The 55,878-nt window shown below is 72.8% G+C and carries 51 protein-coding genes, 5 tRNA genes, 1 other RNA gene and 2 pseudogenes (2 of these 59 running past the window's edge); 37 read left to right on the forward strand and 22 right to left on the reverse strand.

Annotated elements, in window-relative coordinates:
• Positions 1-914: the 5' portion of an amidophosphoribosyltransferase gene (purF, locus tag ACIO92_RS09655; RefSeq protein ID WP_366444855.1), read on the reverse strand. Its footprint begins 613 nt before the window's first position; only the first 914 of its 1,527 coding nucleotides appear in the window; its start codon is at positions 912-914; the stop codon falls past the left edge of the window.
• 470 nt (positions 915-1,384) lie between these two features.
• Here purF and ACIO92_RS09660 point away from each other — a divergent pair, with 470 nt between their 5' ends.
• Positions 1,385-1,477, forward strand: a complete 93-nt coding sequence (locus ACIO92_RS09660) for a putative leader peptide (RefSeq protein WP_366444853.1) — start codon at positions 1,385-1,387, stop codon at positions 1,475-1,477.
• 116 nt (positions 1,478-1,593) lie between these two features.
• The gene (locus ACIO92_RS09665; protein ID WP_366444852.1) at positions 1,594-3,021 is read left to right on the forward strand and encodes a sulfatase-like hydrolase/transferase; all 1,428 of its coding nucleotides are present in this window, start codon (positions 1,594-1,596) and stop codon (positions 3,019-3,021) included.
• A 118-nt stretch (positions 3,022-3,139) separates the two neighbouring features.
• Here the strand turns inward: ACIO92_RS09665 and ACIO92_RS09670 are convergent, their stop codons facing one another.
• The 7 genes from ACIO92_RS09670 to purS all read right to left on the reverse strand — a co-directional run bounded on the left by ACIO92_RS09670 (position 3,140) and on the right by purS (position 10,084).
• Complete coding sequence (locus tag ACIO92_RS09670; RefSeq protein WP_366444851.1) at positions 3,140-4,030, reverse strand: META domain-containing protein; 891 nt, start codon at positions 4,028-4,030, stop codon at positions 3,140-3,142.
• An 86-nt stretch (positions 4,031-4,116) separates the two neighbouring features.
• The gene (locus ACIO92_RS09675) at positions 4,117-4,911 is read right to left on the reverse strand and encodes a sterol carrier family protein (protein WP_366444850.1); all 795 of its coding nucleotides are present in this window, start codon (positions 4,909-4,911) and stop codon (positions 4,117-4,119) included.
• Positions 4,912-5,102: 191 nt separating this feature from the next.
• Positions 5,103-6,116 (reverse strand): peptidoglycan DD-metalloendopeptidase family protein, encoded by a 1,014-nt coding sequence (locus tag ACIO92_RS09680; RefSeq protein WP_402280309.1) that lies wholly within the window; start codon positions 6,114-6,116, stop codon positions 5,103-5,105.
• A 150-nt stretch (positions 6,117-6,266) separates the two neighbouring features.
• Complete coding sequence (locus tag ACIO92_RS09685; RefSeq protein WP_366444848.1) at positions 6,267-6,773, reverse strand: winged helix-turn-helix domain-containing protein; 507 nt, start codon at positions 6,771-6,773, stop codon at positions 6,267-6,269.
• Between the two features lie 139 nt (positions 6,774-6,912).
• Positions 6,913-9,162 carry a phosphoribosylformylglycinamidine synthase subunit PurL gene (purL, locus tag ACIO92_RS09690; protein WP_401235411.1) on the reverse strand — a complete coding sequence of 750 codons (2,250 nt, stop codon included), beginning with the start codon at positions 9,160-9,162 and terminating at the stop codon, positions 6,913-6,915.
• On the reverse strand, positions 9,162-9,842 hold the full coding sequence (gene purQ, locus ACIO92_RS09695) for a phosphoribosylformylglycinamidine synthase subunit PurQ (protein ID WP_366444846.1): 681 nt from the start codon (positions 9,840-9,842) through the stop codon (positions 9,162-9,164). The genes purL and purQ overlap by 1 nt, the downstream gene beginning before the upstream one ends.
• A complete protein-coding gene (gene purS, locus ACIO92_RS09700; protein WP_015035032.1) occupies positions 9,839-10,084 on the reverse strand; it encodes a phosphoribosylformylglycinamidine synthase subunit PurS in 246 nt (81 codons plus the stop codon). The genes purQ and purS overlap by 4 nt, the downstream gene beginning before the upstream one ends.
• A 452-nt stretch (positions 10,085-10,536) precedes the next feature.
• Between purS and ACIO92_RS09705 the strand changes: the two genes are divergently transcribed.
• The 8 genes from ACIO92_RS09705 (at position 10,537) to ACIO92_RS09740 (ending at position 15,815) form a co-directional block, all read left to right on the forward strand.
• On the forward strand, positions 10,537-10,878 hold the full coding sequence (locus ACIO92_RS09705) for an Lsr2 family protein (RefSeq protein WP_384853245.1): 342 nt from the start codon (positions 10,537-10,539) through the stop codon (positions 10,876-10,878).
• 154 nt (positions 10,879-11,032) lie between these two features.
• Positions 11,033-11,104 (forward strand) — tRNA-Gly (locus ACIO92_RS09710).
• A gap of 81 nt (positions 11,105-11,185) precedes the next feature.
• Positions 11,186-11,261, forward strand: a tRNA-Gly gene (locus ACIO92_RS09715).
• Positions 11,262-11,700: 439 nt separating this feature from the next.
• Positions 11,701-12,621 (forward strand): ABC transporter ATP-binding protein, encoded by a 921-nt coding sequence (locus tag ACIO92_RS09720; RefSeq protein ID WP_366444844.1) that lies wholly within the window; start codon positions 11,701-11,703, stop codon positions 12,619-12,621.
• Positions 12,618-13,421, forward strand: a complete 804-nt coding sequence (locus ACIO92_RS09725; protein WP_366444843.1) for an ABC transporter permease — start codon at positions 12,618-12,620, stop codon at positions 13,419-13,421. Before ACIO92_RS09720 ends, ACIO92_RS09725 begins: the two co-directional genes overlap by 4 nt.
• A gap of 116 nt (positions 13,422-13,537) precedes the next feature.
• Complete coding sequence (locus tag ACIO92_RS09730) at positions 13,538-14,983, forward strand: sensor histidine kinase (protein WP_402280305.1); 1,446 nt, start codon at positions 13,538-13,540, stop codon at positions 14,981-14,983.
• Positions 14,980-15,717, forward strand: coding sequence for a response regulator transcription factor (locus ACIO92_RS09735; protein WP_366444841.1), 738 nt, complete (start codon positions 14,980-14,982; stop codon positions 15,715-15,717). Before ACIO92_RS09730 ends, ACIO92_RS09735 begins: the two co-directional genes overlap by 4 nt.
• Positions 15,718-15,739: 22 nt before the next feature.
• Positions 15,740-15,815, forward strand: a tRNA-Gly gene (locus ACIO92_RS09740).
• A gap of 84 nt (positions 15,816-15,899) precedes the next feature.
• Here ACIO92_RS09740 and ACIO92_RS09745 read toward each other — a convergent pair.
• From ACIO92_RS09745 to ffs, 6 genes are all read right to left on the reverse strand, one after another.
• Positions 15,900-16,808, reverse strand: coding sequence for a phosphoribosylaminoimidazolesuccinocarboxamide synthase (locus tag ACIO92_RS09745; RefSeq protein ID WP_366444840.1), 909 nt, complete (start codon positions 16,806-16,808; stop codon positions 15,900-15,902).
• A 127-nt stretch (positions 16,809-16,935) separates the two neighbouring features.
• Positions 16,936-18,396 (reverse strand): N,N-dimethylformamidase beta subunit family domain-containing protein, encoded by a 1,461-nt coding sequence (locus ACIO92_RS09750; RefSeq protein WP_351789771.1) that lies wholly within the window; start codon positions 18,394-18,396, stop codon positions 16,936-16,938.
• A gap of 337 nt (positions 18,397-18,733) precedes the next feature.
• Positions 18,734-20,929, reverse strand: a complete 2,196-nt coding sequence (locus tag ACIO92_RS09755) for a hypothetical protein (protein WP_402280302.1) — start codon at positions 20,927-20,929, stop codon at positions 18,734-18,736.
• Positions 20,930-21,190: 261 nt separating this feature from the next.
• A complete protein-coding gene (purD, locus tag ACIO92_RS09760; protein WP_366444837.1) occupies positions 21,191-22,441 on the reverse strand; it encodes a phosphoribosylamine--glycine ligase in 1,251 nt (416 codons plus the stop codon).
• Between the two features lie 61 nt (positions 22,442-22,502).
• Complete coding sequence (locus ACIO92_RS09765; protein ID WP_402280299.1) at positions 22,503-24,668, reverse strand: DNA polymerase III subunit gamma and tau; 2,166 nt, start codon at positions 24,666-24,668, stop codon at positions 22,503-22,505.
• A gap of 260 nt (positions 24,669-24,928) precedes the next feature.
• Positions 24,929-25,027, reverse strand: an RNA gene (gene ffs, locus ACIO92_RS09770) — signal recognition particle sRNA small type.
• A 117-nt stretch (positions 25,028-25,144) separates the two neighbouring features.
• Between ffs and ACIO92_RS09775 the strand changes: the two genes are divergently transcribed.
• Positions 25,145-25,232: transfer RNA gene (locus ACIO92_RS09775), tRNA-Ser, on the forward strand.
• 134 nt (positions 25,233-25,366) lie between these two features.
• Here ACIO92_RS09775 and ACIO92_RS09780 read toward each other — a convergent pair.
• Entirely contained in the window at positions 25,367-25,924 is a 558-nt protein-coding gene (locus tag ACIO92_RS09780; protein WP_402054999.1) for a hypothetical protein, read from the reverse strand.
• 214 nt (positions 25,925-26,138) lie between these two features.
• Here ACIO92_RS09780 and ACIO92_RS09785 point away from each other — a divergent pair, with 214 nt between their 5' ends.
• The 6 genes from ACIO92_RS09785 to ACIO92_RS09810 all read left to right on the forward strand — a co-directional run bounded on the left by ACIO92_RS09785 (position 26,139) and on the right by ACIO92_RS09810 (position 33,982).
• Positions 26,139-26,552 carry a hypothetical protein gene (locus ACIO92_RS09785; protein ID WP_402280297.1) on the forward strand — a complete coding sequence of 138 codons (414 nt, stop codon included), beginning with the start codon at positions 26,139-26,141 and terminating at the stop codon, positions 26,550-26,552.
• Between the two features lie 64 nt (positions 26,553-26,616).
• Positions 26,617-27,291 carry an ABC transporter ATP-binding protein gene (locus ACIO92_RS09790; protein ID WP_401235395.1) on the forward strand — a complete coding sequence of 225 codons (675 nt, stop codon included), beginning with the start codon at positions 26,617-26,619 and terminating at the stop codon, positions 27,289-27,291.
• A 68-nt stretch (positions 27,292-27,359) separates the two neighbouring features.
• Positions 27,360-29,540: an FtsX-like permease family protein gene (locus ACIO92_RS09795; protein ID WP_402280295.1), complete on the forward strand. Its 2,181-nt coding sequence runs from the start codon at positions 27,360-27,362 to the stop codon at positions 29,538-29,540.
• A gap of 509 nt (positions 29,541-30,049) precedes the next feature.
• Entirely contained in the window at positions 30,050-30,286 is a 237-nt protein-coding gene (locus ACIO92_RS09800) for a hypothetical protein (protein WP_366445404.1), read from the forward strand.
• A gap of 1,033 nt (positions 30,287-31,319) precedes the next feature.
• A complete protein-coding gene (locus ACIO92_RS09805; protein ID WP_366445403.1) occupies positions 31,320-32,156 on the forward strand; it encodes an alpha/beta hydrolase in 837 nt (278 codons plus the stop codon).
• A 578-nt stretch (positions 32,157-32,734) separates the two neighbouring features.
• Positions 32,735-33,982: a winged helix DNA-binding domain-containing protein gene (locus ACIO92_RS09810; protein ID WP_401235391.1), complete on the forward strand. Its 1,248-nt coding sequence runs from the start codon at positions 32,735-32,737 to the stop codon at positions 33,980-33,982.
• Positions 33,983-34,119: 137 nt separating this feature from the next.
• Here the strand turns inward: ACIO92_RS09810 and ACIO92_RS09815 are convergent, their stop codons facing one another.
• On the reverse strand, positions 34,120-34,749 hold the full coding sequence (locus ACIO92_RS09815; RefSeq protein WP_366445401.1) for a MarC family protein: 630 nt from the start codon (positions 34,747-34,749) through the stop codon (positions 34,120-34,122).
• Between the two features lie 144 nt (positions 34,750-34,893).
• Between ACIO92_RS09815 and ACIO92_RS09820 the strand changes: the two genes are divergently transcribed.
• The gene (locus ACIO92_RS09820; protein ID WP_366445400.1) at positions 34,894-35,310 is read left to right on the forward strand and encodes a YciI family protein; all 417 of its coding nucleotides are present in this window, start codon (positions 34,894-34,896) and stop codon (positions 35,308-35,310) included.
• Positions 35,311-35,463: 153 nt separating this feature from the next.
• Here ACIO92_RS09820 and ACIO92_RS09825 read toward each other — a convergent pair whose 3' ends face one another.
• A complete protein-coding gene (locus ACIO92_RS09825; protein ID WP_366445399.1) occupies positions 35,464-36,057 on the reverse strand; it encodes a rhodanese-like domain-containing protein in 594 nt (197 codons plus the stop codon).
• 82 nt (positions 36,058-36,139) lie between these two features.
• Here ACIO92_RS09825 and ACIO92_RS09830 point away from each other — a divergent pair, with 82 nt between their 5' ends.
• Positions 36,140-36,427 carry a metal-sensitive transcriptional regulator gene (locus ACIO92_RS09830; protein WP_317879144.1) on the forward strand — a complete coding sequence of 96 codons (288 nt, stop codon included), beginning with the start codon at positions 36,140-36,142 and terminating at the stop codon, positions 36,425-36,427.
• Positions 36,428-36,685: 258 nt separating this feature from the next.
• Here ACIO92_RS09830 and ACIO92_RS09835 read toward each other — a convergent pair whose 3' ends face one another.
• A complete protein-coding gene (locus ACIO92_RS09835) occupies positions 36,686-37,423 on the reverse strand; it encodes a sulfite exporter TauE/SafE family protein (RefSeq protein WP_366445398.1) in 738 nt (245 codons plus the stop codon).
• Between the two features lie 252 nt (positions 37,424-37,675).
• On the reverse strand, positions 37,676-38,284 hold the full coding sequence (gene wrbA, locus ACIO92_RS09840; RefSeq protein ID WP_366445397.1) for an NAD(P)H:quinone oxidoreductase: 609 nt from the start codon (positions 38,282-38,284) through the stop codon (positions 37,676-37,678).
• Positions 38,285-38,665: 381 nt separating this feature from the next.
• On the opposite strand from wrbA, the gene ACIO92_RS09845 reads away from it, so the two are divergent.
• The 4 genes and pseudogenes from ACIO92_RS09845 (at position 38,666) to ACIO92_RS09860 (ending at position 42,830) form a co-directional block, all read left to right on the forward strand.
• Positions 38,666-39,493 carry a TetR/AcrR family transcriptional regulator gene (locus ACIO92_RS09845; RefSeq protein ID WP_402280291.1) on the forward strand — a complete coding sequence of 276 codons (828 nt, stop codon included), beginning with the start codon at positions 38,666-38,668 and terminating at the stop codon, positions 39,491-39,493.
• Between the two features lie 82 nt (positions 39,494-39,575).
• Positions 39,576-40,148 carry an RBBP9/YdeN family alpha/beta hydrolase gene (locus tag ACIO92_RS09850; RefSeq protein WP_401235385.1) on the forward strand — a complete coding sequence of 191 codons (573 nt, stop codon included), beginning with the start codon at positions 39,576-39,578 and terminating at the stop codon, positions 40,146-40,148.
• A gap of 167 nt (positions 40,149-40,315) precedes the next feature.
• Positions 40,316-40,936 (forward strand): annotated as a pseudogene (locus ACIO92_RS09855) (HhH-GPD-type base excision DNA repair protein); the annotation flags it as partial.
• 343 nt (positions 40,937-41,279) lie between these two features.
• Positions 41,280-42,830: a M28 family metallopeptidase gene (locus tag ACIO92_RS09860; protein ID WP_366445394.1), complete on the forward strand. Its 1,551-nt coding sequence runs from the start codon at positions 41,280-41,282 to the stop codon at positions 42,828-42,830.
• A 30-nt stretch (positions 42,831-42,860) separates the two neighbouring features.
• Here the strand turns inward: ACIO92_RS09860 and ACIO92_RS09865 are convergent, their stop codons facing one another.
• Positions 42,861-44,456: a helicase HerA-like domain-containing protein gene (locus ACIO92_RS09865; protein ID WP_366445393.1), complete on the reverse strand. Its 1,596-nt coding sequence runs from the start codon at positions 44,454-44,456 to the stop codon at positions 42,861-42,863.
• Positions 44,457-44,552: 96 nt separating this feature from the next.
• On the opposite strand from ACIO92_RS09865, the gene ACIO92_RS09870 reads away from it, so the two are divergent.
• Together ACIO92_RS09870 and ACIO92_RS09875 are read left to right on the forward strand one after the other, a co-directional pair.
• The gene (locus ACIO92_RS09870; RefSeq protein ID WP_017240525.1) at positions 44,553-44,849 is read left to right on the forward strand and encodes a type II toxin-antitoxin system VapB family antitoxin; all 297 of its coding nucleotides are present in this window, start codon (positions 44,553-44,555) and stop codon (positions 44,847-44,849) included.
• A gap of 118 nt (positions 44,850-44,967) precedes the next feature.
• Positions 44,968-45,597, forward strand: coding sequence for a LytR C-terminal domain-containing protein (locus tag ACIO92_RS09875; protein ID WP_402280288.1), 630 nt, complete (start codon positions 44,968-44,970; stop codon positions 45,595-45,597).
• Positions 45,598-45,768: 171 nt separating this feature from the next.
• On the opposite strand, the gene upp is transcribed toward ACIO92_RS09875, so the two are convergent.
• Positions 45,769-46,404: a uracil phosphoribosyltransferase gene (gene upp, locus ACIO92_RS09880; RefSeq protein ID WP_351789715.1), complete on the reverse strand. Its 636-nt coding sequence runs from the start codon at positions 46,402-46,404 to the stop codon at positions 45,769-45,771.
• 92 nt (positions 46,405-46,496) lie between these two features.
• On the opposite strand from upp, the gene ACIO92_RS09885 reads away from it, so the two are divergent.
• The 10 genes and pseudogenes from ACIO92_RS09885 (at position 46,497) to ACIO92_RS09930 (ending at position 53,545) form a co-directional block, all read left to right on the forward strand.
• Positions 46,497-46,706, forward strand: a complete 210-nt coding sequence (locus tag ACIO92_RS09885) for a hypothetical protein (RefSeq protein WP_351789713.1) — start codon at positions 46,497-46,499, stop codon at positions 46,704-46,706.
• 228 nt (positions 46,707-46,934) lie between these two features.
• Positions 46,935-47,462, forward strand: coding sequence for a hypothetical protein (locus tag ACIO92_RS09890; RefSeq protein ID WP_366445415.1), 528 nt, complete (start codon positions 46,935-46,937; stop codon positions 47,460-47,462).
• Between the two features lie 107 nt (positions 47,463-47,569).
• Positions 47,570-47,998, forward strand: coding sequence for a tRNA adenosine(34) deaminase TadA (gene tadA, locus ACIO92_RS09895; RefSeq protein WP_402280380.1), 429 nt, complete (start codon positions 47,570-47,572; stop codon positions 47,996-47,998).
• Between the two features lie 66 nt (positions 47,999-48,064).
• Positions 48,065-48,149: transfer RNA gene (locus ACIO92_RS09900), tRNA-Ser, on the forward strand.
• Positions 48,150-48,341: 192 nt separating this feature from the next.
• Positions 48,342-49,431: pseudogene (locus tag ACIO92_RS09905) on the forward strand (ATP-binding protein); the annotation flags it as partial.
• 504 nt (positions 49,432-49,935) lie between these two features.
• Entirely contained in the window at positions 49,936-50,100 is a 165-nt protein-coding gene (locus tag ACIO92_RS09910; protein ID WP_366445390.1) for a hypothetical protein, read from the forward strand.
• Positions 50,101-50,109: 9 nt separating this feature from the next.
• On the forward strand, positions 50,110-50,403 hold the full coding sequence (locus tag ACIO92_RS09915) for a Dabb family protein (RefSeq protein WP_366445388.1): 294 nt from the start codon (positions 50,110-50,112) through the stop codon (positions 50,401-50,403).
• A 270-nt stretch (positions 50,404-50,673) separates the two neighbouring features.
• Positions 50,674-51,519: an RNA polymerase sigma factor SigF gene (locus ACIO92_RS09920; RefSeq protein ID WP_366445387.1), complete on the forward strand. Its 846-nt coding sequence runs from the start codon at positions 50,674-50,676 to the stop codon at positions 51,517-51,519.
• 235 nt (positions 51,520-51,754) lie between these two features.
• Positions 51,755-52,660 (forward strand): RNA polymerase sigma factor SigF, encoded by a 906-nt coding sequence (locus ACIO92_RS09925; protein ID WP_366445386.1) that lies wholly within the window; start codon positions 51,755-51,757, stop codon positions 52,658-52,660.
• Between the two features lie 63 nt (positions 52,661-52,723).
• Entirely contained in the window at positions 52,724-53,545 is an 822-nt protein-coding gene (locus ACIO92_RS09930) for a hypothetical protein (protein WP_401235379.1), read from the forward strand.
• Between the two features lie 194 nt (positions 53,546-53,739).
• Here ACIO92_RS09930 and ACIO92_RS09935 read toward each other — a convergent pair whose 3' ends face one another.
• The gene (locus ACIO92_RS09935) at positions 53,740-53,976 is read right to left on the reverse strand and encodes a hypothetical protein (RefSeq protein WP_366445384.1); all 237 of its coding nucleotides are present in this window, start codon (positions 53,974-53,976) and stop codon (positions 53,740-53,742) included.
• A gap of 223 nt (positions 53,977-54,199) precedes the next feature.
• Between ACIO92_RS09935 and ACIO92_RS09940 the strand changes: the two genes are divergently transcribed.
• Positions 54,200-54,643 carry a MarR family winged helix-turn-helix transcriptional regulator gene (locus ACIO92_RS09940; RefSeq protein ID WP_366445383.1) on the forward strand — a complete coding sequence of 148 codons (444 nt, stop codon included), beginning with the start codon at positions 54,200-54,202 and terminating at the stop codon, positions 54,641-54,643.
• Positions 54,644-54,658: 15 nt separating this feature from the next.
• Positions 54,659-55,878, forward strand: the 5' portion of a protein-coding gene (locus ACIO92_RS09945; protein ID WP_366445382.1) for an MDR family MFS transporter. The gene runs 379 nt beyond the window's last position; only the first 1,220 of its 1,599 coding nucleotides appear in the window; it begins with the start codon at positions 54,659-54,661; the stop codon falls past the right edge of the window.

Consider the following 55,878-nt stretch of genomic DNA (forward strand, 5'->3'; position numbering starts at 1 on the left):
TCGGTGGGCGCCTCCTTCGCGAGGCGGCGGCCCATCTCCACCCGGGAGAGGTACACGTTCCGGCCCGCGATGTCGGTGTCCGGGCGGGCCAGGTACACATACTCGAAGACACAGCCCTTGGGCTTCGCTTCCGCGAATCGCGAGGTGCGGATGCCGTTCTCGTCGATCGCGATCAGCTCGCCCGGCTCGACCTCGCGGACGTAGCTGGCGCCGCAGATGTCGAGGGCGGCGGACTCGGACGCGACCACCCAGCCGCGCTCCAGACGGCCGAGGACCAGCGGGCGGATGCCCTGCGGGTCACGGGCCGCGTAGAGCGTGTGCTCGTCCATGAAGACGAGGGAGAAGGCGCCCCGGACCTCGGGGAGGACCTTCGCGGCCGCCTGCTCGACGGTGAGCGGCGTGCCGTCCTCGTCCGACTGGCCCGCGAGGAGCGCGGTGACCAGATCGGTGTCGTTGGTGGCGGCGACGCGAGTCGTCCGGCCTTCCTTCTTGGGCAGGTCGGCGACCATTTCGGCGAGCTGCGCCGTGTTCACCAGGTTGCCGTTGTGGCCGAGCGCGATGGAGCCGTGGGCGGTCGCCCTGAACGTCGGCTGCGCGTTCTCCCACACGGACGCCCCGGTGGTCGAGTAGCGGGCGTGACCGACCGCGATATGACCTTGGAGGGAACCGAGAGAGGTCTCGTCGAAGACCTGGGACACGAGGCCCATGTCCTTGAAGACGAGGATCTGGGAGCCGTTGCTGACCGCGATACCCGCGGATTCCTGGCCCCGATGCTGGAGGGCGTAGAGCCCGAAGTACGTGAGCTTTGCGACCTCTTCACCCGGAGCCCAGACACCGAAGACGCCACAAGCGTCCTGGGGGCCTTTCTCGCCGGGGAGCAAGTCGTGATTGAGTCGACCGTCACCACGTGGCACGTTCCCGAGTGTAGACGGGCTCGACCACTGGTCCGAATTGAGGAAATGCGGGGGCGCCCGCACTCGTGCGATCGCACGAAATGATCGTTTCCGGCCCGGAGGGGCCCACACAGCAGGCGCGGGAAGGGATTCCGGCCCCCGGGCCCGGCCGGGTGGACACCCGTACCGGCCCGTACGGGCCCCCGCGATGTGACGGAGTGCACCTTCCCGGGCCTGCGGGAGCCCTCGCCGGGCCCCGAGGACGATCACTCCTTCCGGGGGTTCTGGGAGGTTCCTCCCGAACGTCCGGGAGGCCGGGGCGCGGTCCCGGAGGTTCGGTACGGGCGCGCCGCCGCCCCGGAGCGGGGGCCGCCACCCCGGAAAGGGGGAGGGACGGGCCGCCGTCCTGGGGGGGGGGAGGGACGGGCCGCCGTCCCGGAGAGCGGGACGGTCGTTGACAGGTGCACGCGGCTTCCTCCAGGCTCGCGTCCATGCAGCTCCCGCGTGACCGTTCGGTCACCCTCGTCCAGCGCCGACACGTGGACCTCGTCCGTGTCACCAGCGCCGCCTGTCGCTGCGCCTGACGCTCCTTCCGCCTTCCGGAGCCTCCACTCCCCCCTCCGTGTCCCCGTGCCGTGCCGTCCCGGCCACCGGGCCCCGGAGCGTCCGCGCACGCCCGCTCCTCCCCCAGGAGACCCGTATGTCCACGCCCCCCGGGCGCCTGTCCCGCCGCGCCCTCGGCGGAGCCGCCGCCGGTGCCGCCGCGCTCGCCGCCGTCGGCACCGCCCCCGCCGAGGCCTCCTCCGGTCCGGCCGGAGCCGCCTCCCGCACCACCGGGGAACGCCCCTTCGCCGCCGCCCGCCCCCGGCGCCACTCCCGCCGCCCCAACATCCTCTTCGTCCTCGGCGACGACCTCGGCTGGGCCGACCTCTCCTCCTACGGCTCCCCCCACATCAGGACCCCGCACCTCGACCGGCTCGCCCGGCAGGGCGTCCGCTTCACCGACGCCTACTCCGGCTCCGCTACCTGCTCCCCGACCCGGTTCAGCCTCTACACCGGCCGCTATCCGGGCCGTACGCGGGGCGGACTCGCCGAACCCATCGCCGACCGGTCCGTCGGCCTGGAGCCCACCCACCCCACGCTCGCCTCCCAGCTGCGCGCCGCCGGTTACGCCACCGCCCTCATCGGCAAGTGGCACTGCGGCTACCTCCCCGACTACTCGCCCACCCGGTCCGGCTGGGACGAGTTCTTCGGCAACTTCGGCGGCGCCCTGGAGTACTACTCCAAGCTCGGGCTCTCCGGCGAGTACGACCTCTACGAGGGCGACGCGCCCTACCGGGACCTGCGCTACTACACCCGCGTCCTCACCGAGCGGGCGAGCGCCTACATCGAGGACCGCGAGCACGACCGGCCCTGGCTGCTCAACCTGAACTTCACCACCCCGCACTGGCCCTGGATCGCCGACGGCGACGAGGAGCTGAGCGCCGAGATCGTCCGCAGGATCAGGGCGGGCGACCGCTCCGCGCTCCGGCACCCGGACGGCGGTTCCGTCGAGAAGTACGCGCGGATGGTCGAGGACCTCGACCGCTCGGTCGGCCGGGTCCTCGACGCGCTGCGCCGCTCCGGCCAGGAACGCGACACCCTCGTCTTCTTCGCAAGCGACAACGGCGGCGAACGCTTCTCCTACAACTGGCCGCTCGCCGGGAACAAGGGCTCCCTCCAGGAGGGCGGCATCCGGGTGCCGTCGATCCTGCGCTGGCCCGCCCGGATCGACGGCGGCCAGGTCAGCGACCTGCCCGTCTTCACCCCCGACTGGACCGCCACCCTCCTCGAACTCGCCGGAGCCCGCGCCCATCCCGCGTACCCCCTCGACGGCACCAGCCTCGCCGGACACCTGCTGCGCGGCGAGGAGGTACCCGACCGGGACCTGTTCTGGCGGGTGCGCGGCGAGCGGGCCCTGCGCCGGGGCGACTGGAAGTACTACCGGGGCAGGAGCGGGCGCGACCAGCTCTTCGACCTGGGCACGGACGCCCGCGAACAGGCCGACCGGGCCACCGCCGAGCCCGCCCTGCTCGCCTCGCTCAGGACCTCCTGGGAACGGACGGACGCGGGACTGCTGGCGTACTGAGCGGGGGCGGTCGCCGGGGAGCGGGGGTGCGACGGCCGTACGGGGATGGCCGTACGGGTCCGGGGGCGGCGCCCTGTCGGGTTCCGGGGCCGCCGCCACCTCCACCTCCCGCTTCCCGCTAACGGGCGCCCGGTTGCGCGGCCGTCGCCGTGAGGCCCTCGCCGGAGGCGCCGGTGAGGGTCAGGGAGCGGTGGTCGAGCCGGTAGGTGAGCGGGCCGTCGAGGAGCTCGTACAGCCGGGTCTCCAGCCGCATCTGCGGGCCCGCGCACATCATCCGGGTGGTCGTCGCCGGGCCCTCGACCGTGAGGGTCCCGCCGTCGGTCCGGGCGGTCGCGGAGAAGTCGTTGCAGCCCAGGTTCCCGGTGACCCGGCCGTCCTCGCCGATCACCAGGCGCGCCTTGGTCCCGCTGCCCCCGGGCAGCGAGGACACCGTGGCCCCGGAGACCAGGCCGTCGATCCGCCAAGTCGTGCCGCGCAGCGGGGCGGCCGGTTCGGCGGTCAGTTCGAGGACGTGCCGGTCGTCGGGGGCGGTCAGGGTGAGGCGCTGCCCCTTCAGGGTTCCCCGGAGGGGGCCGGTGAACGCCTTCGTCCACACGGTCTCGAAGCGCACGGCGTCCTCGGGACAGGCGGTCTCCGACTTCTCCCGCGCGGAGACCGTGAGCGTGTCCCCACGCAGGACGACATCGGACGCGAAGGCGTTGCAGCCGGTGCTGCCCCGGGCGGTGCCGTCCGTGCCGAAGTCGATCCGGGCGCCGTCCGGGGCGGCGGACCTGACTCCGTCGCTCGTCACGGCGCCGATCGTCCAGTGCGTACCGGCGACGGGCAGGTCGGGGGAGTCCGCGCCCGAGCCGGTTCCCTGGCCGCTCCCCTGGCCCCCCGCGCTGCCGCAGGCGGTGAGGAGCGCGACCAGGGCGGTGGCCACGAGGACGCGCGGCGGCGCGTTCCGCCCCGGCTTCCGCTCGTGCTGTCGCTTCTGCTGTCGCGTCTGGCGCTGCGTCTGCTTCTGCATGGCGGTGGGACGGATCGGGGTGCCCCCGGGTTCCCCCACCGGGCGCCCCGGAGCGCTCGGGGTCGCTCTCGGGCTCGCTCTCGGGGTCAGCCCATCAGGGGCAGGAGGTCCGTCAGATCGGCGCGTTCGCCGCTCGCGCGGACGTGTGCCGCGTCGAGTTCGGCGGCCCACCGCGTCCGCCCGGCCGCCAGTCCGATCCAGGTCAGCGGGTCCGTCTCCACCACGTTCGGCGGGGTGCCCCGGGTGTGCCGGGGGCCCTCGACGCATTGCACCACCGCGTACGGCGGGACCCGCACCTCGACCGCACCGCCGGGGGCCTTCGCCGCGAGCGCGTCGGCGAGGAGCCGGGTGCAGGCGGCGAGGGCCTGGCGGTCGAACGGGATCTCCGCGCCGGTCGCCGCGTTCAGGTCGTCGGTGTGGACGACGAGTTCGACGGTCCGGGTGACGAGGAAGTCCGCGAGGGTCATCGGCCCGAAGCTCACCGGCAGCAGCCGCCCGTCGGGGGCGTCCGCGACGGCCCGCCCGTAGTCCTCCGCCACGCGCGCGTAGAGCTCCGGCAGATCGGCGGCGTCGATGCCCCGGGTGTGCGTGTCGATCCGTCCGGCCGCCCCGGCGGTCACGAACGGCCAGTCGAGCAGGGCCAGCCGGTCCTTCCCCGGCCCCGGCTCGGGCTCCGCCAGGAGCAGCGGCACCGAGTCGACCATCCACGCGAGGTGCGCCGCCAGGTCCCGGACCGTCCAGTCGCCGAGCCGGGTCGGCCCGTCGAGCTGTGCGGGCGTGAGGGCCCCGACGGCCTCCCGTACGTGCCCGAACTGGGCGAGCACGGCGGCCCTGGTCCTGGCGGAGTCGTAATTGCGGGTGCGCTTCTTGGCCGGTGGCATGGGGGTGAGGGTAGCCGGAGCACGAGCCCCGGCCGAGCGGCCGGACCACACGACGGCCCCGTGACCGGGCCGCTCGGCCGGGCCACACCATGGCCGGGGCGCCGGGCCGTACGACGGGATTCCGCCGGGCCGACGGCAGCCGACGTCGGCCGACGTCACCGGGCCAGCCGGGGCCCTCGTGGCCGAGGAGGTCAGGCCGCTCGGGCGGTCCTGGGCACGGACTCGGACTCGGGCTGGGACTCGGACTGGGCCTCGGACTGGGCCTCGGACTCAGGCTGGGACTCGGACTCGGGCTCGGGCTTCGCCGTGGGCTCGGGCGGCGCATCGGTCCCGTACTCCGGCTCGGTGCCCGGCTCAGCCCCCGGCTCGGTGCCCGCTCGCTCGCCGGTCCCGAACGTCTCGCCGTTCGCGGGGACGCCGACTCCCCGCCAGGTGAACGGGACGCCCACGGCCGTGTCCAGGTCCGGGCCGTCCATCAGCTGGAAGTGCAGGTGCGGCTCGGTGGAGTTGCCCGAGTTCCCGCACCGGGCCAGTACCTGCCCGGCCGTCACCCGGTCGCCCGCGCGGACCGTCAGCGAGCCGCGCCGCAGGTGCGCGTACATCGCGTACGTACCGTCGCCGAGGTCCAGGACCAGGTGGTTGCCGGTCACCCGGCGCGCCCCGGCCAGCGACCTGACCAGGGACTCGGCCACCATCAGGTACACGAGGGCGGGCAGCGAGGTGCGGGTGCGGTGGTCGCGCTGCCGGTCCTCGGCGTGCACGACGACGGCGTCCGCGACGGCGGACAGCGGGGCGCCGAAGGCGGGGTACTCCTCGCTGCGGCGGCTCAGCGGCCACAGCGCGCGGAAGGCGGGCCTGCCGTCACCGGCGCCGCCCGGGGGACCCGCCGCCACGATGTCGATCGCGTACGTCTGCCCGTACAGGTGCGTCCCGTGGCTCGGGGTCCGGTCCGCCGGGCTGTTGAGGGCGGTCCAGCGGCCGGTGACCGGCGGGGCGACCTCGACCGGGCCCCGGTCCGCGACGGCGGCGCGGCGGGGACGGGCGGTGACGAGGAGGCCGATGCCGAGCACGGCGGCGGCGATCGCCGGGAGCCAGCCCGCCGCGTACGGGTAGGGCGGGGTCACGAAGACCGAAGCGAGCGCCTGCGCGACGAACAGCAGCATCAGCAGCCGGAAGGCCGTGGTGGCGAGTTTCCGTGACGACATGGACGTTCCCCCTGGACGGACGGTGGTGACGGGTGAGGACGGGCGACGGGCGGGACCCGTCAGGGACGGACGGCCGTCACGAGCGGACGGCGGTGAAGGAACGGGCGGCCGTGAAGGGACGGGCAGCCGTGAAGGGACGGGCGGCGCCCGTCACGACCGGGCGGCCGTGAGGACCACCAGGAGCGGGACGACCCGGGCGGCCGGGACCTCGTACCGGCCGCGCCCGCTGGTCTGCAGCCAGCCCGCGCCGGTCAGCTGGCGCAGATGGTGGTAGATCTGGCCGGTCGTGCCGGTCTCGGCCGACTCCGCCAGCTCGGCGGCGGTGCGCCGGCCGCCGAGGATCTCCCGCAGCAGCCGGAGCCGTACGGGATTCCCGAGCGCGGCAAGGTTCTCGGCGCCCAGGGCCCAGTCCTCGTCGAGCAGCCGCTCGGTGAAGGCGCCGAACTGCCACTCGTACCGCTCGTCGGTCGGCAGCCTGACCGAGCCCGTGAACAGGACCGCGCCGTCCTCACCGGCCGCCCCCGCCTCCTCGATCCGCTCCTTGAGCCCCTCCAGGGCCCAGAAGGTGCCGCCCACGGTCTCGGGCAGGGGCCGCTCGACGCCCTCAAGGGCCGCGACGCGCTCTTCCAGCGCGGCGACCCGCTCTTCCAGCTCCATGACCATGAGATTACGTAATTACGTAATCTCATGCAACCGACGCCGGAACCGCGTCCCGGGGCCCCCGTACGGAAAGAGCCCCCGCCCGGACCCGAAGGCCGGACGGGGGCTCCCCCGTGACTCCTGTGGTGCGACGCGATCAGGCCAGCAGGCCCGGGATCGTCGCCTCGTGCGCCGTGCGCAGCTCCGCGAGGGAGAGCGCGAACTCGCCCTGCACGTCCACCGCGTCACCGTCGACGACACCGATCCGGGCCGCCGGGAGACCGCGCGCACCGCACATGTCGGTGAAGCGGAGCTCCTCGCTGCGCGGAACGGCGACGACCGCGCGGCCCGCCGACTCGGAGAACAGGAACGTGAACGCGTCCAGGCCCTCCGGGACGACCAGACGCGCGCCGTGCCCGCCGCGCAGGCAGGACTCGACGACCGACTGCACCAGACCGCCGTCGGACAGGTCGTGCGCCGCGTCGATCATGCCGTCGCGGGACGCCGAGATCAGGATCTCGCCCAGCAGCTTCTCGCGGTCGAGGTCCACGGCCGGCGGCAGACCGCCCAGGTGCTGGTGGATCACCTCGGACCAGGCCGAACCGCCGAACTCCTCACGCGTGTCGCCCAGCAGGTAGAGGAGCTGGCCCTCTTCCGCGAAGGCGATCGGCGTACGCCGGTTGACGTCGTCGATCACACCGAGGACCGCCACGACGGGCGTCGGGTGGATCGCCACGTCACCGGTCTGGTTGTAGAGCGACACGTTGCCGCCGGTCACCGGGGTGCCGAGCTGGAGGCAGCCGTCCGCGAGACCACGGGTGGCCTCGGCGAACTGCCACATCACGGCCGGGTCCTCGGGCGAACCGAAGTTCAGGCAGTCCGAGATGGCGAGCGGCTTGGCGCCGGACGCGGCGACGTTGCGGTACGCCTCCGCGAGGGCGAGCTGCGCGCCCGTGTACGGGTCGAGCTTCGCGTACCGGCCGTTGCCGTCGGTCGCCATGGCCACGCCGAGGTTGGTCTCCTCGTCGATACGGACCATGCCCGCGTCCTCGGGCTGCGCCAGGACCGTGTTGCCCTGCACGAACCGGTCGTACTGGTCCGTGATCCAGGACTTCGACGCCTGGTTCGGCGACGACACCAGCCTCAGGACCTGGTCCTTCAGCTCGGCGCCGGTCGTCGGCCGGGGCAGCTTGCCCGCGTCGTCCGCCTGGAGCGCGTCCTGCCACTCGGGGCGGGCGTACGGCCGGTGGTAGGTCGGGCCCTCGTGGGCGACGGAACGCGGCGGCACGTCGACGATCTGCTCGCCGTGCCAGAAGATCTCCAGGCGCTCGCCCTCGGTCACCTCACCGATGACGGTGGCGATGACGTCCCACTTCTCGCAGATCTCCAGGAAGCGGGCGACGTGCTCGGGCTCGACGATCGCGCACATGCGCTCCTGCGACTCGCTCATGAGGATCTCCTCGGGCGAGAGCGTCGCGTCGCGCAGGTGCACCAGGTCGAGGTCCACGCGCATCCCGCCGGAACCGGCGGAGGCCAGCTCGGAGGTGGCGCAGGAGAGCCCGGCGCCGCCGAGGTCCTGGATGCCCGCGACCAGCTTCTCCCGGAAGATCTCCAGGGTGCACTCGATGAGGAGCTTCTCCTGGAAGGGGTCGCCGACCTGCACGGCGGGGCGCTTGGTGGGCTTGGTGTCGTCGAAGGTCTCGGACGCGAGGACCGAGACGCCGCCGATGCCGTCGCCACCGGTGCGGGCGCCGTACAGGATGACCTTGTTGCCGGGCCCGGAGGCCTTGGCGAGGTGGATGTCCTCGTGCTTCATGACGCCGATGCAACCGGCGTTGACCAGCGGGTTGCCCTGGTAGCAGGAGTCGAAGACGACCTCGCCGCCGATGTTCGGCAGACCGAGGCAGTTGCCGTAGCCGCCGATGCCCGCGACGACACCGGGCAGCACGCGCTTGGTGTCGGGGTGGTCGGCGGCGCCGAAGCGGAGCGGGTCGACGACCGCGACCGGGCGGGCACCCATGGCGAGGATGTCGCGGACGATGCCGCCGACGCCGGTGGCCGCGCCCTGGTAGGGCTCGATGTACGAGGGGTGGTTGTGCGACTCGACCTTGAAGGTGACCGCGTACCCCTGGCCGACGTCGACGACGCCCGCGTTCTCGCCGATGCCGACGAGCATGGCGTCGTTCTCCGGGACCTTCTCGCCGAACTGCTTCAGGTGGACCTTGCTGCTCTTGTACGAGCAGTGCTCGGACCACATGACGGAGTACATGGCGAGCTCGGCGCCGGTGGGACGGCGGCCGAGGATCTCACGGACGCGCGCGTACTCGTCCTCCTTGAGGCCGAGCTCCTTCCAGGGCTGCTCGCTGTCCGGCGTCTCGGCCGCGTGCTTGACCGTGTCCAGAGTCATCAGGCGTTGACCAGCTTCTTGAGGATCGAGGTGAAGAAACCGAGGCCGTCCGTCTTGCCCGTGCCGATGAGCGGCTCGACGGCGTGCTCCGGGTGCGGCATGAGGCCGACCACGTTGCCCGCGGCGTTGGTGATGCCCGCGATGTCGCGCAGCGAGCCGTTGGGGTTCACGTCCAGGTAGCGGAAGGCGACCCGCCCCTCGGCCTCCAGCTCGTCGAGCGTGCGCTCGTCGGCGACGTACCGGCCGTCCATGTTCTTGAGCGGGACCTCGATCTCCTGGCCCTCGGTGTAGTCCGAGGTCCAGGCGGTGCCCGCGTTCTCCACCCGCAGCTTCTGGTCGCGGCAGACGAAGTGGAGGTGGTTGTTGCGCAGCATCGCGCCCGGCAGCAGATGGGCCTCGGTGAGGATCTGGAAGCCGTTGCAGATGCCGAGGACGGGCATACCCGCCCTGGCCTGCTCGATGACCGTCTCCATCACCGGCGAGAAGCGGGAGATGGCTCCGGCCCGCAGGTAGTCGCCGTAGGAGAAGCCACCGGCCAGGACCACGGCGTCGACCTGCTTGAGGTCCTTGTCGCGGTGCCACAGCGAGACGGGCTCGCCGCCCGCGAGGCGGGCGGCGCGCAGCGCGTCCTGGTCGTCGAGCGTGCCGGGGAAGGTGACGACGCCGATGCGTGCGGTCACGACTCCACCTTCACGACGAAGTCTTCGATCACGGTGTTGGCAAGGAAGGTTTCGGCCATCTCATGGATGCGGGCGAGGGCGGCGTCGTCGACCGGTCCCTCCACCTCCAGCTCGAAGCGCTTCCCCTGGCGGACGTCGGCGATTCCGGCGAATCCCAGGCGAGGCAGTGCACGCTGCACCGCCTGCCCCTGAGGGTCGAGGATCTCCGGCTTGAGCATGACGTCGACTACGACGCGTGCCACTGGCACTCCCGGTGGTGTGTTGCGTGGGCGGTCCGCTCAGCGTACCTGCCTCCAAATTCTACGCGGGTAGAGATCTGAAGGATCCTCCAAAGGCCAGGTCACGGACCTGGCCGACCGACGGACGCCATCCGCACCCGAGCCCCTCCCCGCCCACGCAAAATTCCCGTGAAATATCGCGGCCCCGGTCGGATCTCATCGACTCCCACCACATCCCCCGGCGCTTCTCGGCCGGATGTCCGCCCCCTCTCCGCCGCATCTCCGCCGGATCTCATTGCACCGGGACACGCTCAAACAATTGCCGGGGCTTCCCCCTGCGACACCTGCCGCTGTAGAAAGGAATCCAGAAGAAAGCAGCATTGTCCCGGCACAGCCGTAAGGTCGTCATCGCCGCACGTCAGAGGCGCCACAAGCGTCCTCCCCCCGGCGTCGGCCGCAGGAAAGGACCGATATCCGTGGCTCAGCGTGTGGTGGTCACACTCTCCGACGACATGGACGGCGGAGAAGCAGCTGAAACGGTCGCGTTCGGCCTCGACGGGAAGATGTACGAGATCGACCTGAATGCTGCCAATGCAAAGAAACTCCGCAAGGCCCTCGCCCCGTACCTCGCGGCCGGACGCAAGCAGTCCGCGCGCGGGGCGGCCGGCCGGAGCGCCCCGGCGGAGACGTACACCCACACCTCCGTGGCCCCCGCCCCCGCGGCCGTCCGCGCCTGGGCCCAGTCCAACAAGATGGACGTGCCCGCCCGGGGCCGCATCCCGAAGCGGGTCTACGAGGCGTTCCAGGCGGCGAGCTGAGCCGAGGGCCCGCCGGGACCGCCCCCGAGGAGGGGCCCCGGCGGGCCGCTCCCGGGGCCGCCCCGGGAACCGATTTGCATTCCACCCCCCATGATCGGCTAAGGTTTGGAACACGCCGAGGGGCAAGGCCGAAAGGTCCGGCCCCGAGCAGCGTGCGGGTGTAGTTCAGTAGCAGAACATCCCCCTTCCAGGGGGAAGGCGCAGTGTGCAATTCCTGTCACCCGCTCTGCATCGCAAGACCGAGGCACTCCTGTGCATCGGGTAGAGTGATGCCCGCACCGCCCGGTGAAAGCCGAGCGGCAGCAATGCGGACGTAGCTCAGCTGGTAGAGCATCACCTTGCCAAGGTGAGGGTCGCGAGTTCGAATCTCGTCGTCCGCTCCAGATCGAAGGCCCGGTTCCCAGGAACCGGGCCTTCGTCGTGTTCCCGACCGACGCCGTCACCCGTCACGCGTCCCCCATCGCCCCGTGGCCCGTACGGCCTTCCTCCGTCGACCGGCTGACGGACCGACCGGCATCGGCGTCGACGTCGGCGTCCGCGTCCGTCGGCACCGGATCGTGCTCTGTCTCCGGCCTCGGCCTCGCCTCTGTCCCCGTCCGCTGTCCCCGTCCTCGTCGTCCCCGGCCTCCCGACGGCGTCCTCCTCGGCTTCCGGCCTCCGCTCCGGCCTCGTCAGCTCCGGCCTCGTCAGCTCCGTCCCCGCCGGTTCCGGCTTCGCACGGGGGCCCTCCTCTGCCGGCACGGCATCGGCATGACATTTGTCAGACGCGGGTGATGACGGCACGCACTGCCGTACGTCCGACGGCGCCGGGAACCTGGATCCATGACCCACGCGATCCAGGCGGAAGGCCTCCGCCGCACCTACTCCGGCGGTTTCGAAGCCGTCCGCGGCCTCTCCTTCACCGTCCCGCGCGGCGAGGTCTTCGCCCTCCTCGGCACCAACGGCGCGGGCAAGACCTCCACCGTCGAACTCCTGGAGGGCCTCGCCTCCCCCAGCGCGGGCACCGCCCGTGTCCTCGGCCACGACCCGTACCGGGAACGGGCCTCGGTCCGCCCCCGCATCGGCGTGATGCTCCAGGAAGGCGGCTTCCCCTCCGACCTCACCGTGGCCGAAACCGTACGGATGTGGGCGGGCTGCACCACCGGCGCCCGGCCCTCCGGCGACGTCCTCGACGCCACCGGTCTCACCGGCCGCGAGAAGATCCGCGTCAAGCAGCTGTCCGGCGGCGAACGGCGGCGCCTCGATCTCGCCCTCGCCCTCCTCGGCCGCCCCGAGGTCCTCTTCCTCGACGAACCCACCACCGGACTCGACGCCGAGGGCCGCCGCGACACCTGGGACCTCGTCCGCTCCCTCCGCGACGAGGGCACCACCGTCCTCCTCACCACCCACTACCTGGAGGAGGCCGAGATCCTGGCCGACCGGCTCGCGATCATGCACGGTGGCCGGATCGTGCTCTCCGGCACTCCCGCCGAGGTCACCGCCGCCCGCCCCGCCCGCATCCTCTTCACCCTCCCCCACGGCATCCCCGCCGCCCGGCTCCCGCTCCACCTGCGGGCCGCCGAGGACGGCGACCGCGTCGAGATCCGTACCACCGCGCTCCAGGACGACCTGGCCGCGCTGCTCGGCTGGGCCCGGGACCACGACGTACGGCTCGGCGGGCTCGACGCCCGCGCCGCCTCCCTCGAAGAGGCGTTCCTCGACATCGCCGGACGGATCACCACGGAAACGGAGCCCGCCCGATGAGCCCCCTCGCCCACGCCTCCTCCCGGGCACGGCTCGCCGTCCCCTCCCGCGCGCGGCTCGCCGCCCTCGGACGGGCCGAACTGACCCTGCTCCTGCGCAACCGCACCGCCCTCTTCGGCGCCCTCTTCGTCCCCGTCCTCATGGTCGAGGCCGTCCGCACCTCCCTCCGGAGCACCGACCTCGGCGGCACGGGCACGAGCATCGCGGAGATCGCCGTCACCGGCGCCGTCGCCATGGCCCTCCTCATGGGCGTCTACAGCAACCTCGTCGCCGCCTTCGTCACCCGCCGCGAAAGCCTCGTCCTCAAGCGGCTCCGCACCGGCGAACCCACCGATCCCGAGATCCTCACCGGCATCGCGCTGCCCGCCGTCGTCCTCGCCCTCGCCCAGTGCGCCCTGCTCACGACCGGTGGCGTCACCCTCCTCGGCCTGTCCGCGCCCGCCCGGCCCGAACTCCTCCTCGCCGGGGTCCTCCTCGGCACCGTCCTGCTCGCCGCACTCGCCGCCGTCACCTCCGTCGTCACCCGCACCACCGAGAGCGCCCAGCTCACCGCCCTGCCCCTGGTGATGCTCTCGGCCGTCGGTTCCGGCCTCTTCGTCCCCCTCTCCGCCCTCCCCGACCGGATCGCGTCCCTCTGCGAGCTGCTGCCCCTGACCGGCTCCGTGAGCCTCCTCCGGGCGGGCTGGGCGGGCGGCGCGACGGCGGGCGACCTCACCGACGCCCTCCTGCCGACGGTGGCCTGGATCGTGGTCTCGGTGTTTGCTGTCCAACGGTGGTTCCGCTGGGAACCCCGCCGCTGAACCCACCCCGAACCCGGGTGCCGACCCACCTGCCGAACCCAGGTGCGGGATCCAGGCGCTGGATCCCGCCGCTCGTTCCCGCCCCGTACGCCGAGACGTCGAGAGGAGCCGACACCGTGAAGAGCCTGCGCGCCCTGAGCCGCCGCAGCGGCCTGGACAAGGTCGACCTCTACACCCGGGTCACCGCGTACATGCTGCTGTGGACCTCCGTGTTCGTCCTCGGACTGCTGCTCCTCGTCCGGCAGGTCCGACACGAGGCCCCGCTGCCGCTCGTGATCGTCGCCCCGCTCCTCAACCTCGCCAACGGGCTCTTCTGCCACCGCTTCCTGCGCCTCGCCATGGACGCCTATCTGCGCCCCGGCACCCCGGTCCCGACACACGTCGTCCGGTACGCGGCGACCGCCGGGGCCGCGACCGCCGGGGCGGTCCTCCTCGAAGGGGCCACCGCCGACATCGGGGACCTGCTGCCCTCGATGCTCGCGGCGGCGCTCATCCCCTTCGCCGCCGGACACTGCCTGGTCCTCCCGGTGCGCCGGATCGTCCTCCACCAGGCGCTCCTGATCGCCCTGCTCGGCGCCCTCGTCCCGCTCACCGGCACGAACGCCGGGCAGACCCTGGGGGGCCTGGGGGTCGTCCTGTTCTTCACCGGCTGGCTGGCCGTGACCGTCCGCCTCTCCCTCTGGGTCCTCGGCGTCGTCTTCGAACTGCGCGCGGCACGGGACGTGCAGACCCGGCTCGCCGTCGCCGAGGAGCGGCTGCGCTTCGGCCGCGACCTGCACGACATCCTCGGCCGGAACCTCTCCGTCATCGCCCTCAAGAGCGAGCTGGCCGTCCAGCTCGCCCGGCGCGGACGCCCGGAGGCCGTCGACCAGATGACCGAGGTCCAGCGGATCGCCCAGGAGTCCCAGCGGGAGGTGCGGGACGTCGTGCGCGGCTACCGCGAGGCGGACCTGCGGGTGGAGCTGGAGGGCGCGCGGGGCGTGCTCGGCGCCGCCGGGATCGACTGCGCCGTCGACGCCCCCGCACTCGACCTGCCGGACCCGGTCCGGTCGGCGCTGGGCTGGGTGGTCCGGGAGACCACCACGAACGTACTGAGACACGGGGACGCGCGGAACTGCGCGATCACCGTCCGGGAGGAGAACGGCACGGTGCTGCTGACGGTCGTGAACGACGGGGCGGACGGCCCCGGGACAGGCACGGACCTGCCCGGCCGGGGCTCCGGCCTCGCCGGACTGCGCGAACGGCTCGCGGCCGTCGACGGCACGCTGGAGGCGGGCCGTGGCGACGGCGGTACGTTCAGGGTGACGGCCCGCGTACCGGCCACGGGTACGAGTACGGACTCGGGTACGGGCTCGGGTACGGCCACCGGTGCCCCGGTGCCGCCGGGGACGCCGGTGACCGTGCCGGTGACGCCCGTACGGGCCGTGGCGCCCGCCCCGGAACCTCCGCTCTCGGGGCCTACGCCGGGGAAGGTGCCCGCACCGACCGCGCCCGAGCCCCCCACACCCGAGTCGCCGGGGTCGCCGTCCGCGCCTCCTCCGGCGAAGGCGGTCGGCCGATGACCGCGCCCGGACCGGGCGACGCACCGGAGCAGGGCGATACGCCCGCCCCGGGAGCCGCACCCCACCCCGTACCCGCGCCGGAGCCGGTGGCCGAGGCGGACGCCCCGGCCACCGCCCCCGTACCCCCGCCCCTCCGTGTGCTGCTCGCCGACGACGAGCATCTGATCCGGGGCGCGCTCGCCGCGCTCCTCGGTCTTGAGGACGACCTCGTGGTCGTGGCCGAGGCGGCGACCGGGCCCGAGGCGCTCGCCATGGCCCTGGCCCACCGCCCCGACGTCGCCGTGCTCGACCTCCAGATGCCGGGGGCGGACGGTGTGAGGGTCGCCACAGCCCTGCGGGACGAACTCCCCGGCTGCCGCACCATGATCGTGACCGGCCACGGCCGTCCCGGGCATCTCAAGCGGGCGCTCTCCGCCGGGGTCCGGGGCTTCGTGCCGAAGACCGTCAGCGCCCGGCGGCTCGCCGAGATCATCCGCACCGTGCACGCCGGAAACCGCTATGTCGACCCGGAGTTGGCGGCGGACGCCATAGCCGCCGGAGACTCCCCGCTGACCGCCCGGGAGGCCGAGGTGCTCGAACTCTCCGCCGACGGAGCCCCCGTGGCGGAGATCGCCCGGCGGGCCTCCCTCTCCCCCGGAACCGTCCGCAACTACCTCTCCTCCGCCGCCGCGAAACTCGGTGCGGAGAACCGGCACACGGCGGTGCGTCTCGCGCAGACCAAAGGTTGGGTATAGTTGGCCCCGCGCAACAGCACATGCGGACGTAGCTCAGCTGGTAGAGCATCACCTTGCCAAGGTGAGGGTCGCGAGTTCGAATCTCGTCGTCCGCTCCACGAAGAAGCCCCCGGTCGATCCGACCGGGGGCTTTCTCGTGCTCCCGCCCCCCACCGGCGGCGGGGGCGGGGAGCACCGGACGGCTAGAAGCTGTCCGACCAGGTCTTCCCGGTCAGCAGCTCGTACGCCTCCAGGTACTTGGCGCGGGTGGCGTCCACGATCTCCTGCGGGAGCGCGGGCGGCGGCTGCTCGCTCCGGCGGTCCCAGCCGGAGGCCGGGGAGGTCAGCCAGTCACGGACGAACTGCTTGTCGTACGAGGGCTGGGCACGGCCCGGCTGCCACTGGGCGGCGGGCCAGAACCGCGAGGAGTCCGGGGTGAGCACCTCGTCGGCGAGGACGAGGGTCTCCCCGTCGAAGCCGAACTCGAACTTGGTGTCGGCGAGGATGATCCCGCGCTCGCGGGCGATGTCCCTGGCCCGGCCGTACACCGCGAGCGTCGTCCGGCGCAGCAGCGCGGCGGTCTCGGCGCCGACCTGCCGGGCGACCTCCTCGTACGAGACGTTCTCGTCGTGGTCGCCGACCGCCGCCTTCGTCGCGGGGGTGAAGATCGGGGCGGGCAGCTCGGAGCCGTCGCCGAGCCCCTCGGGGAGCGCGAGACCGCAGACCGTACGGGACTCGTCGTACTCCACGAGACCGGAGCCGGTGAGGTAGCCGCGGGCCACGCACTCGACCGGGACCATGGCGAGCGACTTGCAGATCAGGGTGCGCCCGGCCCAGTCGGCGGGGGCGCCGGCCGGAAGCTCGGTCGAGAGCACATGGTGCGGGACCAGGTCGGCGAGCCGGTCGAACCACCACAGGGAGAGCTGGGTGAGGACCCGGCCCTTGTCGGGGATCTCGGTGGGCAGGACCCAGTCGTACGCGGACAGGCGGTCGCTCGCCACCATCACGAGGTCACCGGCCTCGTTCCGGTACAGGTCGCGCACCTTGCCCGTGTGGAGATGGGTCAGGCCCGGGACCTGGACGGGCTCGGGCTTTTCTACGAATCCGGACACGGTTCCTCCGCGTAGGTTGATCCAGGAGCGCTTCGATTCTCTCGCACCCGGCCGCCACCACGGCGAGCGGCCCCGGTCAGCCCCGGCCGACCCCTGCCGATCCCGGTCGGCGGACGCCCCGACCCGGTCAGTCCCTCTTGCAGATCCGGTCGAGGAGGTTCGCCGTGGCCCGCTGCACCCGGGCGTCCACGTGCCCCGGCCGGTCGAGCGCGGGCGACCAGGCGAAGGTCCCGGAGGCGAAGACCCAGGCCCCCGAGGGCGCCCGGTACAGCGAGGTCTCCTGGTGCCGCAGCGCCCCCTCCCCGTCCTGGTAGGGCGAGTGCGCGAGCAGGATGCGGCCCTGGTGCTCGGGCAGCGGCGTGCGCGGGAAGTAGCGGTCCGCCTCGCCCGCGACCAGTCCGGGCAGCTCGTCGCCGTCGCCCGCCCCGGTCGCCTCCCACAGCCAGTGCCCCGCGTTCCTGACGACCAGCGGACGCGGCTCCGGCACCCGCCCCGCGTACTGGATGCCGAGCAGCTGCTGCTCCGGCCGGTCCACCTCGCGCCAGAGCGCGGACCGGCCGGGACCGCGCCGCTTCCGGCAGGTCAGGAGCCGGTCCGGGACCCCCGAGGGCGAGGGGCCCAGCTCCACCTGCCAGTACATGGTGTTGGCGGAGAGGAAGACCAGCGAGGTCCCCTGGTCACGGGCGCGCTCGACGGTCCTGCGCATCGGCACCGACCAGTACTCGTCGTGCCCGGGGAAGACGAGGCCCCGGTAGCGCCCGGGATCGACCCGGCCCGCGTGCAGGTCGCGGGTCTCCGCGTACGCCAGGTCGTAGCCGTAGCGCTCGGCCCAGCGGATGAAGTCGTACGCGTGCCCCACGTGCAGCGGCAGTCCCGCGCCCGCGTAGGGACGGTCGAAGGAGACGGTGACGGCCGCGTCCTCCTCGCCGAGCAGCCGTCCCTCCTCGTCCCACGCGTGGTAGAGGCTCGCACCGGTGTGCCCGTCCTCCGGGTAGAGGTTGTACGCCTGCCAGGTCACGTCCGGCAGGACGAGCAGCAGGTCCGCCGGGTGGCTGTCCCGGACGGTGAAGGGGATGTGCGAGCGGTGCCCGTCGGCGGTGGTGAGCACGGCCACGTACGCGCCGATCGACCAGTAGGACGGGACCTGGAGCCGCCAGGACTGCCACCAGTGGTGGCAGGAGACCGTGCGGTCGGCGGTGAGCGGGGCGGGCTGGACGATCCCGGAGAGCCGGGGGCTCGTGGTGATCTTCGCGGCGCCGTGGCCGCCGTAGTGACCGATCCGGTAGATGTCCACCGAGAACTCCTGCGGCGGGTCCACCGTGATGTGGAAGTCGATCGACTCGCCCGGTGCCACCGCGCCCTCGGAGGCGAAGCCCTTGATCTGGCGGCGCACGTCGTCCGCCGTGCGCGGGCCACCGTTGCCCCCACTGGCCAGGATCTCGTCCGCGTACCAGGGCACCATCTGCCCGGTGTCGTCGAAGTAGTTCTCGGAGCCGCGCAGCCAGGGCAGCGGGCCCTGGCCGAAGGGATCGGAGACGGCGTGCGCCAGCGCCCCCGACTCCCACCTCCTGATCTGGTCCGCCCCCATGGTGCGCCCTCCCTCGACTACCCCGGTCGTTCCCGGTCGGTCTCGGTTCCCCCGGCTCGGTCGATCGGCCCGTGGCTGGTCCGTGCCACTGGCGCGGACGTCCGGTGCGTGCCTCTGTCAGTGGCGGTCTCCAGCACATCACATAACGCGCGCACTCCGTCACCGTTCGTCGCGAATTGACGAGAGTGGAACCCCTGACTCCGGGCGGAACGGCCGGATGGGCGGCTGAAAATAGCCGTGAAACCAGGACAGAGGCTATGAAATCGTCCTGACCCCTGTCCGAGAACCATCGGGTGGCTCGCCCCGGGAGCGGGCCCGGTGGCTGGTCCTGGCTGGTTCAGACCAGTCGTACGGGCTTCTCCGGACGCACCCCGGTACGGGCCAGCCAGAGCCGCAACGGCTCCGGGTCCCCCTCCTCCACCAGGGCGAGGATCCGGGGGCCGAGATCGGCCGCGCGCTCACCGCCCACGAGCAGGGAGGGGCCGTCGAGCCAGTCGAGTCCGGGTGCCGCCTCTGCGGTGTCCACGGCCGCGCAGCAGACCATCGCGGTCACATGGTCGGCGAGCAGGTCACGGCCGCTCCGGGGCGGCTGGAGCGGGAACAGCGGCAGGGGCCCGTCAGGACCGCTGAAGACGACGGGCGGCGGCGGGGGGACGGCCCGGTCGGCGTCGGAACCGGGCCCGGAGCCCGCAAGCCGGGCTCCGGTCGTGGAGTCCGCCCCGGCCACGGCCCCGGACGGCGGGGCGGCCACGGCCCCGGACGGCGGGGTGACTCCGGACGCGGACGGCGGGGCGGCCCCGGGCCCGGACTTCGCTCCGGACCCGGACTTCGTCCCGCTCTTGTTCCTGCTCGCCTTGCTCGCCTCGGCGGTCCCGGAGGCACCGGCGGCCACCCGCGCCTCCCTGACCGCTTCCTCCCGCGCGAGGAGGGCGCTCAGCGCGGCGGCGAGGGCCTCGGCGGCGGGATTGACCGGCTCGTCGTCAAGCGCGTCGAGTGCGTCGAATGCATCGAGATCATCGGGAGAGCCGGGGGCGCCGGGGGCGACGGAGGGGCCGGGGTCGTCGAGATCAGCGGGGGCATCGGAAGCAGTCCCGGCACCGGGATCCGGACCGGCGAAGGCATCGGGACCGGCGAAGGCGCCGGGTTCGTCCGGACCACCAGCAGCGCCGTCAGGATCAGGGGGATAGCCGGGACCAGTGGGACAGCCGGGACCGACGTCGTCGGCGTCCACCGCGCGGCTCTCCGTCCAGCCTTCCGCACGGCCCTCCGGGCGGCCCGCCGTCAGATGGTCGATCACCCGGGCCAGGGTCGGGCCGTCGTCGGGCGTCGGGCCGCCGGTCACACCGAGGCCGTCGAGGACCCGGTGCAGCCGGGCCGCGTCCGTACGCCACTTCCGGTCGACGACCTCCTCCGGGTACTGGCTCCACTCGACCGGCGACCAGTCGGGACACGGCTCGGCCGGGCCGCCGTGGAAGAGCCGGGCGGCGAGCAGCGAAGTGGCCTCGTCGACCGCGCCGGGCTCCTCCAGGAGGTCGCAGGCCGGGCGCTCGCCGAGCCGCGAGGAGAAACCGTCCGCGAGCCGGTCCCGGCGGGACAGCTCGGTCAGCGCGGAGACCACCCCCGCGTCGAGCCGGGCGGGCCAGCGGCCCATGCGCCAGGCGGGCAGCGCGACCCGGGTCAGGAGCCGGTCCCAGCCCGCGTACGCGAGACCGACCTGCTCCTGGGCGACGATCCGCACTCCGTAGTCCACGGCCTGGGCGCGCTCCGAGCCCGCGGCGGCGACCCCGCGCTCCATCTCGGCGGCGTGCGTCCGGCAGGCGCGGAGCAGGACCCGGGCGACCTGGGCGACCCCGCGCGCGCCGAGCCGCCGGAGCGGGTCGAGACCGGGCTCGGCCGGTACGGCGACGGCGGCGTCGAGCCCCCGGACGAAACGGCGGGCGGCGGCTATGTCGGGATGCGCGGCGGGGCCCGTACCGGCGACGACGGGGGCGAGGATCGCCCGCAGTTCACCGACGCGCATCCACCACAGGAAGGGCGAGCCCATGACGAGGACGGGGGCGCTGCCGGAGCTCCGGCCACCGGCGTCGCCCGGGGCGCGCAGCGCGCGGTGGGTGCGGTCCTCCAGCCAGCTGTCGCAGTCGGGGGTCAGGGCTATCGCGGAGGGCGCGGGGACGCCGAGCCGGTCGGCGAGGTCCCGGACGAGCCGGTAGAGGTCGGGGGCGGCGGTCTCGGAGAGCTCCACCGTGGGCGTGGCCGCCGGGCGGGCCCGGACGACGACGAGCGTGACGGCCGCGGCGGCGACGAGGACGACGGCGGCGAGGACGGTGACCGCCCAGCGGGCCGCTTCCCAGCCGGAGCCCGTGAAGTGGCCCGCGGCACCGCCCGCGTGGAGCACGACGGCCACGGCGGCGGGCAGGACCGCGAGGCCCAGGGCCCTGCCGCGGACCTGGAGGACCGCGAGGGCCCGGGAGTGCGCGGCGCGCGCTCCCCACTCCTCGGCGACAACGGAACCGGTACCGGACACGCCGTACATCACCCCCTCCTGCCCACGTCGGGACTGCCTGTGGCGGTGTTGCTCACTCCCCCACTGTGGCACCCGGCACCGACATCGCAATGCCGGTGGGCCAAGTGCCGGAACGCCTTCGCCGCACCCTAGTTGGGGCTGTGGCGGACGTCATCCGGATGGCCCAACCGTCACTCGATGGAATGGCCTTGGGCAAAGGTGATGGCGCTCGGAAGGCCGTGCGGTGCAGTGTTGCTCCACCGCACGGCCGGGCCGTTCCCCCAAGGGAGATCAGGCCTCGGCGGCCTTCCGCGCGATGTCCGTGCGGTGCTGGGAGCCGTCAAGACGGATGCGGCCGACCGCCGTGTAGGCGCGCTCGCGGGCCTGTGCCAGGTCCGTACCGGTGGCGGTGACCGAGAGGACCCGGCCGCCCGCGCTCAGCACCGCGTCGCCGTCCCGCTTCGTACCGGCGTGGAGGACGTACGCGAGCGGGGCGTCCTTCTCCGCGACCTCGGCCAGGCCCTCGATCGGGTCGCCGGTGCGCGGGGTGTCCGGGTAGTTGTGCGAGGCGACGACCACCGTGACGGCGGCCTCGTCGCTCCAGCTCAGCGGGGCCTGGTCGTCCAGGGTGCCGTTGGCCGAGTTCAGCAGGACGCCCGCCAGCGGGGTCTTCAGACGGGCCAGGACGACCTGCGTCTCGGGGTCGCCGAAGCGCGCGTTGAACTCGATGACCCGCACCCCGCGGCCGGTGATCGCGAGCCCCGCGTACAGCAGGCCGGAGAACGGCGTGCCCCGGCGGCGCAGCTCGTCGACGGTCGGCTGGAGGACGGTCCCGAGGACCTCCTCGACCAGCTTCGGGTCGGCCCAGGGCAGCGGCGAGTAGGCGCCCATGCCACCGGTGTTGGGGCCCTCGTCGCCGTCGAGCGCGCGCTTGAAGTCCTGCGCGGGCTGGAGCGGGAGGACGGTGGTGCCGTCGGTGATCGCGAAGAGGGAGACCTCGGGGCCGTCCAGGAACTCCTCGATGACCACGCGGTCGCACGCGAGGGCGTGCTCCCTGGCCCGTGCGAGGTCGTCGGTGACGACGACGCCCTTGCCCGCGGCCAGACCGTCGTCCTTGACCACGTACGGGGCGCCGAAGGCGTCGAGCGCCTCGTCGATCTCCTCGGGGGTCGTACAGACGTAGCTGCGGGCGGTGGGCACCTCGGCGCCCGCCATGACGTCCTTGGCGAACGCCTTGGAGCCCTCCAGCCGTGCCGCTTCCCGCGACGGGCCGAAGACGGGGACACCGGCGGCGCGGACCGCGTCGGCGACACCGGCGACGAGCGGCGCCTCGGGGCCGACGACGACGAGTTCCGCCCCCAGCCGGGTGGCGAGGCGCACGACGGCGTCGCCGTCGAGCTGGTCGACGGGGTGCAGCTCGGCGACCTCCGCGATTCCGGCGTTGCCGGGCGCGCAGTGCAGAGCGGTGACGTCGGGATCGAGGGAGAGAGAGCGGCACAGGGCGTGTTCGCGGGCGCCGCCGCCGATGACGAGGACCTTCACGCCTGCCAGGGTAGCCCCCGGCGCGGGATGCCTTTTGTGCGGGCCACCGAGCGAGACGGTCCTACTGGTTCGGATATTCCTCCACAACGGTGGCGCCCAGCTCGCGCACGATCAGGTCGTGACCGGAGAGCGCCGAGTCGACGAGGTCCGGATCGTCCTCCTCCGGCACGTCGTCCTCGGGCGCCACGGGCTGCGGCGCGGACGGCGCGTACGCGGGCGGGGCGGCGGGACCGGACGCCGGGGCCGGCGGGGAGCCGCCGCCCGGGAAGCCGCCGCCCCCCGGCGGGAAGGCGGGCGCGGACTGCGGTCGCTGTACGGGGGCGGGCGGAGCCTGCGGGAACGCCGGGGCGGGCGCCTGCGGACGGCCGCCGCCGAAACCGGTGGCGGCGGGCGGGGGCGAGGCGCCGCCGGAGGGATCGATGATCGCCTCGATCTTCCAGTTCACCTGGAACTGCTCGGCGAGGGCCTGCTTGAGGACTTCCTCGCTGCCGCTGGTGGCGAAGTTGTCACGGGCACCCGCGTTGAGGAAGCCGAGCTGGAGGGTGGCGCCGTCGAAGCCCGCCACCTGCGCGTTCTGGCTGAGCAGGATCCACGTGAAACGGCGCCGGTTCTTGACGGCGTCGAGGATCTGCGGCCAGAGGTTCCGCACCTGCGCGGTGTCCCCGCCACCGGAAGCGGCGGCCGGGGCGGGCGCCTGCGGCTGCTGTACGGGCGCGGGAGCGTGGACGTGGGCGGGCGCGGGTGCCGCCGGGGCGGACGCGCCGGGCCAGGCACCGGGTGCGCCGCTGCCCGGGGCGGCGGCACCGGGCCACGCGCCGGGCCGGGGCGCGGCAGGCGCGGCCTGCGGGGGCTGCGCGGTCTGCTGGGGCTGCGGGGGCTGCGCGGTCTGCTGCACGGGAGCGGGCGCCGCCGGGGCGGGTGCGGGGGCCGTCTGCGCGGGGGCGGCCGGGGGGAGCGGGGGCGGGGCCATCGGGGTGTGGGCCTCGGGCCCGGGGACGTACCCCATCGCGGGCGCGGGCGGCCCGGCGGTGAAGACCGGCGCGGGCGCGGCGGCGGGCGGGCCGGACGCCATCCCGCGCTCCAGGCGGTCGAGGCGCGCCTGGAACGACCGCTCGTCGTCGAAGGCGGCGGGCAGCAGTACGCGCGCGCAGATCAGTTCGAGCTGGAGCCGGGGCGAGGTGGCGCCCCGCATCTCGGTCAGCCCGCTGTTGACGAGGTCGGCGGCCCGGCTCAGCTCGGCCGCGCCGAACACCGACGCCTGGGCCTGCATCCGCTCGATCACGTCGACCGGGGCGTCGATGAGGCTCTTCTCCGCGGCGTCCGGGACGGCGGCGAGGATCACCAGGTCGCGCAGCCGCTCCAGGAGGTCGGCGACGAAACGGCGGGGGTCGTTGCCGCCCTCGACGACCCGGTCCACGACCTCGAAGGCGGCGGCGCCGTCCCCGGCGGCGAACGCGTCCACGACCGCGTCGAGGAGCGAGCCGTCCGTGTAGCCGAGCAGGGAGGTCGCCATGGAGTACGTCACACCGTCGTCGGTGGCACCGGCGAGGAGCTGGTCCATGACGGACATCGAGTCACGCACGGACCCGGCGCCCGCGCGCACCACGAGCGGCAGCACGCCCTCCGCGACCGGGATGCCCTCGCGCCCGCAGACCTCACCCAGGTACTCCCGCAGGGTGCCGGGGGGCACGAGCCGGAAGGGGTAGTGGTGGGTGCGGGAGCGGATGGTCCCGATGACCTTCTCGGGCTCGGTCGTGGCGAAGATGAACTTGAGGTGCTCCGGCGGCTCCTCGACCACCTTCAGGAGGGCGTTGAAGCCCGCCGGGGTGACCATGTGGGCCTCGTCGATGATGTAGATCTTGTACCGGCTGGAGGCGGGCCCGAAGAAGGCCTTCTCCCGCAGGTCACGGGCATCGTCCACACCACCGTGCGAGGCCGCGTCGATCTCGATGACATCGATCGAACCGGGCCCGTTGCGCGCGAGGTCCTGGCAGGACTGGCACTCTCCGCAGGGCGTCGGGGTGGGCCCCTGCTCACAGTTCAGACAGCGCGCCAGGATGCGCGCGCTGGTCGTCTTCCCGCACCCACGGGGCCCGCTGAACAGGTACGCGTGATTGACCCGGTTGTTCCGCAGGGCCTGCTGCAACGGGTCGGTGACATGCTCCTGCCCGATGACCTCGGCGAAGGACTCGGGGCGATAGCGGCGGTAGAGCGCGAGAGACGACACGTGTACGAGGTTATAGGCGCGCACCGACAACCCGGGAAAATCCGCCGCGGACGGACGCCGGGGCCGGGGCCGGGCGGGACGGACGCGGGGTCCGTACGGGGGCCGGGGTCGGGGTCGGATCAGGACTGGACGGCGAGGCGGTACGGGCGGGGCGGGGGCGGGGCCCGTATGGCCGTGGGTCGCCTGGCGGCCGGACCCGGGGGGCGCGAGGCGGGGGCCACGCGAGGCGATGAGGCTGCGAAGCGGCGAAGCGATCGAGAAACGCAAGCGCCCCCCACGCACCTGCCAGAGCCGACCTACCCTTGCTGCCTTCCGGCCCTGGGGGAGTTCAGTCAGATAGCACCGCGTGAGGGGCTCCGCTCAGCGTACCCGATCCCGGGGGCTCCCCGGTCCGGCTCCCCCACCTGGAACACCTCGGCGATCCGGCCCCGGATCGAGTTCGCAAGCACCCTCCTCGGTCATGTAATGTTCGGACCGGAGGATTCGCCTAGTGGCCTAGGGCGCACGCTTGGAAAGCGTGTTGGGGGCAACCCCTCACGAGTTCGAATCTCGTATCCTCCGCCATTGCTCTCACCGGGCAATACGTCGAAGGGCCCCACCGTTCACGGTGGGGCCCTTCGACGTTGTCGGCCTCGGGCTCCGGAGGGCGTTCGGCCGTCGTCGGCGCCTGGCGCACGAGGGGCGCCGGCGCCCGTCGGTCACACCGGGCAGGGGCGGTACTCCAGGCTGAGCGCGCGGTCCACGGCGTAGCTGGTCCGCGTCGACGCTTCGATCACCTGCTGCCAGGAGCCGTACTTGGCGTAGAGCTGGTCGGCGGTCGGGCCGAGCGGGTTGCCGTACTTCGCGATGTTCCGGGCCTCCAGGATGCGGACCTCCTCGGGGCTCATGCCCGCGCGGGTGATCTCCTTCGCCTCGTTCCGCATGTCGACGAGCTCGCGCGCGATCTCCTCGTCCGTGGCGCCCGCCTCGCGCATGGCCGCCTCCGTGCGGTGCATCTCCTCCAGGAGCCCGTGGTAACTCATCCGGGTCCGCTGCGCCTCGACCTTCTCGTCCATCGGCAGAACGCGGATACGGCACACGACGGGGTCGGCACTGGGACAGGGCTCGTCGGCGGGAACGGGCCGGTCGAGCGGCGCCGTGATGATCGAACCGCAGGACTCGACGGCACCGGCGACGGCGGTCCCGGCGGTGCCGAACAGCGCGACGGCGGCGACGAGGGGGACGAGGGCACGGCCGAGGAGAGAGGAAGAACGCATGTGGGCCACCCTGACGACCCCACCCCCACCCTTCACGCAGGCACACCGGCGATCACCCCTACGGGGAGCGAAGGGGGCGCATTCACCGGAGGGGGCGCATTCACCGGTTCGGGGGGTGCTGAGGGGGAGGGACGTTCCTGCGGCATCCGGTGTGTAGTGATGCCGATACTTTCTGTGATGACCAGTCGGCACACAAGCCAAACAGGGGTTATCGATGAGGAAGTTCGCTACGGCAGTGGTGGCCGGGGGGCTGTTCTTCGGGGGGATGGGGGTGGCGGTCGCGGATTCGTGGCGCCCCGTCGGAGAGCCTCTGAAGACGGCGGGCGCTCGCTTCGAGGAGGCGGAGTACCGGTGGGAACCCGCCGGGGGTCAGCATGGGGCTTTCCGTTTCAGGGGCTCACTGCGTGACATCGAGTCCGGCGACGGACACAACGTCTACCTGGAAGTACGTCCGCACCGCTACGGATGGCAGCGCTTCATGGGCGTCCAGAAGAGGACGGTCCAGGTGGAAGACGTCGTCTTCGACGGTGCCACCCGCTTCACCAACACCGCCGACATGCGCGTGTGCAGGGACCGTGGATCCCTGCGGCCGGACAACTGCTCGGACGTGCGGTCGTTCAGGCGCTGACAGTCAACGGTTCGGGGAGCCGTCGACCAGCGGCTCCCCCTCCCTTCCCGAGGAGCCCATCACGATGGACGTCATTCTCCGCGCCGAGGGCGTGGATCTCTCCTACGGCACCGAGCAGGCCGTCAGAGGTGCCGAGTTCACGCTCAAGCGCGGTGAGGTGGCCGCCGTCATGGGGAGCAGCGGGTCCGGGAAGTCGTCGCTGCTGTACTGCCTCGCCGGCGTCCTCCCCCCGTCCGCCGGAACCGTCACCTTCGACGGGATCCGGCTCGCGTCCCTCCCCGACGGGGAGTTGAGCGCCCTGCGCCGCACCCGCCTCGGGTTCGTCTTCCAGTACGGCGAACTCCTGCCGGAGCTGACCGTCGAGGAGAACGCCGCGCTCCCCCTCCGGCTCGCCGGGATCAGCAAGGCGCACGCCCACGTCATGGCCGCCCACGTGCTGGGACGGCTCGGCATGAGCGATCTCCTACGGCGCAGGACCTCCCAGCTCTCGGGGGGCCAGAGCCAGCGCGTCGCTGTCGCCAGGGCGCTGGTCCACCGGCCGGACGTGGTGTTCGCGGACGAGCCGACGGGATCGCTCGACAGCGTCAACGCGGAGACCGTCCTGAAGGAGTTCCTCTGGCTGGCCCGACGGCAGAAGACGGCCGTCGTCATCGTCACCCACGACGCCGAGGTCGCCGCCAGGGCCGACACCCAGTACACGATGTCGGACGGCGTGCTGGCCCAGCGGGTGGCGGTGTGAACCCGTTCGTCCTGGGGATCCGTCTGCTGTGGAGGAGCGGTCGCAGGGGAAGGATCCGCTTCCTGCTGATGGCGTTCGGATCCGCTCTGGGGGTGGCCTGCCTCGCGGCCGTCCTGACCATTCCCACGATCCTCGCCGCGCACGACGCGCGCACGACGAGCCGTGCGGTGTACCCGGGCGACAACAAGAACATCGTCTACCAGGAGTACCTGGACCCGTACGGCTCCCAGCCGCTCCGTCGTGTCTTCTTCGGCCGTACGGGCCCCGGCCCCGCGCCCGTTCCGCCGGGGATCGCGCGGCTTCCCCGGACCGGCGAAGCCGTCGTGTCGCCGAAGCTGGCCGAGGTCCTGGCCGCCAACCCCCGGGCCGCCGGGCTCGTACCGGGGCGGGTGACCGGCACCATCGCGCCGGCCGGACTGGGCGGCCCCGACGACCTCTACGCCTACATCGGCGCCGACCCCGCCACTCTGCCGGAGGCGCGGGCCCTCGGTCACTTCGGCGCCGACGGCGTCCGGGACGAACTGGTCGACCCCTCCACCCTCGACATCCTGCGCTTCACCCTCGGCTGCGTCGTGCTGCTGCCCCTCGTCATCTTCCTGTCCGTCTGCGCCCGGCTCTCCGGCGAGTCCCGGGCCCGGCGGCTCGCCGCACTGCGGCTCGTCGGGCTCAGCGCGAAGGACACCCTCCGCGTCAATGCCGGGGAGAGCGTGGCCGCCGCCTTCGTCGGGGCCGTGATCGGGATCGTGGGGTACCTCGGGGCCAACGAGCTGATGGCGCGGATCGGGCTTCCGGGGCTGCACTGGTATCCGGCGGACGGACGGCCCGAGGCGACGACCCTCGTCGTGTGCCTGCTGGGATGTCCGGCGCTCGCCTGGGTCGTCGGGCAGTACGGCGCGCGCCGGGCCGCCTCCTCGCCGATCAGCGTGCGGAGGACCGGGGAGCGCCGGGCGCCCCGGAAGCTCGGGACGCTGCTCCTCGTTCCCGGGCTCGGGATCATCGGCGGGTACTGCGTGCTCAGCCTGATGGGCCGGGACCCTTCGGGGGGTTCGGCCAGCGCGGTCCTCGTGCCCGGCGCCGTACTGCTGACCGGCGCCGGGCTCGTGTTCGGTCTGGCACCGATCACGGCGTGGCTCGCGCGGCGGGTGGCCGGGACGACGAAGTCGTTGCCGCTGGCCCTGGCGATGCGACGGACCGAGGTCGATCCGGGGTCGTCCCTGCGGGTGGTCACCGGGCTGGTCCTGCTGGTGTTCGGGGCGTCCCTGACGCAGGGGGTGCTCGTCGAGCTGGACCAGGTGAGCCGGTCCACCAACCCGGTTCAGGAGTACAGCCTGCCTCTTCGGCAACTGAGCGGCCAGCAGCGGTCCGAGACGGCCGAAGTGGTCGGTGTACGGACTCATGTGGTGTCCTCACCGACCTGGTACGTCTGGGGAAGTGAGGGGCCACGGACTTCTGGCGTGGTCGCCACCTGCCGACAGTTGGCCACCTTCGTCGAGAAGGCGGAAGGGTGCGTCGATCACCAGGTCATGCGGATTCAGGACCCGAACTTCTCCATCGACGAGGACGCCGTTCCTGGCAGGACTCTCCCGTTCCTGTTGAGCACCGGCCACAAGCTGAAGGTGACCGTCCCTCGGGCAAGCGTCACGGTGCGCGCCTACCAGCCGTCCGAGTTCGCGGGTCCGAGCCTTCTCATTCCGCCGTCCCTGATTCCTCCCGGCGCCTTCCTCTCCGAGGGCAGCCAGGTGCTGCTCAGCGACGCCGACCCCGCCACCGTCCGTTCGGTGCTCGACGGGATCGGGGCCGTGGCGCCCACCGCGGACGTGCAGCCCGTGGGGATCGTCATCGACTCGCTCGCGCAGCTCGCCGTGATCCGGAGTCTGCTCGGCGTGGGGATGGTGCTCGGGCTGGTCATCGGGGTGGCCGCGTTCGTCGTGTCCGTGGCCGACCGGGCCATGGAGCGGCGGGGGCAGGTCGCCGCGCTCGTCCTGCTGGGGGCGCGCGCCGGGACCTTGCGGGTGGTGCAGGTGGTACAGGTGCTGCTGCCGCTCGTCGTGGGGCTCGGGGGCGCCCTCGTCGCCGGGTGGCTCGCCGAGTCCAGCTACCTGATCACCGGGGGCGGTGCCGTGCACTGGGACTGGGACGGGCTCCCGCTGCTGCTCGGCTGCGCCCTCGGCGTACTGCTCGCCGCCGCCCTCGCCTCCCTGCCGATGGTGCGGCGGCACGTCGATCCCGAGCACATCCGGCGGGACTGATGCCCGTACGGCCAGGGACCGCCGGTACCGACGACGACCGGGGCACCGGCCGGTGTCGGCGCGTGCGGAGACGGGCGACGGTCGGGCCGCCAGGTCGTGCGACCTTCGCGCCGCTACCCGCTTCGTCATCGTCGCCGGTGCCCTTCCCGCCCACCACAGCGTCGCCGGGCACGGCGTCGTGTACGTCGCCACGCCCAGGGCGAGCAGACCAAGAGTCGCACCCCCGAAAAGCGGGAGCAGGACACCACGGCCGGGCGGGCGCGGAACACCGCCCCGTAGCCGATGCCCCCTTCCCCGACGCGGACTTCCCCGCCGTCACCGCTCCCTCCGCCGAGGCCGTGTTCGGCCGAGAGGCAACGTTGTGACGGTCCGGAGCGTCCACAAGACTGCCGGGCTCAGCCTGACCGGGCTGTGTCCAGGGGCTTGTGGAGCAGGGTATGGAGAAACAGCACCGCCCAGGGCGGGAGTTGAACGCGTATGAGCGGGTTCTCGCAGAAGACCGTCGGGTCATGCGCGAGATGCTGCGCGTGAGCATCGGCGGTGCCCATGCCGGGCTCGCCATGACGGTCCTCATCGTGACCTTGTTCGCTGCGGTTGGCGGTGCCGGGTGGGCTCTGATCGTCGGTGGAGCGGTCGGGTTCTGGTTCACCGTCGCCCTTGTCGCGACTGTCGGTGGCGGGCGCCGCGGGCGGGCCGCGGTCACGCGCGCCTACCTCCTGACTTTCGGCTGGGCCAGTTGGCTGTGATCGCCGCAGGGGTGCGGCCGACGCGACGATGCGGCATCGGCTCCACCGTCACCGCCATTCGCCGAGCGCGGCGGCATGGACGGTGGCCTCGAAGCGGACGGCTGGTCGTCGAACCGGGTGATGACGGCGCGGTGGCGCTCTCGGCGGTTGGTCCCGCACTCGACCGCGTCGGTGCTCGCGGTGGTCACGTGAGGGATGGTGCAACGGATGCCGGGGCGGCGCGGACGGGCACGGTTCCCGTGGGAGGCGTACGCCGTGTCAGCGCGGGCCCGATCGGGACGGAGCGTGGCCGTGCCCGGCCCAACGCGCGGCACGCGGACCCTCGCCGATACCGGTTCGAACCGCGGCGGGTCGCCGCGCCGACCGGCCGTGATCACGATCGAAACGGGCTTTCGGCCCTGCTCGACGGCCAAGTGCAGCTCGGTGGTGAACCCTCCTCACGAACGTCCCAGCCCGTGGCCACAGGGCTCGGTGGACACACCGTCCGGCGGTTCCTTCCGCAGGTCATCCTGCTTACGGCCCCGACCGCATGTCGATGGGCGCGGCAGACCGTGGAGCCAACGCCCAGGTCTCGCCTGGTCGCACCCTTCGAGTCGACCAGGCGCCGGAGCCGGGTGAGGACCCGCTGCCAGGTGCCGTCCCGCTGCCATCGGCAGAACAGGTCGTGGATCCGGCCCCAGGTCCATACTCGACGGGCACGTCCCGCCACGGAGCACCGGCCCGGACCCGGCCCCGGACCCGGACCCGAATGCCATCGATCGGCCGCCGCCGGGACCGGGCAGCCGGGCAGTCGGGCAGTCGGACAGTCGGGCAGTCGGACAGTCGGGCAGCCGGGCAGCCGGGCAGTCGGACAGCCGGACAGCCGGACAGCCGGACGTACCGCCTTTGTGCCCTTCGGCGACAACGGCTCCAGCGGCGACCCCTGTTCGTCCGTGCGGTCTCCCCGTCCCATGAGCCGTGATCATCCCCATCTCAAGATCCACTTTTGGTGGACCCCCTAGGGAACTCCCCGGACTTGATGGATCATGGAAGGATGACGAACTCCTCCGGTCCCTCCTGGTCAGAGCAGCATGTCAGGAGGGGTGGGGTACGGCTGTCCGTACGCGACTGGGGTGGCTCCGGCACCGATGTCCTTCTGCTTCACGGGCTCGCCGGACACTCCGGCGAATGGGACGCCACCGCGCGACTGCTGCGCGAATCCGGACACCGGGTCGTCGCCCTCGACCAGCGCGGGCACGGCGCCAGCGAACGCCGCCCCCAGGACGTCTCCCGGGCCGCCTACGTCGCCGACGCCGTCGCCGTCACCGAGGAACTCGGCCTCGACCGGCCGGTGTTGATAGGCCAGTCGCTCGGTGGCAGCACCGCCCTGCTCACCGCCGCCGCCCATCCCGCCCTGCCCCGGGCCCTCGTCCTCGTCGAAGCGGGGCCCGGGGGTGCTCACCCCGGCACCCAGGAGCAGATCGCGGGCTGGCTGGCCGCCTGGCCCGTGCCCTTCCCCTCGCGGGAGGTGGCCGCCGCCTATCTGGGCGGCGGGAAGGAGCCCGTAGGGGACGGCTGGGCGGGCGGCCTCGAAGAGCGCGCCGACGGGCTGTACCCCCGGTTCGACCCCGAGGTCATGGTGCGCTCCCTCGACGAGAACGTCCGCCGGGCCTTCTGGGACGAGTGGGCGGCCGTCGCCTGCCCCGTCCTCGCCGTCCTCGGGCAGGGCGGACAGGGTGGGATCGTCGGGGGCGACGAGTACGCGGAGATGGTCCGGCTCCGGCCCGCGCTGCACGGCGTCAGCCTGCCCGGCGCCGGGCACGACGTCCACCTCGAACGTCCCGGCCTCCTGCACCGGCTGGTCCTCGACTTCCTGCGGGACGTCTCCTGACACCCGGGACGAGTCGGCTCTCAGGCCGGTGAGCGCCCGGAGCCGGTGAGCGCCCGGCGGCACCCGGCCCGCGCCCCTCGCCTCTCTCCGGTCCCGCCCGTGCCGCTCCGTCCCGTACGCCGGTCCGGCCCGTCCGTCCCTCTCAGGCCCGGTCCCGCCCCTCGCAAGGGAGCGCGCTCCACTCCTGGAGTGCCGCCACGCGCTGTCGTCCCATGGATCATCGGCACCGCCGCGCCGCGACCGGCCTCGCCACCGAGGCGTCCTTCTCCGTCGACGCGGAAGGACCGACCGGGGCGACTCCGCCCGCCCTGGATCACCCGGGCCCGTCGGGAACGGTCTCCAGCGGCCCGGCACCGAGAGGGGCTCCTCAAGGGCGCGTCGCTGGTCCTGACGGACGAGGCCCTGGACCGGATCGACGCGTTCGTGGCGCCGGGGACGAACCTCGTACCAGCCGGACTACTCCCGACGCTCCGGGGGACTCGCCGAACTTCCCCTGTGACAGAGGACGTTGGCGAAGCCGACGTCGGAGGCACCGTGCGGCCCGGCCAGGCTCCAGGGGACTGTCGGTGCGCTGCGCCATGCTGGGACGCATGGGTGAGACGAGGACGATCGGCACGGCGGAGCGCAGGGCGCGGCTCGGGGCGCGGCACCTGCTGGCGGGGGGCGCGCGGGCGGGCTCGGCGGAGGAGGTCGCGGGCGCGCTCGTGGCGCTGCACGGAACGGACCCCGCGAGCGTGTTCCTCTCGGTGGGGGCCAGGCTGGCCGGGGCGGTCGACCCGGTGGCGGACGTGGAGCGGGCGCTGTACGAGGACCGGTCGCTGGTGCGGATGCACGGGATGCGGCACACGGTCTTCGTCTTCCCGGTCGCGCTCACGCCCGCCGTGCAGGCCTCGACGACCCGGCCCGCGGCGGTCCGCGAACGCACCGCGCTGATCAAGCACTTGGTGGCGGGAAGTTCCTTCGACGCGGCCTGGCTGGCGGGCACCGAGGGCCGCGTCCTCGATGAACTGGCGAAGCGCGGGGAGGCGACGGGCGCCGAACTGGGCGAAGCGGTACCGGAGTTGAGATCGACGTATCTGTACGGGCCCGGCACCCGGCAGGAGGGCGTGCAGTCGATGTCGAGCCGGGTGCTGCGGGTGCTCGGGATGGAGGGGCGGATCGTACGGGGCAGGCCGCAGGGGTCGTGGACGTCGAGCCGCTTCCGCTGGGCGCTCGGCGCGCCGCATCCGGAGCGGGCGCCCGGCGAGGCGCGGGCGGAGCTGCTCCGGCCCTGGCTGGCGGCGTGCGGTCCGGCCACGGAGGCGGATCTGAAGTGGTGGACGGGGTGGAAGGTGACGGAGGTGCGGGAGGCACTGGCCGCCGTCGGGGCGGTGCGGGTGCGCCTGGAGCCGACGGAGGGCACGGACGGGACGGCTGGGACGGGCGGGGCGGGCGGGACGGCGGGGACGGCCGGGACCGGGTTCGTGCTGCCGGACGACCTCGCGCCCGTACCGGAGGGGGAGCCGTGGGCGGCGCTGCTGCCGACGCTGGATCCGACGGCGATGGGCTGGCAGGGCCGTGACTGGTACCTGGCCCCGGAGCTCCGCCCGGCGCTGTACGACCGCAGCGGCAACATCGGGCCGACGGTGTGGTGGAACGGCCGGATCGTCGGCGGCTGGGCACAGCGCCCGGACGGCACGGTCGTCCACCGGCTCCTGACGGACGTGGGCGCGGAGGCGGAGCGGGCGATCGGGGCGGAGGCGGAGCGGCTGACGGCCTGGGTGGGGGACGTCCGGGTGACCCCCCGCTTCCGCGCACCCCTGGAACGCGAGCTGAGCGCGGGCTGAGCCGGGGCGGCGGGGGCTCTCGGCGGGGCAGCCCCATGCCGTCCGCACAGACATACGGACGACCTGCGGACGTACGGCCTCCGGCCGCATCGGTGGCGTACGTACGGACCGGCTCAGTGGCGTACGTACAGACCGGCTCAGTGGCGTACGTACAGACCGGGGACGCCCAGGGCCGCGAGGCCGTCGAGGACGAGGTCGACGCCGACGGCGGCGAGGAGCAGGCCCAGGAGGCGGGCGAGGAGTTCGATCGTGGCGTGGTGGGTGCGGCGCAGCACTCGGGTGAGCAGCAGGACGCAGATCAGGTCGAGGGCGATGACGGAGACGTACGCGCCGACGACGGTGGAGCGCCAGCTGAAGGAGTCGCGGGCGGCGCCCTCGATGAGGACGGCGGTCAGGGCGAGGGGGCTGACGACGTACGGCACGAGCAGCTCGCGCACGCCGCTGGCCAGGTCGGGGCCGTCCTGGTGGGTGGGGGCGGAGCCGATGTGGAGGCCGAGGACGAGCCCCACGGCGTAGATGAAGAAGATGACGCCGCCCGCGATCTGGAGCGCGGGGGTGCTGATGTGGAAGAGGTCGAGCAGCCAGGGGCTGGCGAGTCCGGTGAGGAGTCCGACGAGGACGGCGGCGCCGGAGGAGATCAGGGCGATGGTGCGGAGCTGCCGGACGGGGTGCACCTGGGCGAGCCCCGCGAAGGAGAGGAGGACCTTCGGTGGTCCGACGACGGAGAAGAAGGTGATGAAGGCGGCGGAGTAGGTGAAGGTGTTCACAGCGGAATCATGGTGCGGCCGGGTGATTTCTCCGGTTTTCGAGGTTTTTTCCCGCGCGGTGTCGAGAACGGCCCGACGGTTCCGACTGTTCTGCGAGAAGCGGTGCGGACCGTTCTCGACACCGCGCGGAACAAGGAGGACGTCATGAAGTACCTGGTGATGGTGCAGGGCTCGGCGGTCGACTACGAGGCGATGGCGGGCCGACCGGGGCCGGGCGGCCCCGCATGGACCCGGAAGGACCTGGACGTCATGTTCGCGCACATGGGCGCGCTGAACGAGGAGCTGCGGGCCTCGGGCGAACTGCTGGACGCGCAGGGCCTCACCTCCCCGGCCGAGACCCGCCTCGTAACGGCCGACAGCGGGGGCGCGCCGGTCGTCACGGACGGCCCGTACGCGGAGACCAAGGAGGTCGTCGCCGGTTTCTGGCTCCTGGAGTGCGCGTCCCTGGACCGCGTCACGGAGATCGCGGCCCGAGCCGCCGCCTGCCCCCAGCCGCCCGGAGCCCCGGAACACCCGGTGGTGATCCGCCGCGTCGACGAGGTGGGGCCCCGGCAGGACTGAGGGAGCGCCGCCCGGGGAAGAGGCGGCCGGGGGGAGGGGGAACCGGGGTCACCGGCGAGACCCGGGGCCCTGGAGGCCCGAGTCCTGCCGACAGGGCGGAAGGACGCCGGGAGGGCGGAAGGACGGGTGCCGCCCCTCCGCCCTCCCGCGGTGTCAGGCGTCCGGTCCTCCCCGGAGGCGGGTCAGGGTGGTGGTGAGGTCCGGTGTGCAGGCGTTCGCCCGGTTGTACGGGAGTTTGCCGAGCATCAGGGCCATGCCGCAGGTGTTGGTGAGCGCCGAGAAGACCAGGCCGCCCGCGATGCCCGCCGAGAGCAGTTGGAAGGCCGGGTGGACCAGGAGGCCCAGGAGCAGGCCGAGGAGGACGAGCGAGCCCGCGACCAGGCGCACCTGGCGGTCCATCGCCCACACCGGCTTCGCGGGGGCGCCCGCCGGACGCGCCAGGCCGTGGCCGCGCGCGGCCCAGCCGCTCGTACCGCCGTCGAGGTCGTACGCTCCGATCCCCTCGCCCGCGAGCCGGGCGCAGGCGTTGGCCGAGCGGCTGCCGGACTGGCAGACGAGGAGCAGGCCGCCGCGCGCCGCCGCCTCCCTGAGGGCGGGGACGGCGCTGTCGAGTCGGTCGAGCGGGACGTTGACGGCGCCGGGCACGTGTCCGGAGGCGTACTCGCCGGGCGTGCGGACGTCCACGACGGTGAGGTCGGCCAGCCGGGCGCGGGCCTGGTCGGGGTCGAGCAGGAGGGGTGCGTTCATGGCAGGTGTCATCCTTGGTCTTCGACGGGAGCCCCGTGCCGGGGAGTAAATTACCCCCTGGGGTAACTGTGGAGGAGTGGCTGTGGAACTGGATCTCGCGGGTGCGGAGCTGAAGGCGGTCCTGAACCGGCTCCGCCGGGCTCAGGGCCAGATCTCCGGCGTGATCCGGATGATCGAGGAGGGCCGCGACTGCGAGGAGGTCGTGACCCAGCTGGCCGCCGCCTCCCGCGCCCTCGACCGGGCCGGGTTCGCGATCATCGCGACCGGGCTCCAGCAGTGCCTGACGGACGTCGAGGACGGCCGGCGGAACGGCGAGGACCGCGACGCCATGCGGGCCCGTCTGGAGAAGCTCTTCCTGTCACTGGCGTAGGCCGCGGGGGCGGCCGGTCGCCGCCCGTCACCGTGTGTCGCCGTCCACGGGAGCGGTCGCCGTCTCGGGAGAAGCCGCCGACCGTCTCGGGGACCGCTTTCTCCGGGGCCGCCGACCGCCGGGCTGCCCGACCGCCGGGGTGCCCGTCCCCGGGCGGGCCGCTCCCGGGGCCGCAGTGGCTGGAGTGGCCCCTGTAGTCGTGGCGGACGCCGGTGGTCGTCACGTTCTCCAGGGTCTTCGCCCCGGCGGGCCCCGGGTTCACAGGACCGTCGCGTCCAGCAGCATCAGCGCCGCCGCCGCGAGGAGCACCGCGCCGAAGATCCGGCGCAGGGTGTTCCCCGAGACCTTCGAGGCCAGGCGGCGGCCGTCCCAGGCGCCCAGGACCGCCGCCCCCGCGAAGGGGGCGACCACCGCCCAGTCCAGCGGCTCGGCCGCGCCCGACCGGGCGAGCAGCGCGACCAGCGCGTTGGCCGCGACGACCAGCAGGCTGGTGCCGACCGCCTGACGCATCCGCAGCCCCACGACCTGGACCAGGGCCGGGACGGTCAGGAAGCCGCCGCCCACCCCGAGGACCCCGGTGACCGCGCCGAGCCCGGCGCCCGCGCCCGCGACGGCCGGGCCCGAGCGGCGCACTCCCTCCGCCGGGGCCGTGGGCCTGAGCATCCGTACCGCCGCGACCCCCGCCACCGCCGCGAACCCTGCGGTGAGCAGCGTCTCCGGGAGCCGGGCCGCGAGAAGGCCGCCGAGCGCCGCCGGGACGAGCCCCGCCGCCGCGAAGAGCGCGCCGGTCCGCCAGCGGACGTTGCCGTCCCTGGCGTGCCCGTGGAGCGCGCTCGCGGAGGTCGCGAGGACGATCAGGAGGCTCGCGGTCGCGGCGGCGGTCGGGGTGAAGCCGAGCAGGTAGATCAGTACGGGCACGGCGAGGACGCTGCCCCCGCCGCCGAGCGCCCCGAGCGCGAGCCCGACGACGGCCCCGGCCGCGAGGGCGATCAGCATCGGGCCGGGCCCGCCGGGCCGGTGGGAGGGCAGGCGGGCGGACCGACACGAGGGCCGGGGCGCGTGGTGGTGGCGGGTCGGGCGGTGAGCGGGTCGGTGGACTGCACGCCGCGCTCCTTTCGGGGCCGGGAGGCCGGAGGTCCGTCCCGAAGCGGGACTTATTACCCCCGGGGGTATGCAAGCGACCCTAACAGACGTACCCCCGGGGGTATTTTCCCCCGGGGGTACGTGAACGCCGCGTCCGGCCGCCGCTCAGTCGACGGCCAGCCCCTTCAGCCGCTTCGCGATCTTCGTCAGGCGGGCGCCCTGGTAGCGGGCGGCGGCCAGAACGCTCTCCTGCGGGGCGCCGTTGGCGCCCGGGTGCGCGGTGCCGTACGGGTTGCCCCCGGCCGCGTACACCGCCGGGTCCGTGAAGCCGGGCGAGACGATGACCGAGCCCCAGTGGTGGAAGGTGTTGTAGAGCGCGAGCAGCGTGGACTCGTTGCCGCCGTGCACGTTGTGCGCGCTGGTGAAGGCCGTCGCGGGCTTGTCCGCCATGACCCCGCGCTGCCACAGACCGCCCGTGGTGTCGACGTACTGCTTCAGCTGCGCGGCCACGTTGCCGAAGCGGGTCGGGGAGCCCAGCGCGTACGCGTCGGCCCACTCCAGGTCCTCCAGCGCGGCCACCTCCACGTCACCGGTGGCGTCCACATGGGCCCGCCAGGCCGGGTTCGCGTCGATCGCGGCGTCGGGGGCCAGCTCGGGCACCCGGCGCAGCCGCACCTCGGCACCGGCCTTCCCGGCGCCCTCCGCGACGGCCTGGGCGAGCTGATGGACGGAGCCCGTGGACGAGTAGTAGATGACGGCGACCTTGACGGACATGACGATCTCCTCAACCGGATTGCATTCCGTTTCCATTGCGAGCCTAAGCGGATTTCTATCCGTTTTGCAAGGGGGCCGAGTATGCTCGACAGCGAGGAACACCGGGACGAGCGGCCTGAGCAGGGGGAACGGGACGCGGCGGCGACAGGACGAAGGAGTCGGCAGATGAGCACGGAGAACCCTGGGATCGGGTGTACGGGGTGTACGGAGGACCGGGCGGCTTCGCAGGCGGCGACCACCACCCGGGCGACCGGCCCGGCCACCGGGGCGGCTGAGCCGGCCGGGGCGGCTGAGCCAGCCGGGGCGGCTGAGCCGGCCGGGGCGGCCGGAGTGGCGGACACCGCTGTGGCCACGGAGCCCACCGCCTCGACCGTGGTGCCCGTGGAAGCCACCGGAGCCACCGGAGCCACCGGAGCCACCGGAGCCACCGATACCCCTACGGCCGCAGAGACCACCGCGACCACCACCACCTCGCCGACCCCCCGAACCACAACGGCCACACCACCCACCCCCACCACTCCGCCCCTCACCGGCCCCTCCAGCCCGTCCGTACGGTCCGCCGCCGCCCCGGCCCGGCCGTCCCCTTCTCCCGCTTCTCCCGCTTCTCCCGCGTTCGTCCTCCCGCTGCTCCCCGCCCCCGGCACCCCCGCCCCCGAGCGGGCCGACGCCGCCCGCAACCGGCACCGGATCCTCGACGCCACCGCCCGGATCGTCGCCGAGGAGGGCCCCGCCGCCGTCACCATGAACCAGGTCGCACACGCCAGCGGCATCGGCGTCGGCACCGTCTACCGCCGCTTCGGCGATGTCGCCCAGCTCCTGTGGGCGCTCCTCGACGACCGCGAACGGCGCTTCCAGGAGGCGTACATGAGCGGCCCGCCGCCGCTCGGACCCGGCGCCCCGGCCGACGAACGGCTGGACGCCTTCCTCGACGCCCTGGTCGACCGGATCGGCGAGCAGCGCGAGATCCTGCTCGCCGCCCACTCCGCCTCGCCGCGCGCCCGCCACCACAGCGGCGCGTACCAGGTGATGCACACCCATGTGTCGCTGCTCGTCGCCCGGCTCAGGCCCGGCGCCGACAGCGCGCTCCTCGCGGATCTGCTGCTCGCGCCGTTCGCCCCGGACGTCATGCACCACCTGGCGGTCGAACGGGAGCTGTCCGCCGACCGCCTGAAGGCGGGCGTACGGGAACTGCTCCGGCTGCGGGCCTGACGACCGGACCGCCCCCGGCCGTCCCCGTCCAGCCGTCGGACCCCGCTGGACCCGGGGGTTCCGGGGAGCGCACGATCCCCGTATGACGAGCGACCCCCGGACCTTCCTGATCCTGCACGGCTACGAGAACCACCGGCCGCCCGGCCACTGGCAGCACTGGCTCGCCGGGGAGCTGCGGGCGCGCGGCCACGAGGTGCGCTACCCCCAGCTGCCCGAGCCCGACGCGCCCGTCCTCGACGACTGGCTCGCGGCCCTGGAGGAGCACGGGAAGCGGCCCGCGACCGGCGAGTTCGTGGTGCTCGCGCACAGCCTGTCCGTCCTGCTGTGGCTGCGGGCGGGCCCGCGCAGGCCGGACGCGGACCGGGTGCTGCTGGTCGCCCCGCCCTCGCCGCCGGTGACCGCCTCGATCGGGCCGATCGCCGCCTTCGCCGAAGGGCTCGACCTCACCGAGCGGGGGCTGGCCGCACGGCTCGTGCACGGCGAGGGGGACCCGTACTGTCCGGACGGCGCCGACCTGCACTACGGGCTTCCGCTCGCCCTCGACACCGACCTCGTACCGGGCGGGGAGCACCTCAACCCGGACACCGGCTACGGGCCGTGGCCCTCGGTCCTGGCCTGGTGCGAGGACCCGGCGGTGCGGATCGAGGGGCGCTGACGGGACGGCCCTCCCGACGCCGGGCGCCTCGCCGCCCGGCCGTGACCGGGTGCGGCCCTCCCGGACCGGCGGGCCGCCCTCCGTGGCCGGTGGACGCCCTCCGCAGCCGGTGCGCGAAGGGGTGAGTCCACCGGGCGGGCGGCCCGCGCCGACGCGATGATCGGTCCATGAGCCCCGCGTCGCAGAGCCCCGAGCCGAGCCCGGTCCACGAGATCCACCTCGCCCAGCGTCCCGAGGCCGACGCGCTGCTCGGCCGCTCGCCGCTCGCCGCGCTCGTCGGGATGCTCCTCGACCAGCAGGTGCCCATGGAGTGGGCGTTCTCGGGGCCGTACACGATCGCCTCCCGGCTCGGCGGGGACGACCTCGACGCGCACGGGATCGCCGTCCGCGACCCGGAGGAGTTCGCCGCGCTGCTCTCCGCGAAGCCCGCCGTGCACCGCTACCCGGGGTCGATGGCCCAGCGGGTGCAGCAGCTGTGCCGGTTCCTCGTCGAGGAGTACGGGGGTGACGCCGGGGCCGTATGGGCGGACGCGGCGACCGGGGAGGAACTGCTCGCCCGCCTGGAGGCACTGCCCGGTTTCGGCAGGCAGAAGGCCCAGATCTTCCTCGCGCTGCTCGGCAAGCGGTACGGGGTGCGGCCGAAGGGCTGGCGGGAGGCGGCGGGCCCCTACGGGGAGCGCGGCTCGTACCGCTCGGCCGCCGACATCACGGGCCCCGAGTCACTGGCGAAGGTCCGGGCGCACAAGCAGGAGATGAAGGCGGCGGCCAAGGCGGCCAAGACAGCCAAGGCGGCCAAGGCGGCCAGGACCGCCGGAACGGCCAAGCCGACCAGCACCTCCAGCACCAAGAGCACCAAGAGCACCAAGTCTGCCGAAGCGGGTGAGAGCGGCGGAACGGTCAAGAGCCCCAGAGCCGCCCGAACCGCCGGATCCGGAAAGTCCGCCGAGGCGACCGGACTGGCCGGATCGATGCGGAGCACGAAAGCGACCAAGCCTCCGAAATCGGCAGGGAATTGATAATTCCAGATTTCAATCCTGCTCCATGTGACAGGAATTGTGGAGAAGGTGTTCACAGAAGGCCCTGCTGATCGCTAACTTCCCCTCAACCTCGTCCGTAACGGGAAGGACTTCTGTGAACGCAACCCAGCGTCGTGCCGCGGCCATTCTGGCCGTCGCCGCCCTCGCCACCCCGCTGGTCCTCGCTTCCCCCGCCACCGCGGGGCAGGACCCCACGGCCGCACCCGCCCGTGATGCCGCCAAGCTGGCGAAGAAGCTGGTCAGCGAGACCACCGCCAAGGACGCCTTCAAGCACCTGCAGAAGTTCCAGGCGATAGCCGACTCGGCCGGCGGTCACCGCGCGGCCGGTTCCCTCGGCTACGACGCCTCGGCCGCGTACGTCTTCACGCAGCTCAAGAAGGCCGGCTACAACGTCTCGTACCAGAAGTTCGACTTCGAGTACACGGAGACGCAGGCCGAGAAGGCGTCCGTCGTCTCCCCCGCGCCCCGGACGCTCGACGTCAAGGCGATGACGTACACCAAGTCGACCCCGGTCGGCGGCATCACCACGGGCCTCGTGGCCGTCCCCGTCGACGCCGACGGCACCACCGGCTGCGAGCCGACCGACTTCGCCACCGGCACCTTCACCGGCAAGATCGCGCTGATCAAGCGCGGCGGCTGCACCTTCTCCGTCAAGCAGCAGAACGCCGCCGCCGCCGGTGCCGCCGCGGCCCTCATCTACAACAACACCGAAGGCGCCCTCTCCGGCACCCTCGGCAGCGCCGCCGACGGCAAGATCCCGACCGGTGGCCTCACCCAGGCGGAGGGCTCGCAGCTCGCCGCCGACCTGGTCAACGGCCCGGTCACGCTCAAGGTGGAGATCCGCCAGCTCCAGCAGATCCGGACGACCAACAACGTCCTCGCGGAGACCAAGGGCGGCAACGCGGCCAACACCGTGATGCTCGGCTCGCACCTCGACTCCGTCACCGCGGGCCCCGGCATCAACGACAACGGCTCCGGCTCCGCCGGTCTCCTCCAGACCGCCCTGGAGCTGGCCAAGTCGAAGGACAAGGTCCGCAACAAGGTCCGCTTCGCCTGGTGGTCCGCCGAGGAGAACGGCCTGCTCGGCTCCGAGCACTACGTCAAGAACCTGACGGCGCTCGACAAGAACGAGATCAAGCTCTACCTCAACTTCGACATGATCGCGTCGCCGAACTACGGCCAGTTCGTGTACGACGGCGACAACTCGGACGGCGTCGGCGCGGGTGCCGGTCCCGAGGGCTCCGCCCAGCTGGAGCGCGGCATCACCGACTACCTGGACAAGAAGGGCATCCCGCACTCGGGCACCGACTTCGACGGGCGCTCCGACTACGGCCCGTTCATCGAGGTCGGCATCCCCTCCGGCGGCACCTTCACCGGCGCCGAGGGCATCAAGTCCGCCGCGCAGGCCGCCAAGTTCGGCGGCACGGCGGGCGTCGCGTTCGACGTGAACTACCACGCCAAGGGCGACGACATCAAGAACGTCAACATGAAGGCGTTCGGCATCAACATCGGCGTCATCGCCCACGCCGTGGGCACCTACGCGCACGACATCTCGTCGCTGCGCAAGCCGGTCCCCTTCGTCCCCACCACCGGTGAGGACAGCGGCAGCGGCGGTCTGCACGACCACCACGAGCCCACCAGCTGAACCACCGCGCCACCGGGCCGGACGGCGTGATCAGCGCCGTCGGCGGGCGGTCCCGAAGAGCGAACGGCTGATCTCCCGGCCCAGCTGGGTGCCGATCGACCGCGTGAGGGACTTGAACATCCCGCTGCCGACGACCTGTTCGACGAGCGAGGGCTCCTCCTTGGGGGCCCTCGCTCCCGTCCGTACGGGCCCGGCGGGCCGCTCCGGCGGGACCACCGGGCCCTCCGCCGCCGCACCCGTCCCCGCCGCCGCACCCGCCTCCCGCGCGGCCAGCTTCTCGTACGCCGACTCCCGGTCCACCGCCTGCGCGTACCGCCCGGACAGCGGCGAGTCCCGCACCGCCGCCGCGAGCACCGCCGGGTCCACCGGACCCATCAGCGACTCCGGGGCCCGCAGCCGGGTCGCCGCCACCGGCGTCGGCGCCCCCCGCTCGCTCAGTACGGTGACCACCGCCTCGCCCGTACCGAGACCGGTCAGCACCTCCTCCAGGTCGTACGGCGAGTTCGGGAAGGTCCGCACGGTCGCCTTCAGTGCCTTCGCGTCGTCCGGGGTGAAGGCGCGCAGCGCGTGCTGCACCCGGTTGCCCAACTGCCCCAGCACATCGGCGGGCACGTCCTTCGGCGTCTGCGTCACGAAGAACACCCCGACGCCCTTCGAGCGGATCAGCCGGACCGTCTGCGTGATCGACTCCAGGAACGCCTTCGACGCCCCCTTGAACAACAGGTGCGCCTCGTCGAAGAAGAACACCAGCTTCGGCTTGTCCAGGTCGCCGACCTCCGGAAGGCCGTTGTAGAGGTCCGCCAGCATCCACATCAGGAAGGTCGAGAAGAGCTGCGGCCGGTCCCCCACCGACGGAAGCTCCAGGACCGACACGATCCCGCGCCCGTCCGGCGCCGTCCGCAGGAACTCCGCCGTGTCGAACTCCGGCTGCCCGAAGAACGCCCCCGCGCCGCCCTGTTCGAAGGCGGTGAGCGCCCGCAGGATCACCCCCGCCGTCGCCGTCGACAGACCGCCGATCCCCTTCAGCTCGGGCTTGCCCGCGTCCGACACCAGGAACGCCACGACCGCCCGGAGGTCCTTCAGGTCGTCCAGCTCCAGGCCCTTGGAGTCCGCGTAGTGGAAGATCAGGCCGAGGGACTGCTCCTGCGTCTGGTTGAGCTGGAGCACCTTGGAGAGCAGGACCGGGCCGAAACCGGTCACCGTGGCCCGCACCGGGATGCCGGGGCCGGTGCCGCCCAGACCGTAGAACTCGCTGGGGAAGCCCGTCGCCCGCCACTCCTGGCCGACCTGCGCGGCCCGCTCCCGGACCTTCCCGCCGTCGGCGCCGGGCGCCGAGATCCCCGAGACGTCCCCCTTGACGTCGGCGAGGAAGACCGGCACGCCGTTCGCCGACAGCTGCTCGGCGATCAGCTGGAGCGTCTTCGTCTTGCCGGTGCCGGTCGCCCCGGCGACCAGTCCGTGCCGGTTGAGGACGGCCAGCGGGATGCGGACCGGCGCGTCCGGGTGACAGACGCCGTCCCAGAGCAGCGCCCCCAGTTCGAGTGCCGCGCCCTCGAAGGCGTACCCCTCGGCGATCCCGGCGGCGGGCCCCGCAAGGGCCTCCGACGGCTGCTCGCTCCCGCTCATCACGGCACCCCGATTCCGGTTTGTCATAGTTCGCACCAGCATCGCACTGCCCGCGCATGGCTGCGCCGGTAGCCGCTCGCCCGGTAGGCTTTCCGTGTGATCTTCAAGCGCATCGGAAACGGAAAGCCGTATCCCGACCACGGCCGGGAAAGCACCCGGCAGTGGGCGGACGTCGCCCCGCGCCCGGTCCGTCTCGATCAGCTGGTCACCACCAAGGGCCAGCTGGACCTCGAGACGCTGCTCGCGGAGGACTCCACCTTCTACGGCGACCTCTTCGCGCACGTCGTGAAGTGGCGGGGCGATCTCTACCTGGAGGACGGACTGCACCGCGCCGTCCGCGCGGCGCTCCAGCAGCGTCAGGTGCTGCACGCCCGCGTCCTGGAGATGGACTGACACCGCGTCCGGCCGACCGCTCCGCGACTGACCCTTTCGGGGCCGGTTCGCCCCCATCCGGACGCGATCACATGATCATCAAGTAGGCATCGCCGACGGCCGGCATTACGCTGCGCTCATGAGCATGCTCACTCCCCCAGGAATGGGCGGAAAGTACCGCATCACAGGGGACACCTACCCCCGAATGCGCCGCCCGCGGCGCCGTCGCAGGATCGTCCTCGCGGCCTCGGCCGCCGTGGTCGTGCTCGGCGCGGCAGGCTGGGGCACGCTCCAGCTCGTCGACGTCTTCTCGGGCGACGGGGGCAAGCAGACGACGGCCGGGAAGCAGACCGACTGCAAACCCGCCCCCGCGGCGACCGGCGCGCCCGCCGCCGCCCTCCCGAAACCCGCCCAGATCACGGTCAACGTCTACAACGCGACCCCGCGCGGCGGACTCGCCAAGACGACCGCCGACGAGCTCAAGAAGCGCGGCTTCACCATCGGCAAGGTGGGGAACGCCCCCGCCGCCTACGACAAGAAGGTCCCCGGCGCCGGGCTGCTGCTCGGCGCCCCCGGTGCCACCAAGGGCGCCTTCCCGGTGCTCGGCACCCAGCTCAGGGGCGCCACCACCAAGACGGACACCCGGGGCACGGCCGACATCGACCTGATCATCGGGACGACCTTCAAGAGCCTGGACCCGAAGGCCACGGCGGACGCGGCCCTGACCGCGCTCACGAAGCCCGCACCGGCCCCGGCCGGGAAGTGCTGAGCGCCCTCCGGAGGCGCTGAGCCGACGCCGACACGAAGAGGGCGGGCCGGAGACCGGCCCGCCCTCTTCCCGTACGCCACCCGGCGAAGTCCCCGCCGGTGAAGCTCCTGACTGAGGCGATCCCCGCGCGGTGCGATCCCCCGCGGTGGGATTCCCGCCCCGGTGGGATCCCTACTCGGCCGAGCCGTACATGCGGTCGCCCGCGTCGCCCAGGCCCGGGACGATGTAGCCCTGCTCGTTGAGACGCTCGTCGACCGAGGCCGTCACCACGGTCACCGGGGTGCCCGCGAGGTCCCGCTCCATGACCGCGACGCCCTCCGGGGCGGCCAGCAGCACCACGGCGGTCACGTCGTCGGCGCCGCGCCTGATCAGCTCCTGGATCGCCGCGACCAGCGTGCCGCCGGTCGCCAGCATCGGGTCCAGGACGTACACCTGGCGGCCCGAGAGGTCCTCCGGCATCCGCGTGGCGTAGGTGGACGCCTCCAGCGTCTCCTCGTTGCGGATCATGCCCAGGAAGCCGACCTCGGCGGTCGGGAGCAGCCGGACCATGCCGTCGAGCATCCCGAGCCCGGCGCGCAGGATCGGGACGACGAGCGGGCGCGGGTACGACAGCTTCACACCGGTCGTGGCCGTGACGGGGGTCTCGATGTCGACCTGCTCGGTCCGCACGTCCCTGGTGGCCTCGTAGGCGAGCAGGGTGACCAGCTCGTCGGAGAGCCGACGGAAGGTCGCGGAGTCGGTGCGCTTGTCGCGCAGCGTGGTGAGCTTGTGGGCGACCAGCGGGTGATCGACGACGTGGAGACGCATGACTCAACAGTAGCCCGCCGCGCACTGGCGTCGACCCACGCCACTGGGGGAAGGTGGGAGCACGGGGACCCAGCGATGGGGTGGAGTGACCGATGCCCGACCTGGAAGAACCGGCCGACGGCGCCGCCGAGGGGGCGGCCCGGACACCGGGACCGGAGACGGACGCGGAACGCCGCAGGCGCCGCGCCCAGTTCCTGCGTGAGCTCCACGAGGCGAAGGCGCTGCGCGAGCGCGTACAGCCCAGACGCGCACGGGCCGCCCGGATGCGTCAGGCGATGCGGATGCGGACCTTCCGCTGGTGAGGGAGCCGGAGCGGCGCGAACGCGGCGAACCGGCTGGGCCCGGCCGTGCGCCCCCCGTGTGCGCCGGGGTCGCGCGCCCGTCCGATCGCGGGGTCGTTCAGACTGATGCACGACGCAAGAGCCGAAGACCTCTCCTGTCGCCGTCGTTTCTGTCACGATGCCGATTGGGCGGGGCATCAGGAGCGCTCCGCCGGATCGTCACACCTCTGATCAGTGGGAGAGAGTCAGGTGTACTTCGCCGCACTGCTCGCGCGCACCGAAGACGGGTGGGAAGCGAGCGACACGGAGCTCGACGACGTGGAGACCCTGTCGGATCTGACCGAGCTGGCCCGTGAGGCCTCGGACGACGACACGGTGATCGTCTTCATCGAGCAGGAGGACGCGTGGTTCGGGATCGTACGGATCGAGGGTGAGGAAGACCCTCGCGTCTACGTCTCGGACGGCGCCGCCGCCGCCCGTTCCTCGTACGGGGAGATCCTCACCCGGGAGATCCTGGGCGACGAACTGGACGACATCGACGACGAACTGGAAGCGCTGGACCTGGACGGCACGGAGGACGGCGAACCGCTCACCGAGTCCGACGACGACGGTCCGGCCGGACCCGCCGAGATCGTGCCGGCCGCCCCGGTCGGCGACCGGCTGATCCTCGCGGACCTCGGAGTGTCGGCGGCCGATCTGCTGGCCCTCGACAGCGACGCCCTCGCGGAGATCGCGGACGCGCTGGGGGCCGCAGAGGTCCTGGAGGCCGTCCGCTAGTGGCACGTGCGCGACCCCTTCCCGACACGACGAACGGCCCCGGGCTCCCGGGCGACGACCCGGAGGCCCCTTCGGGCGATCCCGTACGGGACCCCTGGCGGGCGCCCATGCGGCTCGCCCTCGCCGAGGCCGACGCGGCGGTGCCGGCCGGTGACGTACCGGTCGGCGCGGTCGTGCTCGGCCCCGACGGCGCGGTCCTCGCCCGTGCCCACAACGAGCGGGAGGCCACGGGCGACCCCACGGCGCACGCCGAGGTGCTCGCCCTGCGCCGGGCGGCCACGGCGACCGGCGCGTGGCGGCTGACCGGCTGCACGCTGGTGGTGACCCTGGAACCGTGCGTGATGTGCGCGGGGGCGCTGGTCCAGTCCCGGATCGAGCGGGTGGTGTTCGGCGCCGTCGACGAGAAGGCGGGCGCGGCGGGCTCGCTCTGGGACCTGCTCCGCGACCGGCGGCTCAACCACCGCCCCGAGGTGGTCCACGGGGTGCTCGGCGAGGAGTGCGCGGAGCAGCTGACGGCCTTCTTCCGGGACCGCTGACCCCGCCCCGGCCGTCACCGCGATACGGATTTCATCGCAGCCGGAAGTTCCGCTAAGCTCTCTCTCGGTAGCGTGTCCGAGCGGCCGAAGGAGCTCGCCTCGAAAGCGAGTGTGGCGCAAGTCACCGAGGGTTCAAATCCCTCCGCTACCGCTTCTAACACCCCCCTGATCTGCGGAAACGCGATCAGGGGGGTGTTTTGCGTGGGGTGTACACCACCGCGGCCATGCCTCTCCCTCCGCCCTCGAACCGCCGGGTACCGGCCGTACCCAGTACGACGGATCACGTCGAAGTGGAGTCGGACGCGATCCGTCCAGGTCGATGAACTGAAGGGTCCTAGCCCGCGACTGGCGTGATGTGCTGTCCGACGCACTTGACGTGACGGCACGTTCGCCGCATCCACTGCTGGTGATCGACGAGCTGCCGTACCTGCTCCAGCACTCACCCGAGATCCCGGGACCGCTTCAGCAGCTCTACGACGAGCGTCAGCGCGGCGCCCGGCACGGAGCCGGACCGGGCCCGCGCCTGATCCTGTGCGGATCTGCGATGGGCGTCATGCACGAACTGCTCTCGGGGACGAAACCGCTGCGCGGCCGGGCGGTCGTCGACCTGCGCCTCGGCCCCTTCGACTACCGGGGCAGCCGGGCCTTCTGGCAGATCGAGGACCCGCTGACCGCGCTGAAGGTGCACGCGGTCCTCGGTGGGGCACCCGGCTACCGGCCGGTGGCCGCCCGTCCACACCCCGACGACGGGTTCGACACGTGGCTCGCCATGACGCTCCTCGAACCGGGCCGGGCGGTGCACTCGCACACCGAGACCGAATACCTGCTGCGCGAGGATCCGAGGATCACCCAGCACACGCTGTACTACGACACGCTCACCGCGCTCGGCATCCGATCATCACCCTCGCCGACCCGGTCATCCGCTTCAATCAGCTGATCACCCTGCCGCAGGCGGCCGCCGTGGAGCAGGGCTTCGGCGAACAGGTGGGGCAGCAGGCCGCTCCGATCTTCAATTCCAAGATCCTCGGCCCGCGTTTCGAGGACCTGGCCCGCGACTTCACCCGCCGCTACGCCCACACCCTGCTGCCCGGTGGGCTGCCCGGTCCGGTCGGTACGACCGAGGTCGCCGACCAGGCCGCCCGGACGAGGCACGAGGTCGATGTCATCGCCCTGGCCGCCGGTGAGCGGCCTCAGGCGCCCCGGGCGAAGATCGCGCTCCTGGGCGAGGCCAAGGCGACCGCCGCCCGCCGGGGAACCGGCGACCTCCAGCGCCTGGAACCCATCCGGGGCCTCCTCGCGGAACAGGGGTACGACACCGGCGGCACCACGCTGGCCCTGTACTCCCCGCACGGCTCCATCCCGACCTGGCCGGACCCGCCGCTCGGCGCGACGACGTCCTCCTGGTCGATCTGCCCGCCCTCTACGACGGGTGACGCCCTTCGAGGGCCGGCCCTCGACAGCCATCGCGGACCCGCCCCGGACCCGGACATGGAGGAGGCCCCGGCCGTGCGCTCAGGGAAGCACGGTCGGGGCCTCGTTCTGGGAGTCCGGGGGTCCGGGGGTTCCGGGACGTCCGGGGGTCTCACGGTGTCCGGTCCTCGGGGGACCCGTCCGGGTATCTCGGGGATCCGGAAGAGCTAGGACGGGGGGAGCGGCATCGGGGGGACAAGCCGCTCCCCCCGATGAGAACCGGTCCTGCAAGTCCTGCGCCGCAGTCAGGGGGGAAGCTCGCGGCGCGGACCCCGCAGTGAGGGCCGGTTCCAGGAGCCCGGAGATTCCTGCCAGATCCGCCGGGCTCGAGATCCATCCTGCTCGCCCCCGCCCCTTCCGGGGGACGGCGAAAGACCCCGATCTCCGGGCCCTTGGTCCATAAGGCCTCGGTTAGAGTGGCGCGGTCGCACGGCGGGACGCAGGCGGGAACCAGGGGAGGGCCGGCCATGGCGCAGGTGAAGAAGGTCGCGTTGTACGCGGTGGTGGTCTTCGTGCTGTACACGATCGTCACGTCCCCGTCGAGGGCCGCCGATCTCGTACAGGTAGGGTTCGAGGGCATTTCCAGCGCCGCCCAGGGTGTCGGCGAGTTCATGACCGAACTCATCAACTAGGAGCTCTCCGTGATCCGCCATCTGGTCCTGTTCAAGCTGAACGAGGGCGTCTCGCGCGACGAGCCGCGCGTCGCGGCCGGGGTCGAGGCGTTCCGCGCGCTCGGCGGCCAGATCCCCGAGGTGCGCTTCTGGGAGTGCGACTGGAACATCTCGGACCGGCCGATCGCCTACGACTTCGCGATCAACTCGGCCGTCGAGGACCCGGAGGCGCTCCAGCGCTACCTGGACCACCCCGCGCACCAGGCGGGCGTCGCCCAGTGGCGCGAGTTCTCCACCTGGGTGATCGCCGACTACGCGTTCTAGAGCGGGTCCGGAAGGCGACGCCCCGGCGGCTCTCCGAACACCCTCCCAGGTCATGGGCGTCCCCTGACGCCGACCGGGCCCCCCGCCCGCGCGCGGGGGGCCTTTTCCGTGCGTGACCTCTACCTTTTCCGCCACTATGCCCTCAACACGTAGTGATGCGGTGCTTGCACACAGTGGACATGTCTTGTGATGCTATGACCGCTTTTGACGGATGAATCGACCGTAATCGAGCAGTAGACCCGCAAGACCAGCCAGAGGGGTGGCGTGAACGTGCCGGCCAGTACAGCGCCTCAAGTCCCGCCCCAGCACGAGGCGGGCGGCGTGGAGACCCCCCGCCCCCGCCCCCAGAGCACCCGTGGCGCCGACACCCGCGCCCTCACCCAGGTCCTCTTCGGACAGCTCAAGGACCTCGAACCGGGCAGCACCGAGCACCACCGGGTGCGCGGCGCCCTCATCGAGGCCAACCTGCCGCTGGTGCGGTACGCGGCGGCCCGCTTCCGTTCCCGGAACGAGCCGATGGAGGACGTCGTCCAGGTCGGCACCATCGGCCTGATCAACGCCATCGACCGCTTCGACCCGGACCGGGGCGTACAGTTCCCTACCTTCGCCATGCCGACCGTCGTCGGGGAGATCAAGCGGTACTTCCGCGACAACGTCCGCACCGTGCACGTGCCGCGCCGTCTGCACGAGCTGTGGGTCCAGGTGAACGGCGCCACCGAGGACCTGACCACCGCCCACGGCCGCTCCCCCACGACCGCCGAGATCGCCGAGCGGCTGCGGATCGGCGAGGACGAGGTGCTCGCCTGCATCGAGGCGGGCCGCTCGTACCACGCCACCTCCCTGGAAGCCGCACAGGAGGGCGACGGGCTGCCCGGACTGCTCGACCGGCTCGGCTACGAGGACCCCGCGCTCGCCGGGGTGGAGCACCGCGACCTCGTCCGGCACCTGCTCGTCCAGCTGCCCGAGCGGGAGCAGCGCATCCTGATGCTGCGCTACTACAGCAACCTGACCCAGTCCCAGATCAGCCAGGAGCTCGGGGTCTCCCAGATGCACGTGTCAAGGCTCCTCGCCCGGAGCTTCGCCCGATTGAGATCCGCAAACAGGATCGAGGCGTAACCGGAACGGGTAGACCGGTTCGGAGCAGTTCCCCCGCGTCCCAAAAGCCGCACACCCCTTGTTTCCTGCGGATATACGCCCTCTCCTTGTCGACAAGTCACTACAGCGCGTTGCCGACATGTGACATTCTGCTGGAACCGAGTTTGCCGCAGCTCCGCCGCCGGTATTCAGGTGGAAGCTGCGTTCCTCAGATGGTCGCGGCCACCGCGACCGTCCGCGACCTCAAGGGGGTGGCATGTCCACAGAACTGGGCAGCTCGAAGGTGCTCACGCTCACGCCCGTTACCGTGCCCGCGCAGCCGACGGCACCCGTCGCGACCGGCGGCGCGGAGACCTCGCCGCCGCCGATGGTCGTGCCGTCGGGCGCCCTCGACACCCGCACCCTCTCGCGCTCCCTGTTCCTGCGGCTGCACGCCCTCGACATCGCGGGAATCGCCAAGGACAGCCCCGAGCGGACCTACGTCCGCGACACCCTGATCGAGCTGAACCTGCCGCTCGTGCGGTACGCGGCGGCCCGCTTCCGCTCCCGCAACGAGCCGATGGAGGACATCGTCCAGGTCGGCACCATCGGCCTGATCAAGGCGATCGACCGCTTCGACTGCGAACGGGGCGTGGAGTTCCCGACGTTCGCGATGCCGACCGTCGTCGGGGAGATCAAGCGCTTCTTCCGCGACACCTCGTGGTCGGTGCGCGTCCCGCGCCGCCTCCAGGAGCTGCGCCTGGCCCTCACCAAGGCCAGCGACGAGCTGGCGCAGAAGCTCGACCGCTCCCCCACCGTGCCCGAACTCGCCGCCGTGCTGGGGGTGTCGGAGGAGGACGTCGTCGACGGTCTCGCCGTGGGCAACGCGTACACCGCCTCCTCGCTCGACTCCCCCTCGCCCGAGGACGACGGCGGCGAGGGTTCGCTCGCCGACCGCCTGGGCTACGAGGACACCGCCCTCGAAGGCGTCGAGTACCGCGAGTCCCTCAAGCCGCTGCTGGCCAAACTCCCGCCCAGGGAACGGCAGATCATCATGCTCCGCTTCTTCGCGAACATGACCCAGTCGCAGATCGGCGAGGAGGTCGGCATCTCCCAGATGCACGTCTCCCGGCTGCTCACCCGCACGCTCGCCCAGCTGCGCGACGGACTCATCGCGGACTGACCTTCCGGCCAAGTTCCACGAAGGACTCCCCTTCCTGACGGTACGTCAGTCACACTGGCGCGCATGAGGCGAAGGAAGCCGGTACTCGTGACGGTGGCGCTCTGCCTCGGCGGAGCGCTGACCGCCTGCGGCGGCGGAGACGGCGAGGGGTACGCGGCGGTCGGCGCGGGCCCCTCCCTCCGAGGCGCGGTCACCCCGTCCGGCGCGGTCACCCTGGTCCCCCTGGACGGCCCCGCGCCGAGCGAGGACAGCTCCGGCACCTCGTCCCCCTCACCGTCCCCACAAGCCCCGGGCAGCCCTTCGGGTACGGGAGTGAGCACGGGCTCGGCCCCGGGCGCGGCCACCGACCCGGGCGCGGGACCCGGCACGCGTACGGAAGCCGGTACGGGCGCCCCCACGGGCCCCGGCGGTGGGACGCGGCCGGGCACGGGCCCCGGCACCTCCCCGACGTCCGCCCCCGGCGGCCCCGGCACCGCGCCCGGCCACGGGACCGGCACCCCTCCCCGTACCCCCTCCGCACCGCCTCCGGGGCCCGCGCCGGGCACCGGGGCGCCCACGGTACCGACGCCCGCCCCCGGGCCCGCCCTGCTGACCGTCTCCGCGCCCGTCCTCGCCGACGGGGACCGGCGCTGGTGCGAGCGGGTGACCGTCACCTTCCGGAACGGCGGGGGCACGGCGGCCCGTTCGGGCACGGTCACCTTCGCCACCCATGTCATCGGCGCCCTCGGGACCGACTGGGCCACGCTCGTCTCCACCCGGCCGCTGCCCGCCCCGATCGCCGCCGGGACCGCGCGGACGGAGACGTACGACGTGTGCGTGGACGCCTGGCGGGTGCCGCTCGGGATGCGGATCGACACCCGGGAGGTCACCGCCGTCTGGCGGTGAGCGACGGCACCGCGACGAGCCCGGGGCGAGGGGGGCCCGGCCGCCGGGGCGGGCCCGGCCGCTCCCCTTCTACAAGGGGAGCGCTCCCCTTATGGGGGACGCACTCCGCGGGGCCCGGGGGACGGACGTGAAAGGTGGGCCGGACCGCTCCGCGCGGCACCGGCCCACCTCGGGGTTCGGAGGGGACGGGCGGGTCAGCCCAGGGCCAGCCAGGCGACGGCCGCCAGGACGACGATCACCGCGACCACGCCCACGATCAGACCGACCTTCGGGCCGCTCGACGCGGCGGCCACGACCTGCGGCTGCTGTCGCTGCGGGGTGCCCTCGTCGACGAAGGCGCGGAACATCTGGGTGTTGCCGGCGGGGTCGTAGGAGCCCTCGGGGCCCTGACCCTGGCCCTGGCCGTACGGTGCTTGGGGGTTGTGTGCCATGGCCAGGACCCTAGCGAAGGACCGGTGGCGGGCCCAAGCCCCGTCCCCCCGCCCCGGCCGGACGGGGGCGAGGAGCACCCGGCCCACCCCGGTCCGACGGGTGCGCGAGACGCCCGGACCCCGCCTTTGCCCATTCTTTAGCGCCATTTGACCGATTTAGTTTGCCTGAAGCAACCATCAATCTCTATCGTTGCCCTAAGCAACAACATCGATGGGGTGCCGGATGGACAGAGGCAATCTGTACGAGAACCTCGCCCGCCAGGTGAGCGCCATCGGTGCCGTGAAGCGCGGTCTCTCGCGGACCCTGCCCGCCGAGTGCCCCGGCGGATCCGCGATCGTCCTCGCCCTGCTGCACCACCACGGCGACATGCGGATCGGCCGGGTGTCCGAACTGATGGCCGTCGACATGTCGGTCAGTAGCAGACACGTGGCCCACACCGTGGACCGCGGCTGGGTGGAGCGCCTGCCCGACCCTGCCGACAAGCGCTCCCGCACCCTCCATCTGACCCCCGCGGGCGACGAGATGCTCGCCACCCTCGACCGACGGCTGACCGACATGCTCGCCCACACCCTCGCGGAGTGGTCCGACGAAGACGTCGAGCTGCTCACCGTCCTGCTCGCCCGCCTCCGCGACGCCTTCGGAGACTGCCGGGCCCACCACGCTTGAGAACGAAGGAAGTTGATGGCTACCACCACACCTGACACCGGTGTGCGCGGCGGGAGCGCCCAGGAAGGGGACTCCGTCACCGGCGGCGCCCCGATGACGCACAAGCAGATCATGGAGGCGCTGTCCGGGCTGCTGCTCGGCATGTTCGTCGCCATCCTGTCCTCGACGATCGTCTCCAACGCCCTTCCGCAGATCATCACCGATCTGGGTGGTGGCCAGTCCGCCTACACCTGGGTCGTCACCGCGGCGCTCCTGGCGATGACCGCGACCACCCCGCTCTGGGGCAAGCTCTCGGACCTCTTCTCCAAGAAGCTGCTCGTCCAGATAGCCCTGCTCATCTACGTCGCGGGCTCGGTCGTCGCGGGTCTCTCGCAGAGCACCGGGATGCTCATCGCCTGCCGTGTCGTCCAGGGCATCGGCGTCGGCGGTCTGACCGCCCTCTCCCAGATCATCCTGGCCGCGATGATCGCCCCGCGCGAACGCGGCCGGTACAGCGGCTACCTCGGCGCCACCTTCGCCGTGGCGACCGTCGGCGGTCCGCTGCTCGGCGGCGTGATCACCGACACCGACTGGCTCGGCTGGCGCTGGTGCTTCTACGTCGGCGTGCCCTTCGCGCTCATCGCCCTGTTCGTCCTGCAGAAGACCCTGAAGCTGCCGGTCGTGAAGCGCCAGGTCAAGGTCGACTGGGCGGGTGCGTTCTTCATCAGCGCCGCCGTGTCGCTGCTCCTCGTCTGGGTCACCTTCGCCGGTGACAAGTACGACTGGATGTCCTGGCAGACGGCCGTCATGGTGCTCGGCGCGGTCGCGCTCGGCGCGGTCTTCGTGTTCGTCGAGTCCCGGGCGAGCGAGCCGATCATCCCGCTCCGCCTCTTCCGCAACCGCACCATCACCCTCGCCTCGCTGGCCTCGCTCTTCGTGGGCGTCGCGATGTTCGCGGGCACGGTCTTCTTCAGCCAGTACTTCCAGCTGGCGCGGAACGAGTCGCCGACGATGTCCGGCGTCCTCACCATCCCGATGATCGCGGGCCTGTTCGTCTCGTCCACGGTCTCCGGTCTGGTCATCACCAGGACCGGCCGGTGGAAGGCGTGGCTGGTCACCGGTGGCGCCCTCGCGGCCGGCGGTCTCGGCCTGCTCGGCACGATCCGCTACGACACGGCGTACTGGCACATCGCGCTCTTCATGGCGGTGCTCGGCCTGGGCATCGGCATGATGATGCAGAACCTGGTGCTCTGCAC

It is taken from the genome of Streptomyces sp. NPDC087215 (genome assembly GCF_044744885.1).
Lineage (GTDB): Bacteria > Actinomycetota > Actinomycetes > Streptomycetales > Streptomycetaceae > Streptomyces.

Bases quoted from the DNA above. Each gene is read 5' to 3' on its own strand.
- tadA (WP_402280380.1), top strand. From the start codon at position 47,570: ATGCGGCTCGCCCTCGCCGAGGCCGACGCGGCGGTGCCGGCCGGTGAC.
- ACIO92_RS09660 (WP_366444853.1), top strand. From the start codon at position 1,385: ATGCAGCTCCCGCGTGACCGTTCGGTCACCCTCGTCCAGCGCCGACAC.
- ACIO92_RS09680 (WP_402280309.1), bottom strand. From the start codon at position 6,116: ATGTCGTCACGGAAACTCGCCACCACGGCCTTCCGGCTGCTGATGCTG.
- ACIO92_RS09780 (WP_402054999.1), bottom strand. From the start codon at position 25,924: ATGCGTTCTTCCTCTCTCCTCGGCCGTGCCCTCGTCCCCCTCGTCGCC.
- ACIO92_RS09825 (WP_366445399.1), bottom strand. From the start codon at position 36,057: ATGAACGCACCCCTCCTGCTCGACCCCGACCAGGCCCGCGCCCGGCTG.
- purL (WP_401235411.1), bottom strand. From the start codon at position 9,162: ATGACTCTGGACACGGTCAAGCACGCGGCCGAGACGCCGGACAGCGAG.
- ACIO92_RS09790 (WP_401235395.1), top strand. From the start codon at position 26,617: ATGGACGTCATTCTCCGCGCCGAGGGCGTGGATCTCTCCTACGGCACC.
- ACIO92_RS09810 (WP_401235391.1), top strand. From the start codon at position 32,735: ATGCTGGGACGCATGGGTGAGACGAGGACGATCGGCACGGCGGAGCGC.
- ACIO92_RS09785 (WP_402280297.1), top strand. From the start codon at position 26,139: ATGAGGAAGTTCGCTACGGCAGTGGTGGCCGGGGGGCTGTTCTTCGGG.
- wrbA (WP_366445397.1), bottom strand. From the start codon at position 38,284: ATGTCCGTCAAGGTCGCCGTCATCTACTACTCGTCCACGGGCTCCGTC.
- ACIO92_RS09940 (WP_366445383.1), top strand. From the start codon at position 54,200: ATGGACAGAGGCAATCTGTACGAGAACCTCGCCCGCCAGGTGAGCGCC.
- ACIO92_RS09750 (WP_351789771.1), bottom strand. From the start codon at position 18,396: ATGGGGGCGGACCAGATCAGGAGGTGGGAGTCGGGGGCGCTGGCGCAC.
- ACIO92_RS09725 (WP_366444843.1), top strand. From the start codon at position 12,618: ATGAGCCCCCTCGCCCACGCCTCCTCCCGGGCACGGCTCGCCGTCCCC.
- ACIO92_RS09685 (WP_366444848.1), bottom strand. From the start codon at position 6,773: ATGGAGCTGGAAGAGCGGGTCGCCGCGCTGGAAGAGCGCGTCGCGGCC.
- ACIO92_RS09875 (WP_402280288.1), top strand. From the start codon at position 44,968: ATGAGCATGCTCACTCCCCCAGGAATGGGCGGAAAGTACCGCATCACA.
- upp (WP_351789715.1), bottom strand. From the start codon at position 46,404: ATGCGTCTCCACGTCGTCGATCACCCGCTGGTCGCCCACAAGCTCACC.
- ACIO92_RS09800 (WP_366445404.1), top strand. From the start codon at position 30,050: ATGCGCGAGATGCTGCGCGTGAGCATCGGCGGTGCCCATGCCGGGCTC.
- ACIO92_RS09665 (WP_366444852.1), top strand. From the start codon at position 1,594: ATGTCCACGCCCCCCGGGCGCCTGTCCCGCCGCGCCCTCGGCGGAGCC.
- ACIO92_RS09865 (WP_366445393.1), bottom strand. From the start codon at position 44,456: ATGAGCGGGAGCGAGCAGCCGTCGGAGGCCCTTGCGGGGCCCGCCGCC.
- ACIO92_RS09850 (WP_401235385.1), top strand. From the start codon at position 39,576: ATGACGAGCGACCCCCGGACCTTCCTGATCCTGCACGGCTACGAGAAC.
- ACIO92_RS09820 (WP_366445400.1), top strand. From the start codon at position 34,894: ATGAAGTACCTGGTGATGGTGCAGGGCTCGGCGGTCGACTACGAGGCG.
- ACIO92_RS09805 (WP_366445403.1), top strand. From the start codon at position 31,320: ATGACGAACTCCTCCGGTCCCTCCTGGTCAGAGCAGCATGTCAGGAGG.
- ACIO92_RS09910 (WP_366445390.1), top strand. From the start codon at position 49,936: ATGGCGCAGGTGAAGAAGGTCGCGTTGTACGCGGTGGTGGTCTTCGTG.
- ACIO92_RS09735 (WP_366444841.1), top strand. From the start codon at position 14,980: ATGACCGCGCCCGGACCGGGCGACGCACCGGAGCAGGGCGATACGCCC.
- ACIO92_RS09885 (WP_351789713.1), top strand. From the start codon at position 46,497: ATGCCCGACCTGGAAGAACCGGCCGACGGCGCCGCCGAGGGGGCGGCC.
- ACIO92_RS09675 (WP_366444850.1), bottom strand. From the start codon at position 4,911: ATGCCACCGGCCAAGAAGCGCACCCGCAATTACGACTCCGCCAGGACC.
- ACIO92_RS09755 (WP_402280302.1), bottom strand. From the start codon at position 20,929: ATGTACGGCGTGTCCGGTACCGGTTCCGTTGTCGCCGAGGAGTGGGGA.
- ACIO92_RS09935 (WP_366445384.1), bottom strand. From the start codon at position 53,976: ATGGCACACAACCCCCAAGCACCGTACGGCCAGGGCCAGGGTCAGGGC.
- ACIO92_RS09925 (WP_366445386.1), top strand. From the start codon at position 51,755: ATGTCCACAGAACTGGGCAGCTCGAAGGTGCTCACGCTCACGCCCGTT.
- ACIO92_RS09930 (WP_401235379.1), top strand. From the start codon at position 52,724: ATGAGGCGAAGGAAGCCGGTACTCGTGACGGTGGCGCTCTGCCTCGGC.
- ACIO92_RS09720 (WP_366444844.1), top strand. From the start codon at position 11,701: ATGACCCACGCGATCCAGGCGGAAGGCCTCCGCCGCACCTACTCCGGC.
- ACIO92_RS09835 (WP_366445398.1), bottom strand. From the start codon at position 37,423: ATGCTGATCGCCCTCGCGGCCGGGGCCGTCGTCGGGCTCGCGCTCGGG.
- ACIO92_RS09670 (WP_366444851.1), bottom strand. From the start codon at position 4,030: ATGCAGAAGCAGACGCAGCGCCAGACGCGACAGCAGAAGCGACAGCAC.
- ACIO92_RS09795 (WP_402280295.1), top strand. From the start codon at position 27,360: ATGGCGTTCGGATCCGCTCTGGGGGTGGCCTGCCTCGCGGCCGTCCTG.